The sequence below is a fragment of the Klebsiella sp. EMBS2024 genome (genome assembly GCF_036233805.1).
Taxonomy (GTDB): domain Bacteria; phylum Pseudomonadota; class Gammaproteobacteria; order Enterobacterales; family Enterobacteriaceae; genus Klebsiella; species Klebsiella pneumoniae.
Map to the genome: position 1 here is coordinate 4,878,692 of NZ_JAZARW010000001.1, position 56,164 is coordinate 4,934,855.

Annotated in this window: 55 protein-coding genes; 29 read left to right on the plus strand and 26 right to left on the minus strand. The window is 57.9% G+C overall.

The annotated features are described in order from the left end of the window. Positions 1–31: 31 nt before the first annotated feature. Genes VZP09_RS22370 through VZP09_RS22385 form a run of 4 tightly spaced genes read left to right on the plus strand, consistent with a single transcriptional unit; the run spans position 32 to position 3,980 of the window. Entirely contained in the window at positions 32–1,063 is a 1,032-nt protein-coding gene (locus tag VZP09_RS22370; RefSeq protein WP_032415926.1) for an ABC transporter ATP-binding protein, read from the plus strand. 29 nt (positions 1,064–1,092) lie between these two features. Further along, positions 1,093–2,232 (plus strand): ABC transporter substrate-binding protein, encoded by a 1,140-nt coding sequence (locus VZP09_RS22375; protein WP_004177835.1) that lies wholly within the window; start codon positions 1,093–1,095, stop codon positions 2,230–2,232. 60 nt (positions 2,233–2,292) lie between these two features. Continuing rightward, complete coding sequence (locus tag VZP09_RS22380; protein ID WP_004177833.1) at positions 2,293–3,126, plus strand: ABC transporter permease; 834 nt, start codon at positions 2,293–2,295, stop codon at positions 3,124–3,126. Further along, on the plus strand, positions 3,123–3,980 hold the full coding sequence (locus tag VZP09_RS22385) for an ABC transporter permease (protein WP_328795415.1): 858 nt from the start codon (positions 3,123–3,125) through the stop codon (positions 3,978–3,980). Before VZP09_RS22380 ends, VZP09_RS22385 begins: the two co-directional genes overlap by 4 nt. 46 nt (positions 3,981–4,026) lie before the next feature. On the opposite strand, the gene VZP09_RS22390 is transcribed toward VZP09_RS22385, so the two are convergent. After that, a complete protein-coding gene (locus tag VZP09_RS22390; protein ID WP_004177826.1) occupies positions 4,027–4,308 on the minus strand; it encodes a YjcB family protein in 282 nt (93 codons plus the stop codon). Between the two features lie 506 nt (positions 4,309–4,814). Between VZP09_RS22390 and VZP09_RS22395 the strand changes: the two genes are divergently transcribed. Next, on the plus strand, positions 4,815–6,419 hold the full coding sequence (locus VZP09_RS22395) for an EAL domain-containing protein (RefSeq protein WP_020803550.1): 1,605 nt from the start codon (positions 4,815–4,817) through the stop codon (positions 6,417–6,419). Here VZP09_RS22395 and soxS read toward each other — a convergent pair. Beyond that, on the minus strand, positions 6,404–6,733 hold the full coding sequence (soxS, locus tag VZP09_RS22400) for a superoxide response transcriptional regulator SoxS (protein WP_004151738.1): 330 nt from the start codon (positions 6,731–6,733) through the stop codon (positions 6,404–6,406). The genes VZP09_RS22395 and soxS overlap by 16 nt on opposite strands. 84 nt (positions 6,734–6,817) lie before the next feature. Between soxS and soxR the strand changes: the two genes are divergently transcribed. The 4 genes from soxR (at position 6,818) to VZP09_RS22420 (ending at position 11,736) form a co-directional block, all read left to right on the plus strand. Then, positions 6,818–7,276 (plus strand): redox-sensitive transcriptional activator SoxR, encoded by a 459-nt coding sequence (gene soxR / locus VZP09_RS22405; protein WP_002885077.1) that lies wholly within the window; start codon positions 6,818–6,820, stop codon positions 7,274–7,276. A 259-nt stretch (positions 7,277–7,535) separates the two neighbouring features. Beyond that, on the plus strand, positions 7,536–8,204 hold the full coding sequence (locus VZP09_RS22410) for a glutathione S-transferase family protein (protein ID WP_002885078.1): 669 nt from the start codon (positions 7,536–7,538) through the stop codon (positions 8,202–8,204). 388 nt (positions 8,205–8,592) lie between these two features. After that, complete coding sequence (locus VZP09_RS22415; RefSeq protein ID WP_002885079.1) at positions 8,593–9,942, plus strand: NCS2 family permease; 1,350 nt, start codon at positions 8,593–8,595, stop codon at positions 9,940–9,942. 147 nt (positions 9,943–10,089) lie between these two features. Next, positions 10,090–11,736 carry a Na+/H+ antiporter gene (locus VZP09_RS22420; protein WP_002885082.1) on the plus strand — a complete coding sequence of 549 codons (1,647 nt, stop codon included), beginning with the start codon at positions 10,090–10,092 and terminating at the stop codon, positions 11,734–11,736. A gap of 162 nt (positions 11,737–11,898) precedes the next feature. Here VZP09_RS22420 and VZP09_RS22425 read toward each other — a convergent pair whose 3' ends face one another. Then, positions 11,899–12,780 (minus strand): LysR family transcriptional regulator, encoded by an 882-nt coding sequence (locus tag VZP09_RS22425; protein ID WP_004177821.1) that lies wholly within the window; start codon positions 12,778–12,780, stop codon positions 11,899–11,901. A gap of 105 nt (positions 12,781–12,885) precedes the next feature. Here VZP09_RS22425 and VZP09_RS22430 point away from each other — a divergent pair, with 105 nt between their 5' ends. The 7 genes from VZP09_RS22430 to VZP09_RS22460 all read left to right on the plus strand — a co-directional run bounded on the left by VZP09_RS22430 (position 12,886) and on the right by VZP09_RS22460 (position 20,031). After that, the gene (locus VZP09_RS22430) at positions 12,886–13,293 is read left to right on the plus strand and encodes a CidA/LrgA family protein (RefSeq protein ID WP_002885086.1); all 408 of its coding nucleotides are present in this window, start codon (positions 12,886–12,888) and stop codon (positions 13,291–13,293) included. Further along, positions 13,290–13,979, plus strand: a complete 690-nt coding sequence (locus tag VZP09_RS22435; RefSeq protein ID WP_002885088.1) for an LrgB family protein — start codon at positions 13,290–13,292, stop codon at positions 13,977–13,979. The genes VZP09_RS22430 and VZP09_RS22435 overlap by 4 nt, the downstream gene beginning before the upstream one ends. A 510-nt stretch (positions 13,980–14,489) precedes the next feature. Next, on the plus strand, positions 14,490–15,047 hold the full coding sequence (locus VZP09_RS22440) for a fimbrial protein (RefSeq protein WP_004192602.1): 558 nt from the start codon (positions 14,490–14,492) through the stop codon (positions 15,045–15,047). Positions 15,048–15,107: 60 nt separating this feature from the next. Continuing rightward, the gene (locus VZP09_RS22445; protein ID WP_021464888.1) at positions 15,108–15,797 is read left to right on the plus strand and encodes a fimbrial assembly chaperone; all 690 of its coding nucleotides are present in this window, start codon (positions 15,108–15,110) and stop codon (positions 15,795–15,797) included. Next, positions 15,751–18,330, plus strand: a complete 2,580-nt coding sequence (locus VZP09_RS22450; RefSeq protein ID WP_023288133.1) for a fimbria/pilus outer membrane usher protein — start codon at positions 15,751–15,753, stop codon at positions 18,328–18,330. Before VZP09_RS22445 ends, VZP09_RS22450 begins: the two co-directional genes overlap by 47 nt. Positions 18,331–18,365: 35 nt before the next feature. Further along, the gene (locus VZP09_RS22455) at positions 18,366–18,914 is read left to right on the plus strand and encodes a fimbrial protein (protein ID WP_004151734.1); all 549 of its coding nucleotides are present in this window, start codon (positions 18,366–18,368) and stop codon (positions 18,912–18,914) included. A gap of 19 nt (positions 18,915–18,933) precedes the next feature. Continuing rightward, a complete protein-coding gene (locus VZP09_RS22460) occupies positions 18,934–20,031 on the plus strand; it encodes a type 1 fimbrial protein (protein WP_002885139.1) in 1,098 nt (365 codons plus the stop codon). Between the two features lie 47 nt (positions 20,032–20,078). On the opposite strand, the gene actP is transcribed toward VZP09_RS22460, so the two are convergent. From actP to acs, 3 genes are all read right to left on the minus strand, one after another. Beyond that, entirely contained in the window at positions 20,079–21,731 is a 1,653-nt protein-coding gene (actP, locus tag VZP09_RS22465; protein ID WP_024623073.1) for a cation/acetate symporter ActP, read from the minus strand. Beyond that, positions 21,731–22,042 carry a DUF485 domain-containing protein gene (locus tag VZP09_RS22470; protein WP_004177812.1) on the minus strand — a complete coding sequence of 104 codons (312 nt, stop codon included), beginning with the start codon at positions 22,040–22,042 and terminating at the stop codon, positions 21,731–21,733. The genes actP and VZP09_RS22470 overlap by 1 nt, the downstream gene beginning before the upstream one ends. A gap of 183 nt (positions 22,043–22,225) precedes the next feature. Then, complete coding sequence (gene acs, locus VZP09_RS22475) at positions 22,226–24,184, minus strand: acetate--CoA ligase (protein ID WP_002885145.1); 1,959 nt, start codon at positions 24,182–24,184, stop codon at positions 22,226–22,228. Positions 24,185–24,284: 100 nt separating this feature from the next. On the opposite strand from acs, the gene VZP09_RS22480 reads away from it, so the two are divergent. Together VZP09_RS22480 and gltP are read left to right on the plus strand one after the other, a co-directional pair. Then, the gene (locus tag VZP09_RS22480; RefSeq protein ID WP_328795503.1) at positions 24,285–24,485 is read left to right on the plus strand and encodes a hypothetical protein; all 201 of its coding nucleotides are present in this window, start codon (positions 24,285–24,287) and stop codon (positions 24,483–24,485) included. Between the two features lie 111 nt (positions 24,486–24,596). Continuing rightward, a complete protein-coding gene (gltP, locus tag VZP09_RS22485) occupies positions 24,597–25,910 on the plus strand; it encodes a glutamate/aspartate:proton symporter GltP (RefSeq protein WP_004146659.1) in 1,314 nt (437 codons plus the stop codon). 36 nt (positions 25,911–25,946) lie between these two features. Here gltP and VZP09_RS22490 read toward each other — a convergent pair whose 3' ends face one another. Then, positions 25,947–26,633, minus strand: coding sequence for a tetratricopeptide repeat protein (locus tag VZP09_RS22490; RefSeq protein ID WP_004151733.1), 687 nt, complete (start codon positions 26,631–26,633; stop codon positions 25,947–25,949). Between the two features lie 229 nt (positions 26,634–26,862). After that, positions 26,863–29,010: a formate dehydrogenase subunit alpha gene (gene fdhF / locus VZP09_RS22495; RefSeq protein WP_328795416.1), complete on the minus strand. Its 2,148-nt coding sequence runs from the start codon at positions 29,008–29,010 to the stop codon at positions 26,863–26,865. Between the two features lie 272 nt (positions 29,011–29,282). Here fdhF and VZP09_RS22500 point away from each other — a divergent pair, with 272 nt between their 5' ends. From VZP09_RS22500 to VZP09_RS22510, 3 genes are all read left to right on the plus strand, one after another. Next, positions 29,283–30,011: a response regulator transcription factor gene (locus VZP09_RS22500; protein ID WP_002885152.1), complete on the plus strand. Its 729-nt coding sequence runs from the start codon at positions 29,283–29,285 to the stop codon at positions 30,009–30,011. An 85-nt stretch (positions 30,012–30,096) separates the two neighbouring features. Then, positions 30,097–30,855, plus strand: coding sequence for a type IV toxin-antitoxin system AbiEi family antitoxin (locus VZP09_RS22505; RefSeq protein ID WP_004177809.1), 759 nt, complete (start codon positions 30,097–30,099; stop codon positions 30,853–30,855). 5 nt (positions 30,856–30,860) lie between these two features. Then, on the plus strand, positions 30,861–31,778 hold the full coding sequence (locus VZP09_RS22510; RefSeq protein WP_019704723.1) for a nucleotidyl transferase AbiEii/AbiGii toxin family protein: 918 nt from the start codon (positions 30,861–30,863) through the stop codon (positions 31,776–31,778). 124 nt (positions 31,779–31,902) lie between these two features. Here the strand turns inward: VZP09_RS22510 and VZP09_RS22515 are convergent, their stop codons facing one another. From VZP09_RS22515 to VZP09_RS22530, 4 genes are all read right to left on the minus strand, one after another. Further along, positions 31,903–32,910 (minus strand): carbohydrate kinase family protein, encoded by a 1,008-nt coding sequence (locus VZP09_RS22515; RefSeq protein WP_004178300.1) that lies wholly within the window; start codon positions 32,908–32,910, stop codon positions 31,903–31,905. 74 nt (positions 32,911–32,984) lie between these two features. After that, positions 32,985–33,926, minus strand: a complete 942-nt coding sequence (locus tag VZP09_RS22520; RefSeq protein ID WP_328795418.1) for an ABC transporter substrate-binding protein — start codon at positions 33,924–33,926, stop codon at positions 32,985–32,987. A gap of 30 nt (positions 33,927–33,956) precedes the next feature. Continuing rightward, positions 33,957–34,955, minus strand: a complete 999-nt coding sequence (locus tag VZP09_RS22525) for an ABC transporter permease subunit (RefSeq protein ID WP_004186549.1) — start codon at positions 34,953–34,955, stop codon at positions 33,957–33,959. Continuing rightward, positions 34,952–36,472, minus strand: coding sequence for a sugar ABC transporter ATP-binding protein (locus tag VZP09_RS22530; protein ID WP_328795419.1), 1,521 nt, complete (start codon positions 36,470–36,472; stop codon positions 34,952–34,954). The genes VZP09_RS22525 and VZP09_RS22530 overlap by 4 nt, the downstream gene beginning before the upstream one ends. 179 nt (positions 36,473–36,651) lie before the next feature. On the opposite strand from VZP09_RS22530, the gene VZP09_RS22535 reads away from it, so the two are divergent. Beyond that, positions 36,652–38,937 carry an ATP-binding protein gene (locus VZP09_RS22535; RefSeq protein WP_032415852.1) on the plus strand — a complete coding sequence of 762 codons (2,286 nt, stop codon included), beginning with the start codon at positions 36,652–36,654 and terminating at the stop codon, positions 38,935–38,937. 70 nt (positions 38,938–39,007) lie between these two features. Continuing rightward, positions 39,008–39,361 (plus strand): DDRRRQL repeat protein YjdP, encoded by a 354-nt coding sequence (gene yjdP, locus VZP09_RS22540; RefSeq protein WP_004151729.1) that lies wholly within the window; start codon positions 39,008–39,010, stop codon positions 39,359–39,361. Between the two features lie 21 nt (positions 39,362–39,382). Here yjdP and phnP read toward each other — a convergent pair whose 3' ends face one another. The 13 genes from phnP to VZP09_RS22605 form a co-directional block, all read right to left on the minus strand. Further along, a complete protein-coding gene (gene phnP, locus VZP09_RS22545; RefSeq protein ID WP_032415853.1) occupies positions 39,383–40,141 on the minus strand; it encodes a phosphonate metabolism protein PhnP in 759 nt (252 codons plus the stop codon). 15 nt (positions 40,142–40,156) lie between these two features. Continuing rightward, entirely contained in the window at positions 40,157–40,720 is a 564-nt protein-coding gene (gene phnN / locus VZP09_RS22550; RefSeq protein WP_064153701.1) for a ribose 1,5-bisphosphokinase, read from the minus strand. Continuing rightward, positions 40,720–41,856, minus strand: a complete 1,137-nt coding sequence (gene phnM / locus VZP09_RS22555; protein ID WP_064153700.1) for an alpha-D-ribose 1-methylphosphonate 5-triphosphate diphosphatase — start codon at positions 41,854–41,856, stop codon at positions 40,720–40,722. The genes phnN and phnM overlap by 1 nt, the downstream gene beginning before the upstream one ends. Continuing rightward, positions 41,853–42,533, minus strand: coding sequence for a phosphonate C-P lyase system protein PhnL (gene phnL, locus VZP09_RS22560; RefSeq protein WP_004221959.1), 681 nt, complete (start codon positions 42,531–42,533; stop codon positions 41,853–41,855). The genes phnM and phnL overlap by 4 nt, the downstream gene beginning before the upstream one ends. A gap of 107 nt (positions 42,534–42,640) precedes the next feature. Beyond that, positions 42,641–43,399: a phosphonate C-P lyase system protein PhnK gene (phnK, locus tag VZP09_RS22565; RefSeq protein WP_004178305.1), complete on the minus strand. Its 759-nt coding sequence runs from the start codon at positions 43,397–43,399 to the stop codon at positions 42,641–42,643. Continuing rightward, the gene (locus VZP09_RS22570) at positions 43,396–44,244 is read right to left on the minus strand and encodes an alpha-D-ribose 1-methylphosphonate 5-phosphate C-P-lyase PhnJ (protein ID WP_002885202.1); all 849 of its coding nucleotides are present in this window, start codon (positions 44,242–44,244) and stop codon (positions 43,396–43,398) included. The genes phnK and VZP09_RS22570 overlap by 4 nt, the downstream gene beginning before the upstream one ends. After that, complete coding sequence (locus tag VZP09_RS22575; protein ID WP_004210033.1) at positions 44,237–45,301, minus strand: carbon-phosphorus lyase complex subunit PhnI; 1,065 nt, start codon at positions 45,299–45,301, stop codon at positions 44,237–44,239. Before VZP09_RS22575 ends, VZP09_RS22570 begins: the two co-directional genes overlap by 8 nt. Further along, positions 45,302–45,886 (minus strand): phosphonate C-P lyase system protein PhnH, encoded by a 585-nt coding sequence (phnH, locus tag VZP09_RS22580; protein WP_004221970.1) that lies wholly within the window; start codon positions 45,884–45,886, stop codon positions 45,302–45,304. Next, on the minus strand, positions 45,883–46,335 hold the full coding sequence (gene phnG / locus VZP09_RS22585) for a phosphonate C-P lyase system protein PhnG (RefSeq protein WP_083565039.1): 453 nt from the start codon (positions 46,333–46,335) through the stop codon (positions 45,883–45,885). Before phnG ends, phnH begins: the two co-directional genes overlap by 4 nt. Next, positions 46,336–47,061: a phosphonate metabolism transcriptional regulator PhnF gene (gene phnF / locus VZP09_RS22590; RefSeq protein ID WP_002885217.1), complete on the minus strand. Its 726-nt coding sequence runs from the start codon at positions 47,059–47,061 to the stop codon at positions 46,336–46,338. 155 nt (positions 47,062–47,216) lie between these two features. After that, a complete protein-coding gene (gene yjdN, locus VZP09_RS22595; RefSeq protein ID WP_002885221.1) occupies positions 47,217–47,651 on the minus strand; it encodes a VOC family metalloprotein YjdN in 435 nt (144 codons plus the stop codon). Between the two features lie 228 nt (positions 47,652–47,879). Then, positions 47,880–48,215: a zinc ribbon domain-containing protein YjdM gene (locus VZP09_RS22600; RefSeq protein WP_004177783.1), complete on the minus strand. Its 336-nt coding sequence runs from the start codon at positions 48,213–48,215 to the stop codon at positions 47,880–47,882. 87 nt (positions 48,216–48,302) lie between these two features. Continuing rightward, positions 48,303–48,572: a hypothetical protein gene (locus VZP09_RS22605; protein ID WP_016831374.1), complete on the minus strand. Its 270-nt coding sequence runs from the start codon at positions 48,570–48,572 to the stop codon at positions 48,303–48,305. Between the two features lie 187 nt (positions 48,573–48,759). Here VZP09_RS22605 and proP point away from each other — a divergent pair, with 187 nt between their 5' ends. Continuing rightward, the gene (proP, locus tag VZP09_RS22610) at positions 48,760–50,262 is read left to right on the plus strand and encodes a glycine betaine/L-proline transporter ProP (RefSeq protein WP_004177782.1); all 1,503 of its coding nucleotides are present in this window, start codon (positions 48,760–48,762) and stop codon (positions 50,260–50,262) included. Between the two features lie 49 nt (positions 50,263–50,311). Here the strand turns inward: proP and melR are convergent, their stop codons facing one another. Then, positions 50,312–51,250 (minus strand): transcriptional regulator MelR, encoded by a 939-nt coding sequence (gene melR / locus VZP09_RS22615; protein ID WP_004177781.1) that lies wholly within the window; start codon positions 51,248–51,250, stop codon positions 50,312–50,314. A gap of 239 nt (positions 51,251–51,489) precedes the next feature. On the opposite strand from melR, the gene VZP09_RS22620 reads away from it, so the two are divergent. From VZP09_RS22620 to VZP09_RS22640, 5 genes are all read left to right on the plus strand, one after another. After that, positions 51,490–52,842: an alpha-glucosidase/alpha-galactosidase gene (locus VZP09_RS22620; protein WP_042940283.1), complete on the plus strand. Its 1,353-nt coding sequence runs from the start codon at positions 51,490–51,492 to the stop codon at positions 52,840–52,842. Positions 52,843–52,935: 93 nt separating this feature from the next. Beyond that, on the plus strand, positions 52,936–54,351 hold the full coding sequence (gene melB, locus VZP09_RS22625) for a melibiose:sodium transporter MelB (protein WP_083565040.1): 1,416 nt from the start codon (positions 52,936–52,938) through the stop codon (positions 54,349–54,351). 5 nt (positions 54,352–54,356) lie between these two features. Next, positions 54,357–54,479: a hypothetical protein gene (locus tag VZP09_RS22630; RefSeq protein ID WP_042940285.1), complete on the plus strand. Its 123-nt coding sequence runs from the start codon at positions 54,357–54,359 to the stop codon at positions 54,477–54,479. A gap of 147 nt (positions 54,480–54,626) precedes the next feature. Further along, the gene (locus tag VZP09_RS22635) at positions 54,627–55,583 is read left to right on the plus strand and encodes a plasmid stability protein StbA (RefSeq protein ID WP_016528812.1); all 957 of its coding nucleotides are present in this window, start codon (positions 54,627–54,629) and stop codon (positions 55,581–55,583) included. Positions 55,584–55,592: 9 nt separating this feature from the next. Next, positions 55,593–55,964 carry a plasmid partitioning/stability family protein gene (locus tag VZP09_RS22640; RefSeq protein ID WP_016528813.1) on the plus strand — a complete coding sequence of 124 codons (372 nt, stop codon included), beginning with the start codon at positions 55,593–55,595 and terminating at the stop codon, positions 55,962–55,964. The last annotated feature ends 200 nt before the right edge of the window (positions 55,965–56,164 follow it).

Sequence of the window (56,164 nt, forward strand, 5' to 3'; positions counted from 1 at the left end):
AATGCCGCAGCAGCGCTTTCAGGTAGCAAATATGAGTTATTTACAGATCTCCGGCCTTAAAATTAGTTATGGCGATAAGGTGGTTTTACATAATATCGATCTGGCGGTAGAGCAGGGAGAGATGATTGCTCTACTGGGCCCGTCGGGATGCGGAAAAACCACGCTGCTGAACGCCCTCTGCGGCTTTATTCCGGTGCAAAGCGGCGAGGTGGCTATTGCCAGCCGAACGATCACTCATCTTGCGCCGGAGCAGCGCAATATCACCATGGTATTTCAAAGCTACGCCCTGTGGCCGCACCTGACGGTAGCGCGCAATATCGGCTATGGCCTGAAGCTGCGCAAATGGCGCGGGGCGGATATCGCGCGGCGGGTGGCGGAGCTGCTGCGAATAGTCAATCTCGAAGGGCTTGGCGAGGTGAAAGTGACCGAACTGTCGGGCGGCCAGCGGCAGCGGGTGGCGCTGGCGAGAGCCCTGGCCATAGAGCCCCAGGTGCTGGTGTTGGATGAGCCGTTATCTAATCTGGATGCCAAAGTGCGCCTGAATGTGCGCCATGAAATTAAATCTCTGCAAAAGAGACTGGGGTTCACGTCATTAATTGTCACCCACGATCAGCAGGAAGCCTTAGTGATGGCGGACCGCATTGCGGTATTAAATCAGGGGCGTATTGAACAAACCGGCACGCCGGAAGAAATATATCAACGCCCCGCGACGCCCTTCGTCGCTGATTTTATGGGGGCCGATAATAAAATAATTTCCGGTGAATTATCCGCTGCCGCAATATCCGGTTTATCTGCCGCTCAGCAGGGTGACAACGTTATTTATTTTCGCAGCGCCGATGCCGCGCTCGCTGAATTAACGCAGCCTGCGCCGCAGGAGGGGCTGGCTCTGGAAGGCGTGGTGGAGCAAAGCGCGTTTCTGGGCAATCTGTATCGTCACAGCGTGCGCTGCCATGACCGCCTGCTGCTGGCGGATGCCGCGCAGTGCTGGCCGACAAAAAGCCGCGTTCGGCTCCATGTGCCAACGCCGGCCCTGCATATTTTTCCTTTAGCACTATCACAGTGATATCAGCGTGTTCATTCTGGGGACAATCCATGTTGACTAAGACGAAAGCAGCGATCGTAACGACCCTCTTCCTGAGCCTTGGCGCACAGGCCGACACCATTCTCAACGTCGCCACCGCGGGCGATCAGAATATGGTGGATTATGTAAAAACCTGGCTGGGGCCAAAATTTGAAGCCGCTCATCCCGGCGTCAAGGTGCGGGTGATCGGTACCGGCCCCGGCGACGCCGGGTCGAATAAAATTAGCGAGAAGCTAACGGCCCAGCAGGAGAGCGGCGCGCAGCAGTGGGATATCGACGTCGCGGTAGTGCACCAGAAGGCGGGCGGTGAGCAGGTGGCAAAGGGATTGCTGCAAAAATACCGTCAGGATATTCAGACCGGCGGCATGGTGAGTTCGCCGAGCGCCACCCAGGCGCTGGGCGTTAACGTTGACGGATACGTGATGCCGATGTTCTTAAGCCAGACCGCTATCGCCTGGAACAGCGATCTGGTCACTACCCCGCCGGCGTCGTATGACGAGCTGGTGGCCTGGACGCAGAAACACCCGCAGGCTTTTGGCTATAACGGCATCAAGAACGGCATGTCCGGCGTCAGCTTTGTGGTGGGCTGGATCTACGCCTACGGGACCGACGCCCAGCGTCTCTCCGCCGGGCCCTATGATAAAAGCGTCGAAAAAGGCTGGCAGCAGGCCTATGAGAAGCTAAAGGCGTTCAATAAAAACGTAACTTTCACCCCGGGCAACGCCGGGACGCTCGATATGCTGAGCCGGGGGGAAATCGCCATGGGCCCGGTGTGGGTCGATATGTTCTATAGCTGGAAAGATCAGGGCAAGCTGCCGCCGTCGATCAAGCTTGCTTTACTGGCGCCGGGCATGCCGGGCCAGCCGATGTATTACGTCATCCCGGCGAAGGCGGCGAATCCGCAGCTGGCGCGCGACTTTATCGCGCTGGCCACCAGCCCGGAAGTGCAGGCGCAGGGGATCGTCAAGCAGTTCAACTGGTATCCGGGCATCGACGCCGGGCAGGTGAAGCCGAAGCTGGATGCGGCGACCTGGCAAAAGCTGTTTGCCGAAATCTCGCCGGAAGCGCTGGCGAAGTATGGCAAAAGCTTCCCGATCGCCCCCTACTTTGACGATATCAAAGAGGGTTACGAAAGCCAGGTGGCTAATTAAACCTTTTTCCAGCCCGGGCCGCCGTCCCGGGCGCTTGCTTGTGCTGACGCCAGGTTTATTATGTCCAGTTCATTAAAATATCTGCTGCTGGTTGCCCCGGCGGCGCTGATGATCGCGATCCTGTTTTTGTATCCGCTGGGGTTTTCGCTGGTCTCGGCGTTTACCGCGCCGGGACAGCCGTTCACCCTCGATCACTTCCGCAAGGTCTATGCGCTCTACGCCAGCGATGTGCTCTTTTCGCTGCTTATCGTGCTGATCTCAGTGGCGCTGTTAGCGCTGCTCGCCATTACCCTGTCGGCAGTGATTGCGCTGTCACCCTGCCGACCCGTTGTGCGTTTGCTGGGTTTTTTGTATCGCCTGCCGCTGTTTATTCCTTTTATCGTTGTTGCCCAGATGATGCGCACTTTTCTCGCCAAAAATGGCCTGATGAACAATGCGCTGGTGGCGGCCGACCTGGTCACGCCGCTGGAGACGCTCTCCTGGCTGGGATGGAAAGGGATAGTGATCACCTTTGTCTGGAAGCAACTGGCCTTTGCCACGCTGCTGATCTGCGGGGCGATGGCGGCGCTGGAGTCGTCGCAGATCCTTGCTGCACGTAATCTTGGCGCCTCCCGGCCGCGGATCCTGTTCGATATCATGCTGCCGCAGGTCCTGCCGACTATCGGCGTGGCGCTGGTGCTGTCGACGGTGACCATGATGTCGGTGCTGTCGGTACCGTTGATGATCGGCGTGGGGACCCCGACGATGCTAACCGTGGATATGGCATTTCGCGTCAATTCCTATGGTGATTACGCGGTAGCGAATGCGCTTGGCGTGGTGTCGCTGGCGATCTGCGGCGCGCTGTCGTGGTTTTACCTGCGCCACAGCCTGCAGCAAAAAGGCGGTGAATCATGAAAGCGCTGGCCCTCGTATCAACCCCGGCATGGTGGGTGAAAGGGCGCCGTAAAGTGCGCGCCAGTCCGGTGCTACAGACCCTGCTGCTGCTGTTTATGCTGCTGGCGATGTTTGGTCCGCTGCTGAACCTGTTGATCTGGACCGTAGCGGAAAGCTGGTATTTTCCCCATTCGCTGCCCAGCCGGTGGGGGCTGAAGTACTGGTATCAGGTTTTCAATCCATACAGCGATGTCTCCAGCTCGCTGTTAACCAGCGTGCTGATCGCTCTGTTATCGGTGGGGGTCTGTTTGCTGATTTCCGTACCCGCCGGCTATGCGCTTTCCCGGCGGAAAATGCCATTACGGATGCTGTTCATGCTGCTATTTCTTATCCCGCAGGCCTTTCCTAACCTGACGGTATACNTGAATGTTGCCCGATTGTTTTATCAGTGGGGATTGAACGGCAGTATCGCAGGGGTGGTGCTGGTGCATAGCGTCCACGGTCTGATGTACTCGGTGTGGATCTGTGTGGCCGCGTTTTCAGCCATCGACCCGCTGCTGGCGCGGGCATCGCGTAACCTTGGCGCCGGGCCGGTGTATACCTTCTGGCACATTGTGCTGCCGCAGGCGGCGCCGGGGATCGTTGCCGCCAGCATCTTTGTTTTTCTGGAGTCGCTGGATGAGTTTACCGGCACTTTCTTCGTCGGGGCGCCGGATATCACCACGCTGCCGCTGCTGCTCTATAACGCCAGCATGTCGGGTAACTATCAGGTCTCGTCGATTACCGCGCTGATTTTGCTGGCCCCATCGCTGCTCTTTATGGTGGTGATCCATAAATTTATGCGTCCGGAGATGATGGCCAAATTAGGGAAATAAGGGCTGCAGAAAACGAAAAAGCTTCCCGTCGGGAAGCTTTTTAACCTCAGGTCATCATCATTGGCCATTCTGGCGGTGTCTGACTCATGACTTCAATCATCACATCTTTGATATTGCCCCAGATTTTGGCCATATCAAGCAGGGTGATACCGAGCAAACCGGTGGCGAACCAGCAGGCGGCGGCCAGGCCGAGGCAGCTGCAGATCACCGCCAGACCGGCGTAATCGCTTTTGCGAAGCTGAATATTCAGTGAGCTGGCGAGAAACATCAGCACCGCGCTCACCAGGGGCCAGCGCAATAATACGACACTGGTAGTAATGGAAGCCATTAACCTATCCTCAAAGAAAGTCGGGAGCCATGGACGACCTGGCGCGACTGACGATGGCATAGCGCTCTGGTCTCAACTGGCGTACTAGAGAGTGATGAAACGCCATTTCTGTTTCATCAACTTGTGTGAACTATATCACACTTGGCGCTTTATTCACCAGTCAAAAAATGAGCTTTTGCTGCGTTTAATAACTATGAAGTTTGTGTGGATATTGGTGGGCAACCCCGGGAAGCATATTTTCATTCACTGCCTAATGATTATTATTCTGCGGGTTTTATTACCTGTTCTTGTTTATTACACGGAGAAACCGAGTCAGATGCGCGTCTATTCTTAATCTTGCCGGAATATCTTCCGAATACCTGATAAATAAGTATTATTCATCACCATCAGAGGTAAAACTGACGCTCGTGAGGGCTGTCGGATGTCAGCTGATGTCTATCGCAATCGCGATTGCTAACGTGTTCGGGCTACCTTAATTAAGGCATATCGCATGGATGTAAGCGTAAATGGGTGACAGTGCGCCGCATAAGGCGCTAAGACTCATCGGAACAGGTTTGGTTATTTTATTGCCAGTGGTGCTGGCATTGTGGTTTGCCCAGCTGCGGGCTAAAGCCGAAACCATTGATCAATTACACTCATTTTCGCAGTTGGCGCTGCAAAAAACGGAAATGGTCATCCGGGAAGCGGATCAGGCTCGGGCTAAAGCCAGCCAGTATCGCGGTGAGTTGTGTTCAGCGGAGCACCAGCGTTATTTACTGCATATTGTGCGCGGCCTGCTGTATGTGGAAGATCTGATCTACGCTAACGGCCAGCGCTTTATCTGTTCAACGTCCGTTCATCAGCAAACCGGCTGGCGGATGCAGGCGGCTAATTACACCAAAAAGCCGGATGTCGCGATTTACTATTACCGGGACACGCCGTTTTATCCGGGCTTTGCCATGAATTATATGCAGAAGGGGCCCTATGTTGTGGTGGTTAATCCCTTCTCGTACAGCTCGGTGATCGCCAGCGACCGCGATTTAGCCTATGGCGTTTTCGATACCAAAACCAACCTCTTTTTCTCGGTAAGTAACAATGTCGAGCCCGCGGAACTCCATGCGTTAATTCGCGAAGGCGATACCTTTTTTAATCAGAATGGCCGGGTGTATACGATCGCCCGCTCCGCTATTCGCCCCATCGCCGTCATTATGTCCACCTCGCGGGCCAGCTACTATCACAACTTTTGTGACCAGGCCAGTCTGACGCTGCCGCTGGGGATAATTTGCAGTATTTTACTGGTGCTGGTGTGGTCGCGCACCCGCCGACAGTATCACTCGCCGCGCAATATGCTGCAGCGGGCTCTGAGCTGCCGCCAGCTGCGCCTGCACTACCAGCCGATTATCGATATTAAAAATAACCGCTGCGTTGGGGCGGAAGCGCTGCTGCGCTGGCCTGGGTTTGACGGTCCGGTGATGAACCCGGCGGAGTTTATTCCGCTGGCGGAAAATGAAGGCATGATTGCCCAGGTCACGGACTACGTGGTGGATGAACTGTTTTATGAAATGGGTGAGTTTCTGGCCAGCCATCCACAGTTGTATATAGCCATCAATCTCTCTGCGTCGGATTTCCATTCGGCGCGGCTGATTTCACAGATCAGTGAGAAAGCGCACAGCTACGCGGTCTGTATCGGACAAATCAAAATCGAAGTGACCGAGCGCGGGTTTATCGACGTACCGAAGACCACGCCGGTGATCCAGGCGTTCCGCGAAGCAGGCTATGAAATTGCCATCGACGATTTCGGCACCGGCTACTCGAATCTGCATAATCTGCACGCGCTGAACGTCGATATCCTCAAAATCGATAAAACCTTCGTCGATACGCTCACCACCAACAACACCAGCCACCTGATTGCTGAGCATATCATCGAGATGGCGCGCGGGTTGCGGTTAAAGACGATTGCAGAAGGCGTGGAGACGCCGGAGCAGGTAAGCTGGCTCTACAAGCGCGGCGTACAGTATTGCCAGGGCTGGCTGTTTGCGAAAGCGATGCCGGCGCGGGAGTTTATGCAGTGGTTAGCCAATGCTCCCGCGCCCGCGAACGTGCCTCAGCCGCCGCGTCACGCGGAGATCTGATGGCGATAGTCGCTGGGAGTGCGGTCAAACTCGCGGCGGAACACCCGGGAGAAGGTTTGCTGCGAGACGTAGCCCAGATCCATGGCGATATCAAAGATCGGCCGCTGGGTGGTTCGCAACGCTTCCGCCGCCAGCAGCAGGCGGCGCTGGCGAATATAGTCCCCCAGCGTCTGATGCATCACGGTACGGAACATCCGCTGCAGGTACCACTTCGAGTATCCTGACTTTCTGGCGACTATATCAATGTTAAGTGGTTGATCGATATGTTCATCAATCCATTCAATCAAAGTTTGAATAATATCCTGATGGGACATAAAGCGGCCTCTCTCAATTCTCGATTCGTCGTTTTGTCTGCAGGCGAGTATAATTCCTCAAGTTAACTTGAGGTAAAGCGCTTTATGGAAAAGAAATCACCCCGCATCAAAATGCTGTTGACGCCTGGAGAAGTGGCAAAACGAACCGGCGTGGCGGTCTCGGCCCTCCATTTTTATGAGAGTAAAGGATTGATCCACAGTCAGCGGAATGCCGGCAATCAGCGGCGCTACCGGCGTGACGTTCTGCGCGCGGTGGCGATTATCAAAATTGCGCAACGTATTGGCATCCCGCTGGCCACTATCGGCGACGCGTTTGGCGTGCTGCCGGAAGGGCACAATCTCAGCGCAAAAGAGTGGAAGATGCTGTCATCGCAGTGGCGTGAGGAGCTGGATCGGCGCATTCATACCCTGACGGCGCTACGCGACCAGCTCGACGGCTGTATCGGCTGCGGCTGTTTATCGCGACGCGACTGCCCGCTGCGCAACCCTGGCGATAAACTGGGGGAAGAGGGAACCGGCGCCCGGCTGCTGGAAGACGAGTGATAAAACTAAAGCGCCACAACTGGGCGCTTTAGTTGTTTTCCGGTCTTGGTCTTTCGCATTATCTCGCTGGTTCGCGAGAGGGTTTCCCCCGACGTCGACGTCCCTCAGTATTGCGCAATCTGTTGATGGAGGTTCCGGTTTGCGTCGACACTTTAACTATGGCATCTGCCGTCGCTTTTTCCTCACTATTTTGCTGAAATTTTCCCGGCAATGAGCGCCTGTTCCTATAGTTAATTTGAACAAACTACGGGAGAGGCTCATGCTGACGGTACATCATCTTAATCAATCACGATCGCAACGCGTACTGTGGGCACTGGAAGAGCTGCAGCTGCCTTATCAGATAGTCCGCTATCAGCGGGAGAAAACGATGCTGGCGCCGGCGGCGCTAAAAAAAATCCATCCGTTGGGCAAATCACCGGTACTGGAAGACAACGGCTATGTGCTGGCGGAGTCCGGGGCGATCCTCGAGTATTTGCAGGAAACCTGGGACAGCGGCGGGTTGTTGAAGCCGCAGGGAATTGACGACAAACTGCAGTACCGCTTCTGGCTGCACTATGCCGAAGGCTCGCTGATGCCGCTGCTGTTAATGAAGCTGGTGTTCGCCAGCCTTGGCAAACCCCCTGTGCCCTTTGGCGTTCGCTCGCTGGGTTCGCTGCTGGGCAAGGGGATACAGAAAACGTGGCTCGATCCGCAGCTGGCCACCCATGCGCGGTTCATTGACGACCATCTTGCCGCACGGCCATGGTTCGCTGGCGAGCGGCTGAGCATGGCCGATATCCAGATGAGCTTCCCGGTGATGGCATTGTTGGCGCGCGGCGGCATGCATGACCTTGTCCATATCGAGGCCTGGCGTCAGCGAGTGGAACAGCGACCGGCCTGGCAACGCGCCATCGAGCGCGGCGGCCCCTTCACCTTACCCGGCGCCTGAGATATCAGCGGATCCGATGACGTCGATAAATGAAAGCAACTCACTAAAAAATTGTTAGCGGATTGCGCATGGACGATAACGTTTGCGCATCGTCTGGTTATTTTCTGTTCGTCATAAGCGAAATTTAGCGAAATACGATAAACATCGGTTGAAAAGGGTTATCTAAAGGCCGGATAATCGTTTGCCTTTCTGTTTCGCTCCCCCTTTTTTCTGCTGTCCGGGGGAGGCGATAAGGTTGACCACCGTAGTGTATGCGCGGAGTTAAACGTTTGCTTTTTTGCGGCCCCCCTGGCGCTGCGATTCGGTACATGGAGATCGCGTTTAACTGGCAGTGGACGGTCCACCACGCATATCAACGAACGATAAAAATTTTCAGGGGAAGTTTTCTATGTCTACGCCTTCAGCGCGTACCGGCGGTTCATTGGACGCCTGGTTTAAAATTTCGGCGCGCGGCAGCACCGTGCGTCAGGAGATTGTTGCAGGTCTTACTACCTTTCTGGCGATGGTGTACTCCGTCATCGTGGTGCCGGGCATGCTCGGAAAAGCGGGCTTCCCGCCGGCCGCGGTGTTTGTCTCGACCTGTCTGGTAGCGGGCGTTGGCTCGCTGGCGATGGGATTATGGGCGAATCTGCCGATGGCGATCGGTTGCGCTATCTCGTTGACCGCCTTCACCGCCTTCAGCCTGGTGCTGGGGCAGCAGATCAGTATTCCGGTAGCCCTCGGCGCAGTATTCCTGATGGGGGTCCTGTTTACGGTGATCTCGGCAACCGGCATTCGCAGCTGGATCTTGCGTAACCTGCCGCAGGGCGTGGCGCACGGTACCGGGATCGGCATTGGCCTGTTCCTGCTGCTGATCGCCGCCAACGGCGTTGGTCTGGTGATCAAAAACCCGCTGGACGGTTTGCCGGTGGCGTTGGGCAACTTTGACAGTTTCCCGGTGGTGATGTCGCTGATTGGCCTCGCGGTGATCATTGGTCTGGAAAAAATGAAGGTGCCGGGCGGCATTCTGCTGACCATTATCGGCGTGTCGATTGTCGGCCTGATTTTCGATCCCAACGTCCATTTCTCCGGCATTTTCGCTATGCCATCCCTGAGCGATGGCCAGGGTAATTCCCTGATCGGCAGCCTGGATATCGTCGGCGCGCTCAACCCGGTCGTGCTGCCAAGCGTGCTGGCGCTGGTGATGACGGCGGTCTTTGACGCCACCGGTACCATCCGTGCCGTGGCTGGCCAGGCGAACCTGCTGGATAAGGACGGACAGATCATCAACGGCGGTAAAGCGCTGACCACCGACTCCCTGAGCAGCGTCTTCTCCGGTTTAGTCGGGGCGGCGCCGGCGGCGGTTTATATCGAATCGGCGGCGGGTACCGCGGCCGGTGGTAAAACCGGTCTGACCGCGGTGACGGTCGGTGTCCTGTTCCTGCTGATCCTGTTCCTCTCCCCGCTCTCTTATCTGGTGCCGGCCTACGCGACCGCGCCGGCGCTGATGTACGTTGGCCTGCTGATGCTGAGCAACGTGGCGAAAATCGATTTCAATGACTTTGTTGACGCGATGGCTGGCCTGATCACCGCGGTGTTTATCGTGCTGACCTGTAACATCGTGACGGGCATCATGATCGGTTTCGCGACCCTGGTTATTGGCCGTCTGGTCTCCGGAGAGTGGCGCAAACTGAACCTCGGCACGGTGATTATCGCTGTGGCGCTGGTGGTGTTCTACGCCGGCGGCTGGGCGATTTAAACCCTTCGTGCTCCTCACGGGCGGCTCAGGCCGCCCGTTTTATTTTTAAGCCACATCCTGTTTCCATTTGCGTTAATCTGGGTAGCGTATGATTCACAGGCACGACGCCTTACAGGTATAAAAGAAAACGCAGCAAACAGGGAACACATGGAAATATTCTTTACCATCCTCATCATGACCCTTGTGGTCTCACTCTCCGGGGTAGTGACGCGCGTACTGCCCTTTCAGGTTCCACTTCCACTGATGCAAATCGCCATTGGCGCGCTTCTGGCGTGGCCGACCTTTGGTTTGCACGTTGAATTTGATCCAGAGCTGTTTCTGGTACTGTTTATCCCGCCGCTGCTATTCGCCGACGGCTGGAAAACGCCAACCCGCGAATTTATTGAACACGGGCGCGAGATCCTCGGCCTGGCGCTAGCGCTGGTGGTCGTGACGGTGGTCGGCATCGGCTTTCTGATCTACTGGATTGTGCCGGGCATTCCGCTGATCCCGGCGTTCGCGCTGGCGGCCGTGCTGTCGCCGACCGACGCCGTGGCGCTTTCGGGCATCGTTGGGGAAGGGCGGATACCGAAGAAAATCATGGGCATTCTGCAGGGGGAGGCGCTAATGAACGACGCCTCCGGCCTGGTCTCGCTCAAGTTTGCCGTCGCGGTGGCGATGGGCACCATGGTCTTTACCGTTGGCGGCGCCACCGTAGAATTTCTGAAGGTGGCGATTGGCGGCGTGCTGGCCGGGTTTGTGGTGAGCTGGTCGTATGGCCGCTCGATGCGCTTCCTCAGCCGCTGGGGCGGGGATGAACCCGCCACGCAGATTGTCCTGCTGTTCCTGCTGCCGTTTGCCTCCTATCTGATTGCCGAACATATCGGTGTCTCCGGCATCCTGGCGGCGGTAGCGGCGGGGATGACCATCACCCGTTCCGGCGTGATGCGCACCGCGCCCTTGGCCATGCGCCTGCGCGCCAACAGCACCTGGGCAATGTTGGAGTTTGTCTTCAACGGCATGGTCTTCCTGTTGTTGGGCCTGCAACTGCCGGATATCCTCTCCAGTTCGCTGGTAGCGGCGGAGGCCGACCCCAACGTTGAGACCTGGATGCTGTTTACCGACATTATCCTGATCTATGCCGCGCTGATGCTGGTGCGTTTTGGCTGGCTGTGGTCGATGCGTAAGCTCAGTCAGCGCTTCCTGAAGAAGAAGCCGATGGAGTTTGGCTCCTGGACCACGCGCGAGCTGCTGATCTCCTCCGTTGCCGGGGTGCGCGGGGCGATTACCCTCGCCGGTGTGCTCTCCATTCCTCTGCTGCTGCCTGACGGGAATGTCTTTCCGGCGCGCTATGAGCTGATTTTCCTCGCCGCCGGGGTGATCCTGTTCTCGCTGTTCGTCGGGGTGATTGCGCTGCCGATCCTGCTACGTCACATTGAATCGAGCGATAATGTGCAGCAGCGGAAAGAGGAGCGTCTGGCGCGCGCGGCAACGGCTGACGTGGCGATTGTGGCGATCCAGAAGATGGAAGAGCGTCTGGCGGCGGATACCAAAGAGAATATCGATACCCAGCTGCTGACCGAAGTCAGTTCGCGGGTGATCGGTAACCTGCGCCGGCGCGCCGATGGGCGTAACGACGTGGAAACCTCTATGCTCGAAGAGAGTCTGGAACGCCGCTTCCGCCTGGCGGCGCTGCGCTCTGAGCGCGGCGAGCTGTATCATCTGCGCGCCACCCGGCAGATCAGTAACGAGACGCTGCAGAAGCTGCTCCACGATCTCGACCTGCTGGAAGCGCTGTTAATCGAAGATCAATAACCTGTAATCCGAATAGCGCGACGCTTATTCGGACTACTGGCGAGACTGCAGTAAATGTGTAGCCCCGGTAAGCGTTAGCGCGACCGGGGGAAACCCGGGCAGCGGCGCAAGCGCCTGACCCGGGCTACCCCTTCCCTTGCGGAACGCGTTGTCACCAGGGAATTATTCCAGCCAGAACGCTTTGCTGCACGCCAGCCAGGCCTCAGCGCTACGCGACATATATACGCCTTCCCGCCAAATCATCCCCAGCTCCCAGCGCAGCTCGCTTTGCAACGGGATCCAGCAAAAATTCTGCCGGTCGAGACGCTGGCAAATCGGTTCCGGCAGGATCGCTACGCCAATGCCCGCCTGCACCATGGCGGCGAGAAAATCCCACTGGCCGCTGCGCACTGCGATACGTGGCTTCACGTCATGCTCGGCAAACAGCCGCATCAGCTGCTGGCTAAGGGCAAATTCCTCGTTGTAGATAACCAGCGGATGCGACGCCAGCTCGGCCGGCGAGAGCGAGGTTTTACCTTCCCACTCCGCGGTCCTTGGCGTCAGGACGCACAGCGGGTGATTGAACAACGGCAGAATGGTGAGGCTGCTATCCTCCTCGACAGGCAGGGCGGTCATCGCCATATCAAGTTCGCCATTGCTGACCGCCTGCTGGACCGTCAGGCCGCCAAACTCGGCGATCTTCAGCTCGACGCCCGGATAGCGCTGGCGGAAGCGACTGATCGGCTCGGCCATCAGCATCCCGACCATCGGCGGAATGCCAAGCCGCAGCACCCCTTTATGCAGGTGGTTGATATCGCTCAGCTCTGACTCCAGCTGGCTGAACTCGCCCAAGATCGCCTGGCCGCGTTCAAAAACGACGCGCCCGGTATCGGTGAGCAGTAGTTTGCGGCCGTCGCGGATCAACAGCGTGCAGTTCAGCTCATCTTCGAGATTCTTGAGCATCTTGCTGATGGTGGGCTGTGTGACAAACAGCTTTTCCGCCGCGCGAGTAAAACTCTGCTGACGAACCACTTCAACGAAATAGCGCAGCGTTCGGATATCCATAATTATTCCCTGAGACTATACCTGCGATGATTTTAATTCATTTCTGTCCGCTTCGGCGGCTCTCTATACTGCTCGCCTGACTTCTTTTTTTCAGGACTATCGCACATGGCCTTCGCGCCAGCTCGCGTTGCCCCCGCCGTGGCGCAACGACTTCAGATCCCGGTACAGGTACTTCTCTACGTCGGGTTATTCATCTTCGCACAATATCTGGTGAACAGGTGGCAGGTACCGCTGCCGGCTAACCTGGTCGGCATGGTGATGCTCCTGCTGCTGATCGTCTGCCGGGTGATACCGGTAAGCTGGGTGCGCGCCGGCGCCCGCTGGCTGCTGGCGGAGATGCTGCTGTTTTTCGTCCCGGCGGTGGTCGCGGTGGTGAACTACGCCCAGCTGTTGATGGTCGATGGTTGGCGGATTTTTCTGGTGATTGCCTTAAGCACGCTGATGGTGCTCGGCGCCACCGCCTGGGTCGTTGACAAGGTCTATCGTTACGAAGTGGGCAGGTTAAAAAAATGAGCGATGCCGTGCTGAGTATCCTGTGCCTGGTGGCGACGCTGGTCCTCTATTACGCCAACAAAAAACTGTATCGCCGTTTTCATAAACTCCCTCTGATGCCGCTGGTGTTCACGCCGATCCTGCTGGTGCTGATTCTGGTGGTAGGCCACATCTCTTATCAGAGCTATATGGGAGAGACCCACTGGCTGCTGTGGCTGCTGGGCCCGGCGACCATCGCCTTTGCCGTTCCGGTGTATGAAAATGTCGCGGTGATTAAACGCCACTGGATGTCGCTCAGCGCCGGGGTGGTGACGGCGGTAGTGGTGGCTGTCACCAGTTCCGTATGGCTGGCGCGCGGGTTTATGTTGTCTGATGAAATTCAGCGTAGCCTGGCGGTGCGCTCGGTGACCACGCCCTTTGCGCTGGCGGCGGCGAAACCGCTCGGCGGTCAACCCGATCTGGTGGCGCTGTTTGTGGTGATCACCGGCGTGTTTGGCATGGCGGTGGGAGATATGCTGTTTTTACGTCTTGCTATCCGGGAAGGGATGGCGAAAGGAGCCGGGTTCGGCGCGGCTTCCCATGGTGCGGGAACGGCGCGCTCGTATGAGCTGGGCCAGCAGGAGGGCGTGGTGGCCAGCCTGGTGATGATGCTGTCAGGCGTAGTGGTGGTGCTGGCTGCGCCGGTCGTCCGCTGGCTGCTGTTTTAACATTATCGCCAGAGTGAATGTTAATAAATATTGAGGAGAGGAATAGCTATCGGCTATTCCCTGTTTTTGTTATTGATGCATTTAACGGTTCATCATAAAAGATTAAGCCAATTCTTATATCAGCACTGACTTTGTAACGAAATGTTTCTCTGCATGCCCGTATTTAATTATGGGGCAAATATTATATAAATATCCAATTATCTTTGCGAATTTTATAACTTTATAACTCTTTGATTTTTATGGTTTTGAATATGGCCACGCATGCGTTGTGATGTTATATCGCANAAAATCAATTTTTACATTAATAATTGAGTTCTTACCTCGTGCTAGTTATTATTTTTACGCGAGCTTGTATTATTGAATGGATTCAAATGCTGGTCGTTTATTTATGAATAATATTAATTGTCATAAACCATATGTCATGTAAATACATGCATGACGCCGCGCTGCTTGAATTTCATTCTCTAATATCGCTGCATAAAGCAATTGACGGACTGATTGTCGTTTATAATGGATATGGGAATAAATATGAAGATGAGTAAAAAATTTCTGGCGGGTGCCCTGATTTTCTCTGCCTGCAGCGCGCTGTCTACCGTTGCGCAGGCTGATAACACCATTACCTTTAATGGTATTGTTTCCGATACCACCTGTACGGCGACCATTGATGGCGGTGTAACGGCTATTGATATGGGCACCACCTCAGTGGCGGATCTGAAAGCGTATACCTTCGGCGCTGCCAAGAACTTCTCCTTTAGCTTAGCTGATTGCCCGACCGCGGAAGAAGGTGGCAACAGTATCGCCCGCGTCACTTTTGGCGGTGTTTCCGATACCGCGAACAGCGATTATTTTAAAAACCAGGCAACTGATGAGCCGGCAACCGGCGTCGCTGTGGCCCTTTTCGACGAAGCGGGCAATGTGATGAAGAATAACGAAGAGGGTTCTGATGTTGATATCTCTTCGGGTGCAGCAACCATTCCGTTCACCGTTAAAATGGTGAAATCGGGTGATGCCGATCCGACGAAAGGTACCGTTCAGACAACCGTGACTTATAACGTGACCTATCATTAATTCGGCTTCTTGTTGAATGGAGAAAGGGGAATCGCCTGCTATTCCCCTTAAATTAAACATATGAGATATCCTTTTTTTGCGATCGGTTTATTGCTGTCTTCTTCCTTCGCGCAGGCCAGCGTGGTCGTTGGCGGTACGCGTCTGGTTTTTGATGGTACGAAAAATAACGCTGTAATAACGGTTGAGAATAAAGATCAGAACAGCAATATCGTTCAGTCCTGGCTCTCGGTGGTTGATGCAGCCTCACCTGCCAAAGACGCATTTATTATTACGCCGCCGCTGTTTCGTCTCAAAGCCGGGGAGAAAGGATTTGTCCGCGTAGTTCGATCAGGAAAGAAATTACCCGACGATCGCGAGTCGATGTTTTGGCTCAATATTAAAGGGATCCCGGCAACAGAGTATGTACCTGATAAAAATGTCGTACAGTTTGCGATTAATTCGAAAATAAAATTGATTTATCGACCCGCTGCGTTAAAAGGTAATACACCGGAAGCGTACGCTGAAAAATTACAGTGGGGGAAAGAGAGGTCGTCGGTGACGGTAAAAAATAACTCACCGCTGTATATGAATTTCTCACAGGTTAGCCTTAACGGTAAAAATATTTCTGGCGCATGGTTTGCTGCCCCGTTTTCCACCTTAAAAATACCCGTGCAGAGTAGCCTGTCGGCGACAGGAAAAAAAGAGATCACATGGAGCGTGATTAATGATTATGGTATGTCAGGGAAGAAATATACCGCTATCATTCAGTAGCGTTGAGCTGCTATTTTCAACTAAAAGTATCTGCGTCGCTATTATTCTGTGCCTAAGTACTCTGCCCTCTCGCGCGGAGGCCGGCGAATATTTCAACCCAAATTTACTCGAAGTCGCCGAGAGTCCTGCGGCTTCGGTTGATCTATCCTATTTTTCGCAAGATGGCATACCGCCGGGCACCTATCACCTGGATGTTTACATCAACGATAAGTACGTCAGTTCAGACTCGCTGACTTTTCAGGAAATTAGCCATGACGCAGGCGCGACTGCTTCTCCCTGCCTGTCCGCGGAGTATCTGAATTCATGGTTGATTAATACCACCGCCTATCCGCAGTTGTTCGAGGCAGGGGAAACCTGCGCCCGGCTGTCGGCGATCCCCGGGATGACGTTCTCGGTATCTCTTGCCCAGCAGCGCATTGATTTTACCGTGCCGCAGGCCGCCATGCTGAATCGCCCCAGAGACTATATTCCCGAGAGCCAGTGGCAACAGGGGATCAATGCCGGTCTTCTCAACTATAGCGTCACCGGTCAGCGTAATGCGCCGCGGCATAACGGCGCCACTATCGACAGTCAGTTCGTCAGCCTGCAGCCTGGGCTGAATCTGGGACCATGGCGCCTGCGCAACTACAGCACCTATAGCCACAGCGATAACAACAGCCGCTGGGAGTCGGTTTACTCCTATCTTGCCCGCGATATTCACACCCTACGCAGCCAGCTGGTGGTCGGTAATACGTATACCTCTTCCGGCATTTTCGACAGTTTGAGTTTTACCGGTCTGCAGCTCAGTTCGGACAAAGAGATGCTGCCGGATAGCCTGCATGGCTTTGCGCCGACGATTCGAGGGATCGCGCGCACCACCGCGGAGGTCTCGGTTTATCAGAATGGTTACAGCATTTATAAAACCACCGTCGCTCCCGGCGCCTTTGAAATTAACGATCTGTACGCCACCGGCAGCGCCGGCGACCTGTACGTCAACATTAAAGAGTCTGACGGCAGCGAGCAAAACTTTGTGGTGCCTTTCGCGTCGCTGGCGATCCTGCAACGTGAGGGCCAGCTGGACTATGCGCTGAGCAGCGGCAGGACGCGATCGGGTAGCTCCGACGATAAAGAATATAACTTTATTCAGTCTTCCCTGGCCTATGGCGCCACCAGCAACATCACTTTTTATACTGGTTTCCAGCAGGCGGAAGATAAATACACCAACCTGTTGTTAGGCGCTGGCTTTAACCTCGGTACTATCGGTGCGCTGTCGTTTGATGGCTCTCAGTCGTGGGCCGACGTGAAAACCAGCGATACGGCCTCGTCAACCAGTAAAGAGCAAGGGCAATCGTATCGCGTCCGCTTCAGTAAAAGCTTTCTGCAGACGGGCACCAGCTTTTCCGTGGCCGGTTATCGCTACTCCACCTCGGGATATTATTCGTTTCAGGACTTTGTCGATAACTCTTCCACACAGCGCGACTGCTGTACGCAGAGCGGCAGAACGAAAGGCCGGTTTGACGCATCGTTGTCGCAAACGCTGTTTGGCTATGGTTCGCTCTCGCTTTCGTTGGTCAATGAGACCTACTGGGACAGTTCGCGTATGGAATCGGTGGGCGTGGGCTATAGCGGGTCGATTGGCAAGGCTTCCTACTTTATTAACTATTCCTATAACCGCAATGTGCAAAGCACCGATGACAGCAGCAATAACCGGCCGGCCAGCGATACGGTCGTCTCCCTGACGTTAAGTATTCCGCTTGGCGAGACGCTCTCGGCAAATTACACCATGAACCATGGTCGGCATAACGATACCACGCACAGCGTGGGGCTCAACGGCTCGGCGTTTGAGGATCGTTCCCTGAACTGGAGCGTACTGGAAGGGTACAACACGCAGGATAAAAGCACCTCCGGCAACCTCAGCGTCAACTACCAGGGCTCGAAAGGGGATGTGGCTGGCGGCTATGGCTACGACCGCTACAGCAATCACTACAACTATTCGCTGCGCGGGGGCATGGTCGCCCATGCGGGCGGACTCACGCTATCACGCTTTCTTGGCGAGAGTTCTGCGCTGGTCGAAACGCCTGGCGTCAGCGATGTGACAGTGCGCGGTCAGACAAACGTGACGACGGATGCCGCCGGATATGCGGTGGTGCCTTACGTCCGTCCGTACCATCGTAACAGCCTGGCGCTGGATGAACAGGAAATACCTGGCGCTGAAGTGGATAACGTCGCCAGAACGGTGGTTCCGACGCGCAATGCGATCGTCAAAGTGAAGTACGACACGCGAATTGGCTATAAGGCGATGCTCACCCTGCGTACCCGCAATGGCGTGGTGCCTTTCGGCGCGCTGGTGACCCTCGATAATGATCACGGTAGCGCGTCGCGCAGCAATATCGTTGGCGATGAGGGGCAGGTGTATCTAACGGGGCTGCAGAAAAAAGGCCAGCTGTTAGCGCGCTGGGGGGAGAAAAGCAGTGAGCAGTGCACCGTTCATTATGACTTCTCCGGCATGGCCCTTGGCGACGATATTCTGTTCTATCAGGCCGAATGTCGGTAATGGATGCAGGTTTTCAACATGGAAGAGGGGCTGATATGAATATGCGAGACGGCAGCACAAGGGGCCTCCTGGTGGCCATTTTGCTGCTCTCCCTTCCGGCGCTGGCTTATGAGGGCAGCAGCACGGTCAATTTTAACGTCACGGGCACCATCGAAGCGCCTTCCTGTGAGGTGGCCGTGGAGCCGTCGAACAGTATCGATTTAGGCACCGTCTCCTCGCAGACGTTCTCCGGACATGCCGGGGCGAGCGGCGCCAGCGTGCCGGTTAAGCTGGTCTTTTCCAGCTGTTCCGCCGATGCGTCGGCGGTGACCATCGCGTTTAGCGGCACCAGCTTCGATAGCACCCACGCTTCAATCTATAAAAACTTCCAGACTGGCAGCAACGGTGCCAGCGGCGTCGGTTTGCAGCTGCAGAGCATGGCCGACCAGCAGCCCCTTGGCCCCGGCGACCAGTATCTCTATACCTTTGGGGACGATGCGGATATCCATACCTTTAATATGGTGGCACGTATGTTTTCGCCTTATGGCCAGGTAAGGTCCGGGATGGTCGGGTTTACCGCCACGTTCGATGTGGCCTACAAATAACGTTTCGACAGGGATGGGTATGAAAAAACTGATCTTATTGCTCATATTGGCACTGTGTCCCGTCTATAGCTGGGCGGCCTGCACGGGAACCAACTATGGCGATGTCTCGATGACCAACCTGCCGGAAAAGATCCTGGTCAATGCCGGGAGCTATACCGCAGGGACGGTACTGTATGACTCGGGGAAGATTACGCGCTCGCAAACGGAATTGCTTAACTGTGAGGGGAGCACCTACGCGGTTTTTGCCTGGTCCTCGAACAATGCCGGGGCACTGATAGGGGATAATATCTATGCCACCTCGGTGCAGGGGATCGGTATCCGCGTCAAGGTGTGGCTCAATATCAGCGGTGAATATGGCGATGACACCGATGATTTCAGCCCCGACTCGCAGGTGCATTATATTGGTGATGTGAATTATTACCTCGGAAAGCCGACAGGTCTTTTCGACTCTTTCGCGTCGACTCATTATACCCCGGCGTATCAGCTGCAGCTGGTGGCCACCGGCGGCGCCATCGCCAGCAAGAGTCAATTATCGTTCAGCGACCCGGTGGCCACGGTATCGGCCAAGGATAAAAAGGGGACCATCGCTATTTCACAACTGCACATCAGCGGCACCACCAGCATCCAGCTAATCCCGATGGGGTGTATTGTCGGTAGCAATAATCTCAGTTTTTCCATGGGCAGCATCAATGCCAGTGAGTTTAATACCGCGACGAAGGTGGGTAGCGCGCGGCAGTCTCTGAGCCTCTCCTGCGAGCCGGGAACTAACGTTTCGATGCGTGTGGCGGCTGCTTCTGCAAGCGGGGATAACCCTGACAATACGGTGATGGCCCTCACGGCGGAACAGAATGCCGCCACTGGCGTGGGAGTGCAGTTAAATTTGAATGGCAAAGCACTGCCGTTAAATACCGATATCAGCCTCTATACTTCGAGCCGCGCGACGGTGACCAACAGCGGCGCGGATGCCAGCTACAGCTATTTCACCAACCCCGACAGCCCCGGAGGCGCAGCGGCCATGCAGACGCTCGCCTTATCCACTAACTATTACAGGACGGGGAGCGCGGTGACCGCGGGGACAGCCAACGCCACCGGGGTGATCACCTTTACTTATAACTGANNNNGAGAATCCCTTCCCCGAACGATGCCGGGGAAGGGAGAGGACGATTAATGCGCCTGGCCGCGTTCGATACCGATCCCGGTTTGTGAACGGATAAACTGGGCGCGGAACTGCTCGCGCTCGCGCATCCCTTCCGGTGAGTTATCGGTGGCGGAGAAGACCCAGATGCCAATGAACGCGATGGCAATGGAGAACAGCGCCGGATATTCATACGGGAACAGCGCTTTCTCATGGCCGAGGATCTGCACCCAAATGGTAGGGCCGAGGATCATCAGAATGACCGCAGTCAGCAGGCCCAGCCAGCCGCCGACCATCGCGCCGCGGGTGGTCAGCTTNGACCAGTACATCGACAGCAGAATAATCGGGAAGTTACAGCTGGCGGCGATGGAGAAGGCCAGGCCGACCATGAAAGCAATATTCTGATTTTCAAACAGAATACCCAGCAGAATGGCCACCACCCCAAGGATCAGCACGGTGATCTTGGAGACCTTCAGCTCCTGACGCTCGGTCGCGCCCTTGCGGAAGACGTTGGCGTACAGGTCGTGCGACACCGCTGACGCGCCGGCGAGGGTCAGGCCCGCCACCACCGCCAGGATAGTGGCGAAGGCTACCGCAGAGATAAAGCCGAGGAACAGGTTGCCGCCAACCGCATCCGCCAGGTGCACAGCCGCCATGTTATTGCCGCCGATAAGCTGTCCGGCCGCGTCTTTAAACGCCGGGTTCGCGCCGACCAGCATGATGGCGCCGAAGCCGATGATAAAGGTCAGGATATAGAAATAGCCCATAAAACCGGTGGCGTAGAAGACGCTTTTACGCGCTTCTTTGGCGTCGCTCACGGTAAAGAAGCGCATCAGAATATGCGGCAGGCCAGCAGTACCGAACATCAGACCCAGACCCAGAGAGAGCGCAGATATCGGATCTTTCACCAGTCCGCCGGGACTCATAATCGCCGCCCCTTTCGGGTGGACCGCCATCGCCTCGGTAAACAGGTTATTGAAGCTGAAGCCGACGTGCTTCATGACCATAAAGGCCATAAAGCTGGCGCCGCACAGCAGCAGAACCGCTTTAATAATCTGCACCCAGGTAGTCGCCAGCATGCCGCCGAACAGGACATAGAGCACCATCAGCACGCCAACCAGCACTACGGCGACATGGTAATTAAGGCCGAACAGCAGCTGGATTAGCTTGCCGGCGCCCACCATCTGGGCAATCAGATACAGGGCCACCACCACCAGCGAACCGCAGGCGGAGAGGGTGCGGATCGGCCCCTGCTTCAGGCGGTAAGAGGCGACATCGGCAAAAGTATAGCGGCCAAGATTGCGCAGACGTTCAGCAATTAGAAACAGGATAATCGGCCAGCCGACGAGAAAGCCCAGCGAGTAGATCAGCCCATCGTAGCCGGAGGTATACACCAGCGCGGAGATACCGAGGAACGACGCCGCTGACATAAAGTCGCCGGCAATCGCCAGCCCGTTCTGGAAGCCGGTAATATTGCCGCCGGCGGTGTAGTAATCGCTGCGCGAACGCACCCGTTTTGAGGCCCAGTAGGTGATGTACAGCGTCAGGGCGACGAAAATCAGGAACATGACAATCGCCTGCCAGTTGGTCGGCTGGCGCTGTACCGCGCCGGTAATAGCGTCTGCGGCGTGAGCGCCGAGGGGCAGCAGCGTGGCGGCGAGCGCCGTCAGGACTCTCTTGATCATGCTTTTACCTCGTTGAGAACGCTTTTGGTCAAACGGTCGAATTCACCGTTAGCTCGCCAGACATAAATACCGGTCAGGATAAACGAAATGACGATCACGCCAATGCCGAGCGGGATCCCGCGGGTGACGCTGGTTCCGGCGTGCAGCGGGGTGCCGAGCCAGCCGGGTGCAAAGGCGATAAGCAAAATAAAGCCCACGTAGATCACTAACATAATCACTGACAGAATGGCGGCAAACCGTTGCCGTGATGCAACTAACTCCCTGAAATGCGCACTATTTTCTATCCGCTGACAAAGTTGTTCATTCATCTTAGCGTCTCCAGAGGTCTCCCTTTCGTCATCCACTCGGCGGACGCTGGCGACAGCAACCCCTCCGGCGACGGAGCCGGGACAGGTGTTGCTGACAGCGTTCCTGCGAGTGAAATCCTGGGGGAGGGACTTATTTTTATCCTCTCCCCGGAAGGGGAGAGGGTGTAGGGAATCGGTCCTTACTTACGATGGCATGGTAATGGCCTGCTTCTCTTCGAGCAGTTTTTCCACGACGCCAGGATCGGCGAGGGTCGAGGTATCGCCGAGGTTGCTGGTGTCGCCTGCGGCAATCTTACGCAGAATGCGGCGCATGATTTTGCCCGAGCGGGTTTTCGGCAGCGAATCGGTCCAGTGCAGCACATCCGGTGTCGCCAGCGGGCCGATCTCTTTGCGTACCCAGTTACGCACTTCGGCATACAACTCCGGCGTCGGTTCTTCGCCGTGATTGAGCGTCACGTAGGCATAGATGGCCTGGCCTTTGATGTTATGCGGGATCCCCACCACCGCCGCTTCGGCGATTTTTGGGTGTGAGACCAGCGCCGATTCGATCTCGGCGGTCCCCAGACGGTGTCCGGAGACGTTCAGGACGTCATCCACCCGGCCGGTGATCCAGTAATAGCCATCTTCATCACGACGCGCGCCGTCGCCGCTAAAGTACATATTTTTGAAAGTGGAGAAGTAGGTTTGCTCAAAGCGCTCATGGTCGCCGAACAGGGTACGCGCCTGGCCGGGCCAGGAGTCGGCGATGGCGAGGTTGCCCTCGGTGGCGCCATCCAGCGGCAGGCCTTCGTTATCCACCAGCACCGGCTGGACGCCGAAGAACGGACGCGTCGCGGAGCCGGCCTTCAGCTCAATCGCGCCCGGCAGCGGAGTGATCATAAAGCCGCCGGTTTCGGTCTGCCACCAGGTGTCCATCACCGGGCACTTCTCGTTACCGATCTTCTTCCAGTACCACTCCCAGGCTTCCGGGTTAATCGGTTCGCCGACCGAGCCAAGAATGCGCAGCGAGGAGCGGTCTGTGCCTTCGATAGCTTTGTCGCCTTCCGCCATCAGGGCGCGAATAGCCGTCGGGGCGGTATAGAGAATGCTGACCTTATGCTTATCGACGACCTGGCACATGCGCGCCGGCGTAGGCCAGTTCGGCACCCCTTCGAACATCAGGGTGGTGGCGCCGCAGGCCAGTGGGCCGTACAGCAGATAGCTATGGCCGGTGACCCAGCCCACGTCGGCGGTGCACCAATAAATATCGCCCGGATGGTAGTCGAAAACGTATTTAAAGGTGGTGGCCGCATAGACCAGATAGCCGCCGGTGGTGTGCAGCACCCCTTTCGGTTTACCGGTGGAGCCGGAGGTATAGAGGATGAACAGCGGATCTTCGGCGTTCATTTCGACGGGCCGGTGTTCGGCGCTGGCGTTCGCAATCAGGTCGCTCCACCACAGATCGCGGCCTTCCTGCCAGTCGATATTGCCGCCGGTGCGTTTCAGGACCACCACGTGCTCAATGCTTTTCACGTTCGGGTTTTTCAGCGCGTCATCGACGTTTTTCTTCAGCGGGATGGCGCGACCGGCGCGCAGCCCTTCGTCAGCGGTGATCACCAGACGTGAGCTGGAGTCGATAATGCGTCCGGCCACCGCCTCCGGCGAGAAGCCGCCGAAAATGACCGAGTGGATTGCCCCGATGCGGGCGCAGGCCAGCATCGCCACCGCGGCTTCCGGCACCATCGGCATATAGATAGCGACCACGTCGCCTTTTTTAATCCCGAGGTCGAGCAGCACATTGGCGAAACGGCACACGTCGGCATGCAGTTCACGGTAGGTGATGTGCTTGCTTTGGCTGGCGTCGTCGCCTTCCCAGATGATGGCGGTTTGATCGCCGCGTTCGGCGAGGTGGCGGTCGAGACAGTTAGCGGCGAGGTTCAGGGTGCCATCTTCATACCATTTGATGGAAATATTACCCGGTGCGAAGGAGGTGTTCTTTACACGGGTATAGGGCCGCATCCAGTCAAGGATCTTGCCCTGCTCGCCCCAAAATGTATCAGGGTCGGTTATGGATTGTTGGTACTGCGCCTTGTACTGATCCGGGTTAATCAGGCAACGTTCCGCAATATTAGCGGGAATAGGGTGTTTGTGAATTTGGCTCATGGCTTTTTTTCTCCTTTGAACTTGTTAAATATATGTCAAACAAACGTTAAGAGTAGGGGTTTTGACAGCTTTGTTTGTTAATTGGGGGGCAGATCACGCAATGATTAAACTGGGTGAAATTNCATCAAATGAAACTTTGAAGCGAAATAATTACGCAAATGANTTTATAGAAACGGAAGCTGTGAAAATTTTTTTATTACAAATACTTATGCAATATAACTGGGGGAAATTCGCTGCTTTATGCATAAAAGCAGAGGAAAGCCCTGTTCTTAAAGGCTTGCGCAGCATGCCGTGCAAATGATACTGATATTGCGCGTTAAATAACCCCACAAAGCAACGCAACACAATTCATACCCCCTGCAGTGGGTACCATGACGAAAAGGAATGGTGCCTTTCATTGAGGAAGTCAGTAGTGAAGAAAACAAAAAAAGTCAGTCTGGCCTGGCAAATTTTGCTAGCCCTGGTGCTGGGTATCCTTCTGGGCAGTTATCTGCATTACCACGCTGAAAGTCGCGATTGGTTAATTAGCAATTTGCTGACGCCGGCGGGCGATATCTTTATCCATCTGATTAAAATGATCGTGGTCCCGATTGTCATTTCGACCCTGGTGGTCGGGATTGCCGGCGTGGGTGACGCCAAACAGTTAGGGCGGATCGGTGCCAAAACCATTATCTATTTCGAAGTGATCACCACGGTGGCGATTGTGCTGGGTATCACCCTGGCCAACGTCTTCCAGCCGGGGACGGGCATTGATATGTCGCAGCTGGCGGCAGTTGATATTTCGAAATATCAGAACACCACCGCCGAAGTGCAGAGCCATGCGCACGGCCTGATGGGCACCATCCTGTCGCTGGTGCCGACCAATATCGTGGCATCGATGGCGAAAGGCGATATGCTGCCGATTATCTTCTTCTCGGTGCTGTTTGGCCTGGGGCTCTCCTCGCTGCCGGCGACCCACCGTGAGCCGCTGGTGACGGTCTTCCGCTCTATCTCCGAGACCATGTTTAAAGTCACCCATATGGTGATGCGCTATGCGCCGGTCGGGGTATTCGCCCTGATTTCGGTAACCGTCGCCACCTTCGGTTTCGCCTCGCTGTGGCCGCTGGCCAAGCTAGTGTTGCTGGTTTACTTTGCGATCCTGTTCTTCGCGCTGGTGGTGCTGGGGATTGTCGCGCGCCTGTGTGGTCTGAGCATCTGGATCCTGATCCGCATCCTGAAAGATGAGCTGATTCTGGCTTATTCTACCGCCAGCTCGGAGAGCGTACTGCCGCGCATTATTGAGAAGATGGAAGCCTACGGCGCGCCGGCGTCGATCACCAGCTTTGTGGTACCGACCGGTTACTCCTTCAACCTCGATGGTTCAACGCTGTATCAGAGCATCGCGGCGATCTTTATCGCCCAGCTGTACGGTATTGACCTCTCTATCTGGCAGGAGATTACCCTGGTGCTGACCCTGATGGTGACCTCGAAAGGGATCGCCGGCGTGCCGGGCGTCTCCTTCGTGGTGCTGCTGGCCACCCTGGGTAGCGTTGGGATCCCGCTGGAAGGGCTTGCCTTTATTGCCGGCGTCGACCGTATCCTCGATATGGCGCGTACCGCGCTGAACGTGGTGGGTAATGCGCTGGCGGTGCTGGTTATCGCCAAGTGGGAGCATAAGTTCGATCGCAAAAAAGCGCTGGCCTATGAACGCGAAGTGCTGGGCAAGTTTGATAAAACCGCCCAATAAAACACAAAGCCCGGCGCGATAGCGCCGGGCTTTTTCTTATCCTTTACTGATCCGGTCAAACTCTTCGCAGCCGGTATCAAACCCCTCCAGGCAACTGACGTTGAGCCAGTGCAGCGCCTTCTGCTTATTCGGTTCGATAAAGCCTTTCTCTCCCTGCTGGAACATCATCCCGGCCCAGTATTCGGCATAGCCGGTGCGGGAAAGTGATGAACTGCCTTTAAAGTATTCACTTGCTTTCACATCATCCTCCGGGCCGTGTACGCCGCTGGCGTAGATCAGCCCCAGCAGCATCTGGGCATCTACCGCCGCATCGCTTTCGCTATCCCGGGCAGCATCCTGCAGCAGCGTGATGGCGTGCGCTACGTCGGTGGCGCCAGCCTGACGGTTGACCAGCACCCGCGCGAGGACGATCTCTCCGGATTTACTGCCGGCCTCGACGGCTTTTTCCGCCAGCTGGCGGGCCTGCGGATAGTCCGCCTGTTGGGGGTTACGGATTTTGAGCTGCGCCAGCAGCGCCAGCGCATCGCCATCGCCCTGGGCGGCCGCCTTCTGCGCCCAGTATTCGGCTTTTTGATAATCGCCGGAGCTGACCCAGGTATCGGCAAGGTAATATTGCGCGCGTCGATCGCCGGCTTCGGCCTGCTGTTGATACTGACTGCCAGGTTCGGTGGCCACCGCTGCGCCGCTGGTGAAAACCAGTAGAAATAAAAAGAGGTATTTCATTTGTATTTATTATCAGTAAGGAACATAGCGCGCAGTATAAAGGGAGGCGAAAAAGAAGAAAATGGCGGGTATCGGTAGGTAGGGCCGATTTGCGTTACCTGACCGTAGGCCCGCGCCAGCGCAGCGCCGCCGGGCGACAGACTGTGGACACGGAGCCGTTTATGTGCCGGGTGGCGGCTGCGCCTGACCCGGCTAACGCATCGCGCGAGCCGGGTCAGACCGCCGAACCTTAACCCATCGCGCTTTCGCGCAGGCGGGATTTCAGCTTGTTGTACTCGTCGATCACGTACTGTTCCGCGGCGCGCTGATCGGCAATCCGCTCAACGTTGACCGCGCAGTACTTGTACTCCGGCGTTTTGGTTATCGGACTCAGGTTCTCTGAGACCAGTTCGTTACAGGCGCCGATCCACCACTGGTAGGTCATGTACACCGCGCCTTTATTCGGCCGATCGCTGACCTGCGCGCGGGTGATGATGCGCCCCTTACGCGAATTGACCCATACCAGCGCTTCATCTTCGATGCCTAGCCGTTCGGCGTCGGCGGTGTTGATTTGCGCATAGCCTGGTTCATCCGCCAGCGCCGCCAGCGCCGCGCAGTTACCGGTCATTGAACGGCACGAGTAGTGGCCGACCTCGCGCACCGTCGACAATACCATCGGGTACTCATCGGTAAGCTTATCGATCGGCGCGACCCAGTCGCAGGTGAAGAACTGCGCCAGTCCGTTCGGGGTATCGAACTTCTCTTTAAACAGATACGACGTTCCCTGATCGGCGTCGGACTCATCGCGGCACGGCCACATGACATAGCCGAGCTCACCCATTTTCTCGTAGGTGGCGCCGTAGAAGTCCGGGCACAGATGCCGCAACTCGTCCCAGATCTCCTGGGTGTTATTGTAATGCATCGGATAGCCCATCCGGGTGGCGATTTCGCTGATGATCTGCCAGTCGGTTTTCAGGTCCCACTTCGGCTCCACCGCTTTAAAGAAGCGCTGGAAGCCGCGGTCCGCTGCGGTATACACGCCTTCGTGCTCGCCCCACGAGGTGGACGGCAGGATGACGTCAGCCGCGGAGGCGGTTTTGGTCATGAAAATGTCCTGGACGATAACCAGTTCCAGATCGTCGAACGCTTTGCGGACCGCCGAGAGTTCGGCGTCGGTCTGCAGCGGATCCTCACCCATAATGTACGCCGCCCGCACTTCACCGTGCGCCGCGCGGTGCGGCAATTCGCTGATGCGATAGCCGGTATGCGCAGGCAGGCTTTCCACGCCCCAGGCTTTGGCGAATTTCTCGCGGTTCTCCGGGAACTTGACGTACTGATAGCCCGGATAGGTATCCGGTAGCGCACCCATATCGCAGGCGCCCTGAACGTTGTTCTGGCCGCGTACCGGGTTGACGCCGACGCTCGGCTTGCCGAGGTTGCCGGTGAGGATCGCGAGGCTGGTCAGCGACCGCACCGTCTCCACGCCCTGGTAGAACTGGGTGACGCCCATGCCCCACAGGATGGCGGCGGATTTGGCGCTGGCATACATCCGGGCGCAGGCGCGGATCTCCTGGGCGCTGACCCCGGTGATCTCCTCCACCGACTCCGGCGTATAGCCTTCAACGATTTTGCGATACTCCTCGAAGCCTTCGGAACGGCTGGCGACGAAGGATTTATCGTACAGATCCTCTTCAATAATCACGTGGCCAATGGCGTTGAGCAGCGCGATGTTCGAGCCGTTCTTCAGCGCAATGTGCATATCGGCGATGCGCGCGGTTTCAATTTTGCGCGGGTCGCAGACGATAATTTTCGCCCCGTTGCGTTTAGCGTTAATGACGTGATTCGCCACGATAGGGTGGGAATCCGCCGGGTTGTAACCGAAGATAAACACCAGATCGGTGTTATCAATCTCCGTGATGGCATTACTCATGGCGCCGTTACCGACCGACTGGTGCAGACCTGCAACCGAAGGGCCGTGTCAGACGCGAGCGCAACAGTCGACGTTATTGGTACCAATAACGGCGCGCGCGAATTTTTGCATCACATAGTTGGTTTCATTACCGGTGCCGCGGGAGGAGCCGGTGGTTTGGAGCGCATCCGGGCCATATTTGGCTTTAATGGCGCTGAGGCGGGTGGCGACGTAATCCAGCGCCTCGTCCCAGGAGACGGCTTCCAGCTTGCCGCCGCGTTGACGGCGGATCATGGGGGTTTTCAGGCGCGGCGTTAGGATCTGGGTATTGTTAATGAAGTCCCAGCCATAATAGCCCTTCAGGCACAGGGTTCCCTGGTTGGTTTTCCCCTGCGCCGCTTCAGCCCGAACGATTTTGCCGTTATCGACCACCAGGTTGATTTTGCAACCTGATGCGCAATACGGGCAAACCGTGACGACTTTTTTCATCGGTCTTGCTCCAGTTATTCAATGGGCGCGTTTGCGCTATCGCGCCGTCACTATGCATCTTCTATGCCATATTTTCATTGTGGGTATTCCTTGATGATACGCGGGTTTTTTGGGCGGAATGCTGACGAAAAACAGCCTGTCGACAGATTTGACGTGTCGATACACTGGAGATGTGACGGCGCTTGAAAAAATGTCACCGGGAGAGGAATTTGTCGGCGCAGGCTTGCAGAATCGATCAGACTGACACTAATTCCCGGCGGGCAGAGGCAAAAATGAAACCAGTCATTTTAGTGGTGGATGATGACAGGGCAATGGGCGAGCTGCTCAGCGATGTGCTCGGCGCGCACGCGTTTGAAGTGCTTGTCAGCCAGACCGGCAACGACGCGCTGACGACGGTGGCGCAGCGGGCGGATATCGCGCTGGTCTTACTGGATATGATCCTGCCGGATACCCATGGCCTGCAGGTGCTCCAGCAGCTGCAGCGCACGCGGCCTGAGCTGCCGGTGGTGATGCTCTCCGGTCTGGGCAGTGAGTCTGATGTGGTGGTGGGCCTGGAGATGGGCGCCGATGATTACATCGCCAAACCGTTCAGCTCGCGGGTGGTGGTCGCCCGGGTGAAAGCGGTACTGCGACGCAGCGGGGCGCTGGCCGGCGAGGCGTCGGGCGCCGGTGCTGGCCTGACGTTTAACGGCTGGCGGCTGGATACCACGCGCTGTGAACTGTATAACCCGCAGCAGCAGGCGATCCCGCTGACCCAGGGAGAATATGGCCTGCTGCTGGCGCTGGCGCAGAACGCGCGCCGGGTATTGAATCGCGAACAGCTGCTGGCGCTGACCCATAACGAAAGCACCGAGGTATTCGACCGGACCATCGATGTGCTGATCATGCGCCTGCGGCGCAAAATTGAGCTCAACCCGCATCAGCCGACGTTGATTAAAACCCTGCGCGGTCTGGGCTATGTCTTTTCCGCCGACGTGACCCACAGCGAGAAGGCGGCGTAGGGCGGGTTTGCTGCCAACCCGCTGTTGACTTTATTTGGCGCAGGGAGTTTACTTTTTTTATTAAAGTGACACTCTGGGTTAATCTATGGCAACAAAATTAAACTGGCTGCTGCAAAACAGCGCTCCCGGAGATGTGATCCTTCAGTCCTGGTTAAGCCAGCATGCCATCTCTCCCTCTCTGGCCTTTAAATACGCGCAAAGTGGCTGGTTAAAAAAAAGAGGCAACGGCGTATATGCGCGTGCGGGACGTGAGCCGGAGTGGAACGATGCATTAGCATGTTTGCAAAATCAGCTTGCCGCTCCGGTGTATGTTGCGGGGCTCAGTAGCTTAGTCTGGCAGGGCCGTTCACACTATCTACAGCTAAAACAAAACCAGTGCTGGCTTAGTGTGGAAAATAAAGCGCTGCTGCCGAAATGGTTCAGGGAATTCCCGGGTGTGGAGTGGATAGTCATATCGGGGAAAAAACTGCCGGTGCTGGATGATAGATACCGTGTAACGCTTGATATAAAAGGGAAAAAACTCATCGGCAGTGCGCCAGAACTGGCTGCTTACGAGTTGCTGAGCGCGGTGCCGGGGACCCTCTCATTTAACCACGCTGCAGAGCTTTTCCAGGGGCTGGTTAATCTTAATCCTCGTAAAGTAGAGTATCTTCTTTCCGTCAGCCAGTCCGTGCAGGCCAAGCGTTTGTATCTCTTCTTCGCCAGTTTTTACGAGCATGGCTGGCTCAAACGAATCGATAGCCAAAAAATCGATCTGGGAGCGGGCAAGCGGCAAATCGTGGAAAATGGAAAGTTCAATGCTCAATACCAAATCACAGTGCCTGAACGCTTTCAAAAGGAATAAAAAATATGGATATACAGGCGCCTTATTATCGGCAGGTTGCTCTGCTAATGCAGGTTTTACCCTATGTTGCTGTCGAACGGGAATTTGCGCTGAAAGGTGGCACTGCAATCAATCTCTTTATCCGCGATTTCCCTCGATTATCGGTGGATATCGACCTCGCCTGGGTGCCCCTGGAAAGCAGAGCCATCGCTTTACCTCATATACGGGATGCGCTTGCACGTATTGCCGCCAATCTGCAACAACAGGCAGGTATGAGCGCTGTATTACAAGCTAATCGTTCAGATGAGATGCGTGTCATTGTTACTACCGATAGCGCGCAAATAAAGATAGAGGTTTCACCGGTCGCCCGGGGAACATTATATCCACCACAGGAGCGAGAAGTGGTGGGGGCGGTAGAGGACGTTTTTGGCTATGCCAGCCTTCCAGTGGTTTCGTTGCCTGACCTCTACGGTGGAAAATTATGCGCGGCGCTGGATCGCCAGCATCCCAGAGATTTTTATGACGTGAAATTACTTCTTGATGCGCAGGAGCTTGACCGTCCCATTTTCAATGGGTTTATCGCGTATTTACTGAGCCATAATCGGCCTCTGGCTGAAGTGCTGAGTCCTCGCTGGAAAGATATTGCTGAACCTTTTTACCGTGAATTCAGCGGGATGACATTTGAGACGATAGCCCTGGAGGAACTGACAGCAGTCCCCAACAGGATGATTGCTGCGTTAAAATCCTGTTTCACACAACAGGATGTCGATTTTTTACTGTCATTTAAACGAGGCGAACCAGACTGGCGTTTAGCGCCGGAAATGCGTATTCAGGATTTGCCTGCCGTGCAGTGGAAATTGCGCAATATTCATCAGATGCCAGCGATAAAACGCGCTGAGTCATTAGATAAACTGGAAAAGGTGCTGGCCGAGTGGCGCAGTTAGTTACCTGGCCCGCCCTTGTTGAACTCAGCGTAAAACAGGCGTGATTTGAATAAACCGTATCCCTTTTCTCGCCATGACACGCCGTTCTCCTGTGGCATCGCCCTGATAGCGGGATCTACTCGATCTAAACATTCTGCAACTGAATAAACGCCTGCAGCTCAGGGAGCGTTTTGGCGCCGTCGATCGCGTTGGCGGCCTGCAGGCTGGCGCGGGCGCAGGCGTGGGCCAGCTGCAGACTGGCGGTTAACGGCCAGCGTTCGTGGCTGCCATACAGCAGGCCGGCGCAGAAGGCGTCCCCCGCGCCGACGCTGCCGATAATCTCCTCCGGCGGTAGCCGCCATGACGGTACCCAGCGCCCGGCTTCGGTACGGGAGACGCCCCATGCCCCCTCCGGACAATGGATCACTACCCGCTGGCGTACGCCGGCGTCAAGCAATGCGCTGGCGGCGCGGGCGATATTGGCGACGTGCGGCTCGCCGTTGGGTAGACGAATCTCCAGCCCGCTAAACTCGCTGGCTTCCAGTTCATTGATGGTCAGGTAGTCAAGATGCTTCAGCGCCGGCAGGACCAGCGGCCGGTAGCGCGGGTCGCCCTTGCGCGACACCAGATCGAGGGACACCTCATAGCCTCGCTCGCGCATCTGCGCCAGCAGTCGCGCGCTGCGGGTGCCGTACACTTCATCGGGGCGATCGAGGCTTTCGAGCAGCAGCAGATAGCCGAGATGGAAAATTTTCAGCGGCGCATCCAGCGGCTCAAAAGCCGGGAGATCAAGCAGGCGGTTGGCGCCGGGAGAGTGAAAGAAAGTGCGCTGGCCTTCGGCGTCGGTCATCACCTGGGTCATCGAGGTGGGGGCGGAGCTGGTGCGCTGTACGAGCTGGCGATTGATATGGTACTGATCGAGCATGGCGGTGATGTAGTCGCCATCGTTATCCTCGCCAATCAGGCCGACCGCCTGCAGCGGCAGCCCGGCGTGCATTTTGGCCAGGGTCAGCAGGACATTCAGCGGCGCGCCGCCGGTGGCGCGTTCGCTATGGACAATTTCCACCAGCCAGCCGCGCTCCGGCCACTGCCCGATCTGGTGGACATGATCGACCAGCATGTTGCCTGCGGCAATAATGCCTTTCCGTTCCATGATCGCTACTCCGCGCCGTCATATTCGTTAAGCGTAGCGCACAATCGGCGGAACGATTGTGCGCCTGGTTGCGCTTATTTCACGGTCCAGCCTTTGNAANAGCTGACGTTATTTTTGTCGATCATCGTCACCGGGATCAGTACCGGCGCGGTCGGCGCCGGTTTGCCCTGCAGGATGTCGTAGCCAATCTCCACCGCCTTCGCCGCCATCACCTGTGGGTCCTGCGCTGGGGTGGCGACGAACAGCGAGTTCTTACGCTTCAGCGCCTCTTCGCCGTCCGGGCTGCCGTCGACGCCGACGATGAAGAACTCGCTGCGCTGCGCCTGTTTCGCTGCCAGATCGGCACCAATCGCCGTCGGATCGTTGATCGCGAACACGCCGTCAATCTTCGGATTGGCCGCCAGCAGGGAGGTCATCACCTCCAGGCCGCCTTCCCGGCTGCCTTTGGCGTTCTGGTTGGCGGAGAGGATTTTAATGTCCGNGTGTTTTTTGAACTCCGTTTCGCAGCCTTCGACGCGGTTTTGTACGGCGGAGACCGGCGGCCCGTTGATGATCACCACGTTGCCTTTGTTGTTCAGGCGGTCGCTAATGTATTTACAGGCCAGCTCGCCCGCCTGGGTGTTATCGGAGGTGATGGTGGCGTCGGCCCCTTCGGCGGCGACGTCAACCGCCACCACCACGATCCCGGCCTCTTTGGCCCGCTTCACCGCCGGGCCAATGCCTTTCGAATCGGCGGCGTTGAGGATGATCATATCGACTTTGGCGGCGATAAAGTTATCGATCTGCGCCACCTGCTGGCCCAGATCGTAGCCGCTGGAGACCAGCGTCACTTTGACGTTATCCCCCGCCAGCTTGCGGGCCTCCAGCTCCGCCCCTTTGGTGATCTGTACAAAGAACGGGTTGGCAAGGTCGCCCACCGTCACGCCAATCGCTTTCAGCTCTTTGGCCGACGCAAAAGGGGAGGCGGCCAGCAGCGCGCCAGCACACAGCGCGGTGACTATCGGTTTTAAACGCATTCGCTTTTCCTCGCAGGTAAGATGTTGTTGTTATGCACTTTGATGATGCCGGGTACGGTATTTGTCGATCAGCACCGCAATGATGATCACCGCCCCTTTGATCACCAGTTGCCAGAAGTAGGAGACTCCCATCAGGGTCATGCCGTTATTGAGGGTGGCGATAATTAGCGCCCCCACCAGTGTACCGGTGATGGTGCCGATACCGCCGACGAAGCTGGTGCCGCCGAGAATGACCGCGGCGATGGCGTCCAGCTCGTAGCCGACGCCAAGGTTGCCGTTGGCGCTGTACAGCCGCGAAGCGCTCATCACCCCGCCAAGGCCGGAGAGCAGGCCGCTCATGCCATAGACAAACAGCAGCACCAGCCAGACTTTGATGCCGGTCAGCCGCGCCGCCTGCATGTTGCCGCCCACCGCGTAGATATGCACCCCAAGGGTGGTGCGGCGCAGGATAAACCAGCACACCGCGATCACCGCCAGGGCGATGACTACCAGCCAGGGCACCGGGCCGAGGTAGTCATTGCCGATCCACTCGAAGCTGATATCGGAGTTGATCACCGTGGTGCCGTCGGCCAGCAGATAGGCGGCGCCGCGCAGCGCCGTGTAGGTGCCGAGGGTGACGATAAACGGCGGTAGCCCGGCGAAGGCGACCAGCGCGCCGTTGAACAGGCCGAGCAGCAGGCCGAGCATCAGCGCCGCCGGAATCGACAGCAACGCAAACGCCGGGATCAGCGACACCACCATCGCGGCCACTGCGGTGGTGCCAAGGATGGAGCCGACGGAAAGGTCAATGCCGCCGGTGAGGATGATGAAGGTCATTCCCGCCGCCAGCACAATGTTGATCGAGGCCTGGCGGGTGATATTCAGCAGATTGCTTTCCGTGAAAAAGTTGGGGGCGATAAAGCCGAAAACGGCGACGATCAGGATGAGGATCGGCAGAATGCCGACGGTCTGCATCAGGTCGCCCATCAACATTTTTTTCGCCGAAGCGGATTTCGCGACCGGCGCGGAGTTCTCTTTCGGTATGCTCATAGTTGCCCTGCCTTAAGGTGAGAATCGGTCACGCCGGTGGCCAGCGTCATGATACTTTCCTGGCTAATATCACCGGCCTGTAGCTCGCCGGCGATATCGCCCTCGCGCATCACATAGACCCGGTCGCTCATGCCCACCACTTCGGGCAGCTCGCTGGAGATCATCAGAATGGCGACGCCCTGGCGCGCCATGTCGTTCATGATGCGGTAAATTTCGCTTTTCGCGCCGACGTCGACGCCGCGGGTGGGTTCATCGAGGATTAGAATGCGCGGGCCAATCGCCACCCAGCGCGAAATTAACAGCTTCTGCTGGTTGCCGCCGGACAGTCCGCCGGCGCGCACCTGGGCGTGCGGCACGCGGATGTTAAGCAACTGGATGGCGTCATCGGAGATGGTTTGCGCCTTCCGGCGGTTGAGCATCCCCCAGGTCGCGTCGCNCTCCAGCGTCGCCATGGTGATGTTTTCCTGGGCTGCCAGTTCGAGAAACAACCCCTGTTCTTTGCGGTTTTCGGTCAGAAAGCCGATCCCGAGGTCGATGGCTTCCCGCGGCGAGTGGATCACCACCGGCTCGCCGTCGATCTCAATCACCCCGGCGGTGGCTTTGCGCACCCCGAAGATCAGCTGCGCCAGTTCGGAACGCCCGGCGCCGACCAGCCCGGCGAGGCCGACGATTTCGCCGGCATGCACCACCAGGCTGCTGGGCTTAACCTTGCCGCCATCGGTCAGATCCTCGACCCGCAGGCGCGGCTGGCCGCGGGGAATGTCCCGTTCTTTATTGAACAGATCGCTGAGCGGCCGACCGACCATCATGCGCACCAGCTCCGGCGCGTTGAGCTTGTCGCGCACCAGGCTGCCGACATACTGCCCATCGCGCAGAACGCTGACCCGGTCGGAGAGCTCATATACTTCCGCCATGCGGTGGCTGATATAGATGATCGCCATCCCCTCATCGCGCAGGCGCAGGATGAGCTCGAACAGGCGCTGGGTTTCCCGCGAGGAGAGGGCGGCGGTGGGTTCATCCATCACCAGAATGCGGCTTTGACGGTGGAGCGCGCGGGCGATCTCCACCTGCTGCTGTTCGGCGATGGTCAGGGTCATCACCCGGTCGCTGGCTTTGAACTGGGCGCCGAGACGGTCGATCACCGCCTGCGCCTGGCTGAGCATGGCTTTGCGCTGCACCAGACCACCGCGCGCCAGCTCGCTGCCGAGGAAAATATTTTCCGCGACGGTCAGGTTCGGCGCCAGCTGCATCTCCTGGTAGATCAACGTGATCCCGGCGGCCAGCGCGTCCTTGGGGCCGCGGATGGTTTGCGGTTTTCCGTCGATCAGGATCTCGCCGCTGGTGGCGGTATAGGCGCCGGCGAGGATCTTCATCAGCGTGCTTTTTCCGGCGCCGTTCTCCCCCATCAGGGCATGGATCTCGCCGGGCCAGACCGTCAGGTCGACGCCCTTCAGCGCGTAGAATTTGCCAAAAGCTTTGGCGATATGGCGCATTTCCAGTACCGGGGTGGCGGTCATCGCGGCGCTCCTGTCTGTAAGAACAATAGCTGCAGTCCACCACCGGAAAATAAATGCAGAATGTCAGAATCCATTCATATTTGTCATAGTGATAAATAGTTAACCGCGATCACAGTTACGCGGCGTCATTTTCTGCACCGTCACGCTTATCTGCCGANCGATCCTTCACCGGAGTTGTTATGACCGCTCGCCGACACCCGTTTTTCACCAGCGCCCGTGGCCGCCTGCTCTCCTTTAATCTGCTGATGGGCGTGGTCACCCTGTTGGTCAGCGGCGTGGCGGTGTTCGGCTTTCACCACGCCAGCCAGCTGCAGGAGCAGGTGCAGCGCCAGACTCTCAACGACATGCGCGGCAGTATGGATCTGGCGCGGGACACGGCGAATGTCGCCACGGCGGCGGTGCGCCTGTCGCAGGTGGTGGGGGCGCTGGAGTACAAAAGCGAAGCGGAACGGCTGCTGGCGACGCAGCAGGCGCTGAAGCACTCGCTGGCCCAGCTGGCGGCGGCCCCGCTGGCGCAGCAGGAGCAGGCGCGGGTGGCCAATATTATTCGCCGCAGCAACGCGCTGCAGCAGAGCGTGGCGGAGATGCTGGAGCGCGGCCAGCGGCGCCATCTGCAGCGCAATGCGCTGCTGAGTTCGCTTTACCAGAATCAGAGTAACCTGCGCCATCTCGCCGATCTTAACGATCGCGGCGGGGATAAGGCGATCGATCCGCGTCGGCTGGCCGAGATGGACCGGCTGATCGTGGCTGCGATCCATACCGTCACGCCGCGGTCGATCGTCCTGCAACTCGACCAGCTGCGCGGCGCCCTGCCGACACGCAGCGCCGATCCCGCGCTGGCGTTTGTCCTCCCTGATGTGACCCGCGAGCTGGCGACGCTGGCCCCGCTGTCGGCCCAGCTGGAGGAGAGCGACCTGACGATCAGCTGGTACATGTATCACATCAAAGCGCTGGTCGCGTTGCTTAACGAAGATATCAATCAGTACGTGACCCGGGTGGCGGAAGCCTCAGAGCAGCGGGCGGCGCAGAGCCATCGGGAGCTGCGCTCCATCAGTATGTTTATTCTGCTTTCCGCGCTGCTGGCGCTGGCGATCACCGGCTGCGCCGGGTGGTACATCTACCGTAATCTCGGCTCGAACCTGACCGCCATCTCGCGGGCGATGTCGCGGCTGGCTCAGGGAGAGCCGAACGTCTCGGTGCCGGCCCTGCAGCGGCGCGACGAGCTGGGGGAGCTGGCGCGGGCCTTTAACGTTTTCGCCCGCAATATGGCGTCGCTGGAGCACACCACCCGGCTGCTGAAAGAGAAGACCAACCAGATGGAGATCGATCGGATTAAGCGCCAGGAGCTGGAGGAGGCGCTGCTGCATAGTCAGAAGATGAAGGCCGTCGGCCAGCTGACCGGAGGTCTGGCGCATGACTTTAACAACCTGCTGGCGGTGATTATCGGCAGCCTTGAGCTGGTGGAGCCGGATGCGCGCGATACGCCGCGCCTCTCCAGGGCGCTGAAGGCGGCGGAGCGTGGGGCGCTTCTGACCCAGCGGCTGCTGGCCTTTTCGCGCAAGCAGGCGCTGCATCCCCAGGCGGTGGCGATGGCGCCGCTACTGGAGAACCTCAGCGAGCTGATGCGTCATTCCCTGCCGGCGACCTTAAGCCTGGAGATTGAGGCGCAGTCGCCGGCGTGGCCGGCATGGATAGACGTTGGCCAGCTGGAAAATGCCCTGATCAATCTGGTGATGAACGCCCGCGACGCCATGGCGGGGCGCGACGGGGTCATCAAAATACGCACCTGGAATCAGCGGGTCACCCGCAGCAGCGGCCAGCGGCAGGATATGGTGGCCCTGGAGGTGATCGATCATGGCAGCGGGATGTCGCAGGCGGTGAAAGCCCGGGTGTTTGAACCTTTCTTCACCACCAAAGCCACCGGCAGCGGCAGCGGCCTGGGGCTGTCGATGGTGTATGGCTTTGTGCGCCAGTCTGGCGGCCGGGTGGCGCTGGAGAGCGCGCCGGGGCAGGGGACGACGGTGCGGCTGCAGCTGCCGCGAGCGTTGACCGAGGTTGAGAAGGAGGTGGCGCCAGCGGTGGACGAGCCGCCCCCGGCGGGCGAGCGGCTGGCGCTGGTGCTGGAAGATGAAGAGGATGTCCGCCAGACGCTATGTGAACAGCTGCATCAGCTGGGCTGGCTGACGCTGGAAACCGCCAGCGGTGAAGAGGCGCTGCAGCTGCTGGAGGCCTCGCCGGATATTGCCCTGCTGATTAGCGATCTGATGCTGCCCGGCGCCCTGAGCGGCGCCGATGTGATCCATACCGCCCGACGCCGCTTTCCGGCGCTGCCGGTGCTACTGATCAGCGGCCAGGATTTGCGTCCAGCGCAGAACCCGGCCCTGCCGGAGGTTGAGTGGCTGCGTAAGCCGTTTGCCCGCGCCCAGCTGGCGCAGGCGCTGAGCGCGGCGTACGCGAGGATTTGAGATTCCTCCGCTACCCGGGTTTCATGCGGATGATTAAGGTAGCGGCAGGACTCTGATGAGATTGGCCCCGATGAAACGTTACGCAACCGCACTGCTCTTTTGCACTCTGTCGCTGACCAGCCTGGCCGCTCGCGCCGATATTATCGATGACGCGATCGGCAATATTCAGCAAGCCATTAACGACGCCTATAACCCGGGCAGCAGTCGCTCCGATGACGACGACAGATACGATGACGATGGCCGGTATGATGACGGGCGCTATCAGGGGAGCCGTCAGCAGAGCCGTGACAGTCAGCGCCAGTATGACGAGCGGCAACGCCAGCTGGACGAGCGCCGCCGCCAGCTGGATGAACGCCAGCGTCAGCTCGACCGCGATCGTCGTCAGTTAGAAAGCGACCAGCGTCGTCTGGATGATAGCTACTGATCGCCCCCCGCAGGCCAGCGCTTAATCCAGCGCTATTTCCATCCCGTCATAGCCCGCTTCGAAACCTGTCGGCAGCGGGTTATCCATCATCCAGATGTCAAACTGGTGGCTGATATGGGTGAGGATCACCCGCGGACAGCCAATGATCTGGTTAAGGCTGCGGACGGTGTTTAGATCGTTATGGTTACGCGGGGTCTGCGCGCGCGGCTCATGACTGCAGTCGATGATCATCGCCTGCGGGCGGTTATTGAGCAAAAACTTCAGCGTCTTGTCCGGCAGCCCGGCGGTATCCGAGAGCCAGGCCAGCCGGCTGTGGGCCGACTCCAGCAGATAACCAAAGGTCAGCTTCGAGTGATTAAGGGGTAGGGGCGTCACCCGCAGCCCCTGCAGGTTAAACATCACAAACGGCGTGACGGTATGGCTAAAGTCAAGCAGACCGGGGTGTTTGAGCAGATCGTCGCAGCCGGCGTCATCCGGTGGGCCATAGACCGGAATCGACGCGCCGACTCCCCAGCGCAGCGGAAACAGCCCCTGCACATGATCCAGATGGTAGTGGGTCAGCAGCACCTGTTGAAAGCTGCCGGCGGGATGATGTTCCATCAGATCCGGTCGTCCGGCATCGAGCAGCGTCACGGCGCTGTTGAACGTGACCACTCCGCTACAGGGGCGGCGTCGGTGGCTCTCCTCGCGGCGGGCGCGGCGGCAGGCCGCGCAGTCGCAGCCGAAGACCGGCACCAGCTGAGCGCCGCCGGTGCCGGTTAAGCGGAGGGTCAGGCTCATCGTGTCACCTTTTGTTTATACCAGTTGATCCGCTTCGCGCGCCGCGTGGCTGCGCAGCAGGCGGAAAAATTCATCGACCGATTGTCGGAGACTGCCGTCGTTATTCAATGTCAGGCAGTTGTCCGGCTTATAGCGCGCGGCGCGGTCCAGACGCTGGGCGATTTCCAGCGCATTTTCCCGGCCGCGCTGCTCCAGCCGCTGGCGCAGCACCGGCGGCGAGACGGCGAGACAGATCGGCACCAGCACCTCGCCGTAGCGTTCCCGGGCCAGCGCCAGATGGGAGCGGGAGCCGTTGGCCACCACGTCAAAGCCGGCGTGCAGCCAGAGGTCGATCTCCACGCCAATGCCATAGTAAGTATTGTTGGCGTGCCAGCTGAGAGCAAAAAGATGCTGCTCGGCGCGGGTAAAAAACTCATGTTCGCTGAGGGCGATATGATTCTCGCTGCCCGCGTTAAACGGGCGGGTTATGTAACGATGGGCCACCAGCAGCTGCGGGTGCTCGCGCTGGCGCAGCGCCGCCAGCAGGCTATCTTTACCGGAGCCGGAGGGGCCCACCAGCCAAATCAGTTTTCCTGGCATTAAAAGACCCTCTTTCCCTGGCGCCAGACATGGTCGATCTGGAGATGTTCGCCGCGACGGTGCGCCAGCACCAGGTCGGCGCGTTTCCCCTCGGCGATGACGCCGCGATCGTCAAGGCCCAGCGCCTGCGCCGGATGCTGACTGACCAGACGGATCGCCTGTGGCAGGGTGAAGGCATTGTCCTCGGCGTCGGCGATACGGAAAGCGGCATCCAGCAGGCTGGCGGGGTAATAGTCAGATGAGAGGATGTCCAGCAAACCGTGGCTCGCCAGCTGGTGGGCGGCGACGTTGCCGGAGTGGGAACCGCCGCGCACGATATTCGGCGCCCCCATCAGGACGTGCATCCCGTGCTGACGTGAAGCCTGCGCCGCGGCCAGCGTGGTGGGAAACTCGGCGATCACGCTCCCTAGCTGGTGGGATTCGGCCACATGCGCCTCGGTGGCGTCGTCGTGGCTGGCGAGGGCGATACGGCGGGCGCGGCACATGGCGGCGATGGTCTGGCGATTGGGCTGCGACCAGGTGGCGGCCAGAGCCATCTGCTCGGCTTCAAAACGGTCCATTTCGTCATGCGTCAGATGATATTTGCCCTGATAATAATCGCGGTACTTGCTGCGATCGGCGTACTGACGCTGGCCCGGCGAGTGGTCCATCAGAGAGACCATGCTCACCGACTCGCGATCGATCAGCTTTTCAAACAGCGGCAGCGTGGTGTGATGCGGCAGCTCGCAGCGCAGGTGCAGGCGGTGTTCGGCGCGGTTGAGACCGCGCTTTTGCGTCTCCTCCACGGCATTGACCATCTTCTCCAGATTCTCAAGACGATCGCCGCCATCGCGCACGTCGCCAATCGCCACGGCGTCCAGCACGGTGGTGATGCCGCTGGCGACCATCATGGCGTCATGGCTGCTCATCGCCGAGTGGGCCGGCCAGTCTACCTTCGGCCGCGGGGTAAAGAACTTGTCGAGGTTATCGGTATGCAGCTCGATAAGGCCCGGCAGCAGCCAGCCGCCTTCCCCATCCAGCGCCTGCGGCAGCCGGCTCTGGCTTTCGGCGAAGGCGAGGATGCGACCGTCATGGACTTCCAGCGAACCGTGGACCACCTCGTCGTCGAGAACCAGTTTTACGTTATTGATAATCATGCTGTCATTCCCATAGAGTGCAGTCGGTCGGCGACCTGACGGCGTACCCCTTCGTCATGGAAAATCCCCACGATGGCCGCGCCGCGCGCTTTGGCATCGTGGATCAGGTTGACCACGGCAGCACTGTTTTTGTCATCCAGTGAGGCGGTGGGTTCATCAAGGAGCAGGATCGGATAGTCGACCGCAAAACCGCGGGCGATGTTGACCCGCTGCTGCTCGCCGCCGGAAAAGGTGGACGGCGCAAGGTGCCACAGGCGTTCCGGAACGTTGAGGCGGGTCAGGAGCTGGGCGGCTTTGGCGGCGCTCGCTTCGCGCGGCGTCCCAAGATCGAGCAGCGGCTGCATCACCACCTCCAGCGCCGAAATGCGCGGGATCACCCGTAGAAACTGGCTGACCCAGCCGATGGTGGTTTTGCGCACTTCCAGCACCTTGCGTGGGGTGGCGGTGACCAGGTCCACCCATTCGTCGCCGTGGCGGATATGGATATGGCCGCTGTCCGGCAGATAATTGGCGTACAGCGAACGCAGCAGGGTCGATTTGCCGCTGCCGGAGTGACCGTGGAGCACCACGCACTCCCCGGCGTTAACGGTCAGCGAGGCGTCGGCCAGCACCGGCAGACGCACGCCGTGCTGCTGGTGCAGAACAAAGGTTTTATGGACGTTTTCAACGCGGATCATGTTAGCTCTCACGAGGTTGAGTTGCCGGGTGGCGCTTCGCTTACCCGGCCTACGAATAACGCACCTGTGGGCCGGGTAAGGCGCAGCCGCCACCCGGCAAAACAGCATCAATTCTGCAACACCGACGACACCAGCAGCTGGGTGTAAGGATGGTGCGGATCGTCGAGCACCCGGTCGGTTAAGCCACTCTCCACCACCTGGCCCTGCTTCATCACCAGCAGACGGTTCGCCAGCAGGCGAGCGACGCCGAGATCGTGGGTAACAATCACCACCGCCAGATTCAGCTCCACCGCCAGGCCGCGCAGCAGGTCTAGCAGCCGCGCCTGCACGGACACATCCAGCCCGCCGGTGGGTTCATCCATAAACACCAGCTTCGGCTGGGTGACCAGATTGCGGGCGATCTGCAGACGCTGCTGCATGCCGCCGGAGAAGGTGGTGGGCAGGTCGTCGATGCGCGAGGGCGGGATCTCCACCTCCTGCAGCCACTTTTCGGCGGTGGCGCGAATGTTGCCGTAGTGGCGGGCGCCGGTGGCCATTAGCCGTTCGCCGATGTTGCCCCCGGCGGAGACCTGGCGACGCAGACCGTCCATCGGGTGCTGATGCACTACGCCCCATTCGGTGCGCAACAGGCGTCGGCGTTCGGCTTCGCTCATGGCGTACAGCGAGCGCTGCTGGTACAGCACCTCGCCCTGCTGCGGCGTCAGGCGGGCGGAGATTGCCTTCAGCAGGGTGGTTTTACCGGAGCCGGACTCGCCGACGATGCCGAGCACTTCTCCCGGCCACAGCTCGAAGGAGACATCGCGAAAACCTTTATCCGGGGCGTAGAGATGGGTCAGGTTATTCACAGCAAGTAATGGCTGGTTCATTTTTTCTGCCCCTCGCTCTGCTGGCGGCAATAGTCGGTATCGGAGCAGACAAACATCCGCTGGCCGCTGTCATCCAGCACCACTTCGTCGAGGTAGCTGTGGCGCGAGCCGCAGATGGCGCAGGGCTCATCCCACTCCTGCACGGTAAAGGGATGGTCGTCGAAATCGAGACTCTCCACCGGGGTATAGGGCGGCACGGCGTAGATCCGCTTTTCGCGCCCGGCGCCGAACAGCTGCAGCGCCGGCATCATGTGCATTTTCGGGTTATCGAATTTCGGGATCGGCGAAGGGTCCATCACGTAGCGGCCATTGACCTTCACCGGATAGGCGTAGGTGGTGGCGATATGGCCGAAGCGGGCGATATCTTCATACAGTTTCACCTGCATGACGCCGTACTCTTCCAGGGCGTGCATGGTGCGGGTTTCGGTTTCACGCGGCTCGATAAAGCGCAATGGCTCCGGGATCGGCACCTGGTAGATCAGGATCTGATCCTCCACCAGCGGCGTCTCCGGGATCCGGTGGCGGGTCTGGATCAGGGTGGCGTCTTCGGTACGCTCGGTGGTGGCGACGCCGGTGACGCGCTTAAAGAACTGACGAATCGACACCGCGTTGGTGGTGTCATCCGCGCCCTGGTCAATCACCTTCAGCACGTCGTTCTCACCGATGACGCTGGCGGTCAGCTGGATGCCGCCGGTGCCCCAGCCGTAGGGCATTGGCATTTCGCGCCCGCCGAACGGCACCTGGTAGCCGGGAATCGCTACCGCTTTGAGAATAGCCCGGCGGATCATGCGCTTGGTTTGCTCGTCGAGGTAAGCAAAGTTATAGCCAGTCAGTGGGTTAGCCACGTTCGTTCTCCCGTTGCAGGCGTTTCAGCAGCGCCAGTTCGGCCTGGAAATCGACATAGTGCGGTAGCTTCAGATGCGAGACGAAGCCGGCCGCTTCGACGTTATCGGCGTGGGCCAGCACAAACTCTTCATCCTGCGCCGGGCCGGCAATCTCTTCGTCATAGTCCGGCGCCTGCAGCGCACGATCGACCAGCGCCATGGCCATCGCTTTGCGCTCGCTCATGCCGAAGGTCAGGCCGTAGCCGCGGGTGAAGTGCGGCGGCTCCTCCTGCGGGGCGACGAAGCCATTAACCATCTCGCACTCGGTCAGCAGCAGCTCGCCAATATTGACGCTAAAGCCCAGCTCTTCCGGGACGATTTCCACCTGCACGTAGCCGCTGCGGATCTCGCCGGCAAACGGATGGTTGCGGCCATAGCCGCGCTGGGTCGAATAGGCCAGCGCCAGCAGGTAGCCTTCATCGCCGCGCATCAGCTGCTGCAGGCGCGAGGAACGCGAGCAGGGGTAGACCGGCGGGGTGCGGGTGATATCGTCGGGCGGCGTGCCGCGATCTTCCTCGGTCTTCGCCAGCCCCTGCTGCGTGAGCAGGCTAAAGACGTGCGGCGTCGGCTCTGCTTCGCCATTGGCTTGCTGCACAGACGGCGCTTCGCCGTTGGCCAGCAGGGTAAAATCGAGCAGGCGGTGGGTGTAGTCGTAAGTGGGGCCCAGCAGCTGGCCGCCGGGGATATCTTTATACACTGCGGAGATGCGGCGTTCGAGGCGCATCTCCGCGGTATTAATCGGTTCGCTGACCGCCAGCCGCGGCAGGGTGGTGCGGTAGGCGCGCAGCAGAAATATTGCTTCGACGTTATCGCCGCTGGCCTGCTTCAGCGCCAGCGCCGCCAGTTCGCGGTCGGCGATGCCGCCCTCGGTCATCACCCGGTCCACCGCCAGGCTGAGCTGGTCGCCTATCTGTTCGACGCTCAGTTCGGGAAGCCGTCCATCGCCCCGTCGTTTCTGTTCCTGTAAGGCGTGAGCGGCGCGGATCGCCTTCTCGCCGCCCTTGACGGCAACGTACATTTAGCACACCTCCACGTGGGTGGTGCGCGGGATCGCCAGCAGGCGCTCGCCGCAGGTGAGGATCAGGTCGATGCCCAGCGGGAACGGGTGCGGGCGTTCGGTTAATTCGTCGATGATGCAGTCCGGCAGCTGCGGCGCGATCATTCGCTCTTCGGCAATGCCTGCCCCGGTCAGGCGCAGCATGCGTCCGCCGCTGAGGCTGGCAAGCTGAACGATCAGTGTGACGCCGGTTTCCGGCGCGGTGACGGTGCCAGCGGAAAGGACGTTGAGCTGCTCGGCGCTGATGCCGTCATTGGCGATGGCAAAAACCGCCTGCTGCGGCTGGTCCACCAGCGGCGCGCCGGTATGAAAGCGCAGATTCTGTCCCACCAGATCGTTACGCAGAGCGCTGGCGAGCCAGACCGGTGTTTCATGATCGGCAAGGGTCAACAGCAGGCTGGTGGAGGCCACGTTCAATGGCTGCCAGCCGTGCTGAAGCTGCTGCAGGGAGACAATCACCCCCGGCTCGCTCATCGCTTTCAGCAGGCGACGAAAACTGTGTTGGGCATCCTGCACAGCCAGGGTAAAAGCGGGTTGTAAGGTCATACGTTATCTCCGCGAACCAGGGTAAATAAGTCGACCCGGCTGGCGTTGACTTCGGCGCGTCGGGCTTCAATGCGCGCGCTGCGTAGCGCTTCCAGCGGGGTTATCAGGGTTTCCATTAAGGTGTGAAAATGGCGGGGCGACTGCAGCAGGGCGTCGATCGCCGCGCAGCGTTCAGCGTGCGGGCGGTCGCGGCCTAAGATCCAGCTGTAACCGAGGGTACCGTCAGCCAGGCGTACCGCTGCGCGGGTAAGGGTGGCGTCGCCGGCAAAGAAGCGGTCGCCGATACCGCCCATGCGGGCCTGGAGCTGTACCAGCCCGGTTTCCGGGGTGCGAATCAATTCATATTCCGGCGCCAGCTGCAGGGACTCCATGCGCGCCAGAAGGTCCTGCGGTTCACTGTGGGCCAGCACGGACATCCAGCGCTGGCGGGTGGCGGTATCGAAGTGCATTCAGTGCTCCATGGTAAATTCAATCATGTCGGCGCGGGTCAGGCTGACGGAGTACTCCGCCGTGACCGACTCGCCCTCGCGGCTATTGAGCGTGCGGACGCAGAGCAGCGGCGCCATATTGGGGATTTCCAGCAGCTTGCTCTCTTTTGCCTGCGCGCGGCGGGCGCTAATTTTGGTGCGTACGCGGGTCAGTTCGACGTCGAGCCGATCGCGCAGCAGGTCATGCAGCGAGCCGTGGCTGAAGGTCTGTAGCACCGGCCAGAAGCGCAGGTCGGCGAAGTAGTGGTCGATCAGGCACAGGGCGACGCCATTGACCCGGCGCAGGGTACGCAGGTGGATCACGTTCTCGCCCTCATTGATGCCAAAGGCCTCGGCGACATGGGCGCTGGCAGGGCGCAGCACCGACAGCAGCTTTTCGCTGGTGGGATCGCTGCCTTGTTCCAGCAGGTTTTGGCTGAAGCGCGCCTGGGCGTTAAGCGGGTAGTCGATGGGGCGCATCAGCACCAGCACACCCACGCCCTGACGGCGCTGAACCCAGCCGCGCTCAACCAGCTGGTCGATAGCCCGGCGCAGGGTGTGGCGGTTAACGTCGAAGCGCGTCGCCAGCTGCTGCTCGGCGGGCAGATAGTCGCCGCAGCGATAGTGGTGGCGCAGCTCCTGCTCAAGTCGGGCGGCGATTTCCTGATAGCGCGTGGGGTAACTGGTCGGATGTCTGGACAGGTGCATGGTCATCAAGCCTCACACAGCATAGACGAGGAGCTTCCTCGCGTTGTGGGCCGATCCTGACCGGTTTATGTTGCATTTCGGTTAAGTGACGATGACCAAAGGATGAAGAGTTGATGCCAGGCGGATGACAGGGCGGCCGGGCCGCCCTGGGGGCGTCAACCTTGTTTGACAACGTTGATCATCCAGGGGACGCCAAAGCGGTCGACGACTTTGCCGAAGCCGTGGGCCCAGAAGGTTTCCTGCCAGGCCATCTCAATGCGCCCGCCGACAGCCAGCGCGTCGAACCAGCGCTGGCCTTCAGCGACATCGCTGGGATCGAGGACGAGGGTGAAGCCGGCGTAATGCACATCGGGCCCGAAGGCGCTGTCGCTCAGCATCAGCTCGCCATTATTGATGCGCAGGCTGGCGTGGGCGATAGCATCATCCGCCATCTTCTGGCCAGACGGGCAGCCGTCTGACGCTTCCTGCGCCGGGGGCGGCATTTCGCCAAAGGTCATTTTAAACATCAGCTCTGCGCCCAGCGTCTGCTGGTAGAAGGCGATCGCCTCGGCGCAGTTGCCCGCAAAGGCAAGGTAGGGACTTAAGGACATGGTGAATACCTCAGTGACCGTAACCCGTAAAGCGTAGTCGCCCGGCAGGCGATTGAGCCAGACGGCAGGGCGAAAAGGGGCGCTGAAATATGACGGCAGGCGACAGCGTAAATAGCGGTTGCCGGCGAGGGAAATAACAGGGTGCGCCGGGTGACAAACGGCCACCAGGATATCGGGAGCGGCGACGGTTATGTGAAAAAATAATCGCGCCGCCTACCCGAAATTAAATCAGTTCTTTTTCACAAATTCCGATTTGAGCTTCATCGGACCAAAACCGTCAATTTTGCAGTCAATATTGTGATCGCCTTCGACCAGACGGATATTTTTCACTTTGGTGCCGATTTTCAGCATCGAAGAGCTGCCTTTAACCTTCAGATCTTTCACGACGGTAACGCTGTCGCCATCGGCCAGTAAATTGCCATTGGCATCTTTAACGATCAGAATGTCGCTCTCTTCCGTCGCCTCGGCAGGGTTCCACTCATGGGCACATTCCGGGCAGATGTACATGCCGCTATCTTCATAAGTGTAAGTCGAATCGCATTTTGGGCAGTGTGGCAGTTGCATGACGCTCCTCATGATGTCGTCGAAAAACAGGACGTTGGTCCTTTAAACAGCGGCTGAGAGCCGAAAGTGGATATGATTATAGCGCAATCACCCACTTTTGTCGGGTGTTTTTTTGCTAAAAAATAGCCGTGGTGTTATTCCGGAAAGAAGCGAATAAACGCTGAAATTAACCGCCCGAAGTGGAGCAAAATCGACGAAATAATTTCCGCGCGATCGGCAGGAAATGAACTTATTTATTTTCCGACACTCTGTAATGAGGCGGTAAATTTCTGTGAAGTTGATCGCAGATATAAACACTGTTAGGGTAAAAAAGGGGAGCAGGTCAATTTCATCAAGCATCACGATGAGCCGCTCCATTTATTCACCAGTAGCCAGAGCAGGCGTCAACAGGTTCGGTTGTACATTCTGTCAGCAGACAGTGCAGGCAAACCTGCTACGCTTGAAATGAGGAGCACAGCAATTCACCGCTCCTGACGCACGATGCGAATGGCCTTGCCATTCGGCGAAGAGGCGTGCACTCAAGGCGGAGTAGCAGAGGAAAAATATGCTTAAAAGGAAAAAAATAAAGCCCATCACCCTTAAGGATGTGACCATCATCGATGATGGTAAACTGAAAAAGGCGATCACCGCGGCCTCCCTGGGCAACGCGATGGAGTGGTTCGATTTCGGCGTCTACGGCTTTGTGGCCTACGCCTTAGGTAAAGTCTTCTTCCCCGATGCCAACCCAAGCGTGCAGATGATTGCCGCGCTGGGTACCTTCTCCGTACCATTTTTAATTCGTCCGTTAGGAGGCCTGTTCTTCGGGATGCTGGGCGATAAATATGGTCGGCAAAAAATTCTCGCGATAACTATCGTGATCATGTCGATAAGTACTTTCTGTATCGGCCTTATTCCGTCGTATGCCACGATAGGTATCTGGGCACCGATCCTGCTGCTGCTGTGTAAAATGGCGCAAGGCTTCTCGGTTGGCGGTGAATATACCGGGGCGTCGATCTTCGTCGCGGAATACTCTCCTGACCGCAAGCGCGGCTTTATGGGCAGCTGGCTGGACTTTGGCTCCATCGCCGGGTTTGTGATGGGGGCCGGCGTGGTGGTTCTCATCTCCAGCGTGGTGGGCGAACAGAACTTTCTCGACTGGGGTTGGCGTATCCCGTTCTTCCTGGCGCTACCGTTAGGTATCATTGGTCTCTACCTGCGCCATGCGCTGGAAGAGACGCCAGCGTTCCAGCAGCATGTTGACACCATGGAGCAGGGCGACCGTGAAGGACTGCAGGACGGGCCGAAGGTCTCTTTTAAAGAGATTGCCACCAAGCACTGGCGTAGCCTGCTGACCTGTATCGGTCTGGTGATTTCCACCAACGTGACTTACTACATGCTGCTGACCTACATGCCGAGCTATCTGTCGCATAACCTGCACTACTCGGAAGATCATGGGGTGCTGATCATCATCGCTATCATGGTCGGGATGCTGTTTGTACAGCCGGTTATCGGTATGCTCAGCGACCGTTTCGGCCGTCGCCCGTTTATCCTGATTGGTAGCGTGGCGCTGTTTGCCCTGTCGATCCCGGCCTTCATTATGATCAACAGCAACGTGACTGGCCTGATCTTCGCCGGCCTGCTGCTGCTGGCGGTGGTGCTGAACTGCTTTATCGGGGTGATGGCCTCCTCGCTGCCGGCGATGTTCCCGACGCACATCCGCTTCAGCGCCCTGGCCAGCGCCTTTAACATCTCGGTGCTGATTGCCGGTCTGACGCCAACCCTGGCGGCGTGGCTGGTGGAGACCACCCAAAACCTGATGATGCCGGCGTACTACCTGATGGTTATCGCGGTGGTGGGTATGGCGACGGGCCTGTCGATGAAAGAGACGGCTAACCGTCCGCTGAAAGGGGCGACCCCGGCGGCGTCGGATATCCAGGAAGCGAAAGAAATCCTTGGCGAGCACTACGATAACATCGAGCAAAAAATCGAAGATATCGATCAGGAGATCGCCGATCTGCAGGCAAAACGGTCGCGCCTGGTGCAGCAGCATCCGCGTATCAACGACTAACCGTTTTCACTGTTAATCATGCCGCCTGGGGAAACCCCGGCGGCATTTTTTATGCCTTCGGCAAGGCCAGGCCGTGACGCCGCTGCTGGCTGAGTTTACGGTACTGCTGCGGCGGCATGCCCACGTAGCGGGTAAAAGTGCTGTAGAAGCGACTGCTGGAGCGAAAACCGGCGGTAAGGGCAATATCCAGGATGGTCTTGTCGGTATCGCTCAGCAGCGCCCGCACATGATTGATACGCATGGCGGTAATGTACTGCTTCATGGTCTGCTGCATCACCCGCTGAAAGACCCCCATCGCATAGTTCGGGTTGAGCTTCACGTGCTCGGCAACGGCATTGACGGTCAGCGCCTGGTCGTAGTGGGCAGCGATAAACTCCAGCATCTGGCTGACATAAAACTGCGCGTGGCGCGAGACGCTGTTCTTGTGGGTGCGTGAGGTTTTATTGACCAGAATCGGCTGCCAGCCGGCGAGGCTCAGCCGCTTCAGCATCAAGGCGATTTCATCGATCGCCAGCTGGCGTATCTGTTCATTCTCGTGGCTCAGTTCCTGCTGCCAGCGGCGCACTTCGAAGGCGCTCAACTGCTGCGCGGCGAGGGATTTAATCACCATCCCATGGGTGACGTGGTTGATAAGCTCCCGGTCCAGCGGCCATGAGAGAAACAGATGCATCGGCAGGTTGAATATCGCCATCTGCTGGCAATCGCCGGGGCGGGTCAGCTGATGCGGCGTACAGGCCCAGAACAGAGTGATATAGCCTTTCTCAATGCGCACCACTTCGTTATTAATCAAATACTCGACGTCGCCATCGAACGGCACGTTGACCTCCACCTGGCCGTGCCAGTGGCTGGTGGGCATGGCGTGCGGCGGGCGCAGTTCGATGTCCATACGCTGATACTCGGAGTAGAGCGCCAGCGGGCTGCGGCTCTGCTTTTCGTCGCTGCTGCACATAAAGGGATCGGGGGGCAGAGAGGTGAAGCGGTGTTCCATCGTTAGCGTATTCCTGAATTGTCAGAGTGGCTGCATTTTTCGCCAGAACTGACGACAGCTTAGCGGAAGAATCGGCCCATTTTCTCTCCTTTTTGCTCAATCTGTTCCCGAAATCTCAGATTTTGTGGCGCTTAATGGCCGATCTGAGCTTTCGGGAATGCTCCGGCGGGAACAGGGCAGCGCAGCGGGGAGCGGCGTGCCACTCTGCAAGTGTTCAATGACCTGATGGAGAGTGCGTGATGTCTGCCCCAAAAATTACTTTTATCGGCGCCGGTTCGACGGTGTTCGTCAAAAATATTCTCGGTGATGTTTTCCAGCGCCCGGCGCTGAAATCGGCGCATATCGCGCTGATGGATATCGATGAAACCCGGCTGGAAGAGTCGCATATCGTGGTGCGCAAGCTGATGGATTCCGTGGGCGCGAACGGCGAAATCAGCTGCCACCGCGACCGGAAAACCGCCCTGCAGGGCGCCGATTTTGTCGTCGTTGCCTTCCAGATTGGCGGCTATGAGCCCTGTACCGTCACCGATTTTGCAGTCTGCAAGCGCCACGGCCTGGAGCAGACCATTGCCGATACGCTGGGGCCGGGAGGCATTATGCGCGCGCTGCGCACCATCCCGCACCTGTGGGCTATCTGCGACGACATGACCGAGGTCTGCCCGGACGCCACCATGCTTAACTACGTCAACCCGATGGCGATGAACACCTGGGCGATGTACGCCCGCTACCCGCATATCAAGCAGGTTGGCCTGTGCCACTCGGTGCAAGGCACAGCGGAAGAGCTGGCGCGCGACCTCGATCTCGATCCGGCGGATTTACGCTACCGCTGCGCGGGGATTAACCATATGGCGTTCTATCTGTCGCTGGAGAAAAAGCTCGCGGACGGCAGCTACGTCAGTATCTACCCCGACCTGCTACAGGCCTACGCCGACGGGCGGGCGCCGAATCCGAACCTGCACGGCAACCCGCGCTGCGAAAACATCGTCCGCTATGAAATGCTCAAAAAGCTGGGCTACTTCGTCACCGAGTCCTCGGAGCATTTCGCGGAATACACGCCATGGTTTATCAAGCCGGGCCGCGATGACCTTCTCGCTCGCTATAAAGTGCCGCTGGATGAATACCCTAAACGCTGCGTCGAGCAACTGGCCAACTGGCATCAGGAGCTGGAGAGCTATAAGCGCGGGGAGCGCATTGAGGTGAAACCATCCCGCGAATATGCCAGCACCATCATGAACGCCATCTGGACCGGCGAGCCAAGCGTGGTGTACGGCAACGTGCGCAACGATAATCTCATCGACAACCTGCCTCAGGGCTGCTGTGTGGAAGTGGCCTGCCTGGTGGACGCCAACGGCATCCAGCCGACCAAAGTGGGCGCGCTGCCGGCGCATCTGGCGGCGCTGATGCAGACCAATATCAACGTGCAGACGCTGCTGACGGAGGCGATCCTCACTGAAAATCGCGATTACGTCTATTACGCCACGATGATGGATCCGCACACCGCCGCGGTGTTGGGGATCGAAGAGATCTACGCGCTGGTGGACGATCTGATCGCCAGCCACGGCGACTGGCTGCCGGCCTGGCTGCACCGTTAATCCTCTTATGCCGCCNNNNGCAACGAACCCGGCGGTGCCTGTCACGCTCTATCAAACGCTGAAGGAGGCGCTGGCGACAGCGACCTGGACCCTATGAGTATTTCAATGACAACAAAGCTCAGCTACGGATTTGGTGCCTTTGGTAAAGATTTCGCTATCGGTATCGTCTACATGTACCTGATGTATTACTACACCGATATTGTTGGCTTATCGGTCGGGGTGGTTGGCACCTTGTTCCTGGTGGCAAGGATCCTCGATGCGATAGCCGATCCGATTATGGGATGGATCGTTAACTGTACGCGGTCGCGATGGGGAAAGTTCAAACCGTGGATCCTGATCGGCACGATAACCAACTCGGTGGTGCTGTATATGCTGTTCAGCGCCCACCATTTCAGCGGCGGGGCGCTGCTGGCGTGGGTGTGGCTAACCTACCTGCTGTGGGGCTTCACTTACACCATCATGGATGTGCCGTTCTGGTCGTTGGTGCCGACCATTACCCTCGATAAACGCGAACGCGAGCAGCTGGTGCCTTACCCGCGCTTTTTCGCCAGTCTGGCGGGATTTGTCACGGCCGGCGTCACGCTGCCGTTCGTCAACGCCGTCGGCGGCGCCGATCGCGGTTTCGGTTTTCAGATGTTCACTCTGGTGCTGATCGCCTTCTTCGTCGTTTCCACTCTCGTCACCCTGCGCAACGTGCATGAGGTTTACTCCTCCGACAGTGGTGTGAGCGAAGACTCCAGCCACCTCTCACTGCGCCAGATGGTGGCGCTGATCTATAAAAACGATCAGCTGGCCTGCCTGTTAGGCATGGCGCTGGCCTATAACACGGCGGCGAACATTATCGCTGGCTTTGCGATTTACTACTTTACCTACGTGATTGGCAGCGCGGAGATGTTCCCGTATTACATGTCCTACGCCGGGGCGGCGAATTTGCTGACGCTGATCCTGTTCCCACGACTGGTAAAAGGGCTGTCGCGGCGCATTCTGTGGGCGGGTGCTTCGATCATGCCGGTGCTGGGCTGCGGCGTGCTGTTGCTGATGGCGCTGGGCGGCGTTTACAACATCGCGCTGATTTCGCTGGCCGGGGTGCTGTTGAATATCGGCACCGCGCTGTTCTGGGTGCTGCAGGTTATTATGGTGGCCGATACCGTCGACTATGGCGAATATAAGATGAATATCCGCTGCGAAAGCATCGCCTATTCCGTTCAAACGCTGGTAGTCAAAGCCGGTTCGGCGTTTGCGGCCTGGTTTATCGCCATCGTGCTGGGTATCATCGGTTACGTGCCGAATGTTGTGCAGTCGTCCCACACGCTGCTGGGGATGCAGGCGATTATGATTGCGCTGCCGACGCTCTTTTTTGCTCTGACGCTGTTTCTCTATTTCCGTTATTACAAACTGAATGGCGATATGCTGCGACGGATTCAGATTCACCTGCTGGATAAATATCGCCGGGTACCGGAAAATGACGTCGAGCCGGAACGGCCGATTGTGGTACCCAATCAGGTGTAAAAAGCGTGCGAAAACCGCTGACGAAAGAGAGGAGGGATGCTCTCTTTTTGAGCAAAAAACAGTGTCTTAAAAAGACAGAAAGAGAAAACTTTAGTTCTCTGTTTTATCTCAATTATTTCTCTTTTTGAGCGTTCTGGACTGTTTGTTTCTCCAATTTTTCTCAAATAAAACTCAGAATTGTCTCTTTTTCGTGCTCTTGCGCTGCTTTTTAACTCTTGCTACTCTTTTTGGGTCTTACATTTTTCTCTTATTTGTCTCAGTGATGGAGCAATGCAATGCGCATTTTTATCGATGATGGTTCAACCAATATCAAAATGCTGTGGGAGCAAGATGGCGAAACTTTCACCCATATCAGCCCCAACAGTTTTAAACGCGGCTGGTCTGCCACCTTCGGTTCGGGGAAGCCTTTTAACTACACGGTGGATGATGAAAAGTACTCATTCGACCTGATCACTCCCGATGCGCTCCCAACCAATAACATTGACTGGCAATACAGCCCGTTGAACTCCATCGCTGTCCATCACGCGCTGCTGACCAGCGGTCTTGAGCCGCAGGATGTTGAAATTGTGGTCACCCTGCCGCTGACCGAATTTTATGATGAAGATGCGCAATATCGCTTCGACAATATTGAGCGCAAGAAAAAGAGCCTGCTGCGCGAAGTTAAACTGAATAAAGGCGTGGTGTTCAATATCACTAAAGTTACCGTGCGCCCGGAATCGATTCCGGCGGGCATTAGCCTGTGTGATGAGCTGAAACCGTCGCATTCGGTGCTGATTATCGACCTTGGCGGCACCACGCTGGATATTTCAATGGTCGCCGGGCAGATGACCTCGGTTTCGCGCATTTACGGCGACCCGAAGCTGGGCGTATCGCTGGTGACCGACGCCGTTAAGCTGGCGCTGGCCCGGGCGAATACCGACACCTCCAGCTATAACGTCGACCAGATAATCATCAACCGCCACGACGAAGAATACCTGACCGACAACATCAACGATCCGGATGCGGTTACTGAGGTGAAGAAGGTGATCAATAACAGTATCGAACGTCTGACCACGCGTGTCCTGACGGCCATCGATAGCTTTAAAGGCTATTCGCACGCGATCGTCATTGGCGGCGGCGCGCCGCTGGTTGCCGACGCCATTCGTGAACGGATGGGTCTGCGCGAGGATCGTTTCGTGGTGGCTGAAGAGCCGCAGTTTGCCCTGGTGCGTGGTCTGAAAATTATTGGTTAAGGAGCGTCTATGACTCTGGATCGCAGAAAAGTGCTGATTTACCTGCGCCCGGATATCAGCGCCAGCGAGCGCTTCGCGGACGCAAAAATTGAGGCCCATCACCGTGGCGACCGCGGCGATATGTCGCGTACCGCGCTGCTGGCGGGGCTGGCGTTAGGGGAAGTCGATAGCCGCTTGCCGTCGATGCTGGCGGCGCTGCTGGCGGAAGATACTAAACCGGAAACGCTGCGTAAGATGCTGGCCTCGTTCCTTGAGATCCAGCCGGCCTCTCCCGCCCCGGCAGCTGCGGCAGCAGCCGCCCCGGCTAAGGCGCCGGAGCCGCCCGCGCCGGTGAGCGAGAGCGTCTCCGCGCGTAATCTCGCCGGTTCGTTACCGGATTAAGCGCTATTCCCGGTTTGCGCGACCCGGGAAACTCCCCGGCTTGCGCTGCGCTTAGTTTGTAGGCCGGGTATGGCGTAGCCGCCATTCGGCAAACAGGCGGCTCCCTGGCTGGGGTCATGCCCGGCGGCGCTACGCTTGCGCGGGCCTACGGATCCAGTGCAATGGTGGGCCCAGTGCCATTTGTAGGCCGGGTAAGGCGT

Excerpts from the sequence above, each read along its gene's own strand:
- VZP09_RS22370 (WP_032415926.1), top strand. The coding sequence starts at position 32 with ATGAGTTATTTACAGATCTCCGGCCTTAAAATTAGTTATGGCGATAAG.
- VZP09_RS22375 (WP_004177835.1), top strand. The coding sequence starts at position 1,093 with ATGTTGACTAAGACGAAAGCAGCGATCGTAACGACCCTCTTCCTGAGC.
- VZP09_RS22380 (WP_004177833.1), top strand. The coding sequence starts at position 2,293 with ATGTCCAGTTCATTAAAATATCTGCTGCTGGTTGCCCCGGCGGCGCTG.
- VZP09_RS22390 (WP_004177826.1), bottom strand. The coding sequence starts at position 4,308 with ATGGCTTCCATTACTACCAGTGTCGTATTATTGCGCTGGCCCCTGGTG.
- VZP09_RS22395 (WP_020803550.1), top strand. The coding sequence starts at position 4,815 with ATGGGTGACAGTGCGCCGCATAAGGCGCTAAGACTCATCGGAACAGGT.
- soxS (WP_004151738.1), bottom strand. The coding sequence starts at position 6,733 with ATGTCCCATCAGGATATTATTCAAACTTTGATTGAATGGATTGATGAA.
- soxR (WP_002885077.1), top strand. The coding sequence starts at position 6,818 with ATGGAAAAGAAATCACCCCGCATCAAAATGCTGTTGACGCCTGGAGAA.
- VZP09_RS22410 (WP_002885078.1), top strand. The coding sequence starts at position 7,536 with ATGCTGACGGTACATCATCTTAATCAATCACGATCGCAACGCGTACTG.
- VZP09_RS22415 (WP_002885079.1), top strand. The coding sequence starts at position 8,593 with ATGTCTACGCCTTCAGCGCGTACCGGCGGTTCATTGGACGCCTGGTTT.
- VZP09_RS22420 (WP_002885082.1), top strand. The coding sequence starts at position 10,090 with ATGGAAATATTCTTTACCATCCTCATCATGACCCTTGTGGTCTCACTC.
- VZP09_RS22425 (WP_004177821.1), bottom strand. The coding sequence starts at position 12,780 with ATGGATATCCGAACGCTGCGCTATTTCGTTGAAGTGGTTCGTCAGCAG.
- VZP09_RS22430 (WP_002885086.1), top strand. The coding sequence starts at position 12,886 with ATGGCCTTCGCGCCAGCTCGCGTTGCCCCCGCCGTGGCGCAACGACTT.
- VZP09_RS22435 (WP_002885088.1), top strand. The coding sequence starts at position 13,290 with ATGAGCGATGCCGTGCTGAGTATCCTGTGCCTGGTGGCGACGCTGGTC.
- VZP09_RS22440 (WP_004192602.1), top strand. The coding sequence starts at position 14,490 with ATGGATATGGGAATAAATATGAAGATGAGTAAAAAATTTCTGGCGGGT.
- VZP09_RS22445 (WP_021464888.1), top strand. The coding sequence starts at position 15,108 with ATGAGATATCCTTTTTTTGCGATCGGTTTATTGCTGTCTTCTTCCTTC.
- VZP09_RS22450 (WP_023288133.1), top strand. The coding sequence starts at position 15,751 with ATGATTATGGTATGTCAGGGAAGAAATATACCGCTATCATTCAGTAGC.
- VZP09_RS22455 (WP_004151734.1), top strand. The coding sequence starts at position 18,366 with ATGAATATGCGAGACGGCAGCACAAGGGGCCTCCTGGTGGCCATTTTG.
- VZP09_RS22460 (WP_002885139.1), top strand. The coding sequence starts at position 18,934 with ATGAAAAAACTGATCTTATTGCTCATATTGGCACTGTGTCCCGTCTAT.
- VZP09_RS22470 (WP_004177812.1), bottom strand. The coding sequence starts at position 22,042 with ATGAATGAACAACTTTGTCAGCGGATAGAAAATAGTGCGCATTTCAGG.
- acs (WP_002885145.1), bottom strand. The coding sequence starts at position 24,184 with ATGAGCCAAATTCACAAACACCCTATTCCCGCTAATATTGCGGAACGT.
- VZP09_RS22490 (WP_004151733.1), bottom strand. The coding sequence starts at position 26,633 with ATGAAATACCTCTTTTTATTTCTACTGGTTTTCACCAGCGGCGCAGCG.
- VZP09_RS22500 (WP_002885152.1), top strand. The coding sequence starts at position 29,283 with ATGAAACCAGTCATTTTAGTGGTGGATGATGACAGGGCAATGGGCGAG.
- VZP09_RS22505 (WP_004177809.1), top strand. The coding sequence starts at position 30,097 with ATGGCAACAAAATTAAACTGGCTGCTGCAAAACAGCGCTCCCGGAGAT.
- VZP09_RS22510 (WP_019704723.1), top strand. The coding sequence starts at position 30,861 with ATGGATATACAGGCGCCTTATTATCGGCAGGTTGCTCTGCTAATGCAG.
- VZP09_RS22515 (WP_004178300.1), bottom strand. The coding sequence starts at position 32,910 with ATGGAACGGAAAGGCATTATTGCCGCAGGCAACATGCTGGTCGATCAT.
- VZP09_RS22525 (WP_004186549.1), bottom strand. The coding sequence starts at position 34,955 with ATGAGCATACCGAAAGAGAACTCCGCGCCGGTCGCGAAATCCGCTTCG.
- VZP09_RS22535 (WP_032415852.1), top strand. The coding sequence starts at position 36,652 with ATGACCGCTCGCCGACACCCGTTTTTCACCAGCGCCCGTGGCCGCCTG.
- yjdP (WP_004151729.1), top strand. The coding sequence starts at position 39,008 with ATGAAACGTTACGCAACCGCACTGCTCTTTTGCACTCTGTCGCTGACC.
- phnP (WP_032415853.1), bottom strand. The coding sequence starts at position 40,141 with ATGAGCCTGACCCTCCGCTTAACCGGCACCGGCGGCGCTCAGCTGGTG.
- phnN (WP_064153701.1), bottom strand. The coding sequence starts at position 40,720 with ATGCCAGGAAAACTGATTTGGCTGGTGGGCCCCTCCGGCTCCGGTAAA.
- phnM (WP_064153700.1), bottom strand. The coding sequence starts at position 41,856 with ATGATTATCAATAACGTAAAACTGGTTCTCGACGACGAGGTGGTCCAC.
- phnL (WP_004221959.1), bottom strand. The coding sequence starts at position 42,533 with ATGATCCGCGTTGAAAACGTCCATAAAACCTTTGTTCTGCACCAGCAG.
- phnK (WP_004178305.1), bottom strand. The coding sequence starts at position 43,399 with ATGAACCAGCCATTACTTGCTGTGAATAACCTGACCCATCTCTACGCC.
- VZP09_RS22575 (WP_004210033.1), bottom strand. The coding sequence starts at position 45,301 with ATGTACGTTGCCGTCAAGGGCGGCGAGAAGGCGATCCGCGCCGCTCAC.
- phnH (WP_004221970.1), bottom strand. The coding sequence starts at position 45,886 with ATGACCTTACAACCCGCTTTTACCCTGGCTGTGCAGGATGCCCAACAC.
- phnG (WP_083565039.1), bottom strand. The coding sequence starts at position 46,335 with ATGCACTTCGATACCGCCACCCGCCAGCGCTGGATGTCCGTGCTGGCC.
- phnF (WP_002885217.1), bottom strand. The coding sequence starts at position 47,061 with ATGCACCTGTCCAGACATCCGACCAGTTACCCCACGCGCTATCAGGAA.
- yjdN (WP_002885221.1), bottom strand. The coding sequence starts at position 47,651 with ATGTCCTTAAGTCCCTACCTTGCCTTTGCGGGCAACTGCGCCGAGGCG.
- VZP09_RS22600 (WP_004177783.1), bottom strand. The coding sequence starts at position 48,215 with ATGCAACTGCCACACTGCCCAAAATGCGATTCGACTTACACTTATGAA.
- VZP09_RS22605 (WP_016831374.1), bottom strand. The coding sequence starts at position 48,572 with ATGGAGCGGCTCATCGTGATGCTTGATGAAATTGACCTGCTCCCCTTT.
- proP (WP_004177782.1), top strand. The coding sequence starts at position 48,760 with ATGCTTAAAAGGAAAAAAATAAAGCCCATCACCCTTAAGGATGTGACC.
- melR (WP_004177781.1), bottom strand. The coding sequence starts at position 51,250 with ATGGAACACCGCTTCACCTCTCTGCCCCCCGATCCCTTTATGTGCAGC.
- VZP09_RS22620 (WP_042940283.1), top strand. The coding sequence starts at position 51,490 with ATGTCTGCCCCAAAAATTACTTTTATCGGCGCCGGTTCGACGGTGTTC.
- melB (WP_083565040.1), top strand. The coding sequence starts at position 52,936 with ATGAGTATTTCAATGACAACAAAGCTCAGCTACGGATTTGGTGCCTTT.
- VZP09_RS22635 (WP_016528812.1), top strand. The coding sequence starts at position 54,627 with ATGCGCATTTTTATCGATGATGGTTCAACCAATATCAAAATGCTGTGG.
- VZP09_RS22640 (WP_016528813.1), top strand. The coding sequence starts at position 55,593 with ATGACTCTGGATCGCAGAAAAGTGCTGATTTACCTGCGCCCGGATATC.